47 protein-coding genes (1 of these 47 running past the window's edge) are annotated in these 57,671 nt (G+C 69.3%); 34 read left to right on the top strand and 13 right to left on the bottom strand.

What is annotated here, in order from left to right; all coding sequences use genetic code 11:
- From AB0F44_RS23575 to AB0F44_RS23535, 9 genes are all read left to right on the top strand, one after another.
- Window positions 1-2,244: the 3' portion of an ATP-dependent DNA helicase RecG gene (locus AB0F44_RS23575; RefSeq protein WP_357359098.1), read on the top strand. It extends 21 nt beyond the left edge of the window; 2,244 of the gene's 2,265 nt are visible here — the last part of the coding sequence; its start codon lies off the left edge, out of view; its stop codon occupies window positions 2,242-2,244.
- A gap of 9 nt (window positions 2,245-2,253) precedes the next feature.
- A complete protein-coding gene (rsmD, locus tag AB0F44_RS23570; protein ID WP_357359097.1) occupies window positions 2,254-2,817 on the top strand; it encodes a 16S rRNA (guanine(966)-N(2))-methyltransferase RsmD in 564 nt (187 codons plus the stop codon).
- A gap of 50 nt (window positions 2,818-2,867) precedes the next feature.
- The gene (gene coaD / locus AB0F44_RS23565) at window positions 2,868-3,359 is read left to right on the top strand and encodes a pantetheine-phosphate adenylyltransferase (protein ID WP_350661889.1); all 492 of its coding nucleotides are present in this window, start codon (window positions 2,868-2,870) and stop codon (window positions 3,357-3,359) included.
- Between the two features lie 73 nt (window positions 3,360-3,432).
- Complete coding sequence (locus AB0F44_RS23560) at window positions 3,433-4,161, top strand: class I SAM-dependent methyltransferase (protein ID WP_357359096.1); 729 nt, start codon at window positions 3,433-3,435, stop codon at window positions 4,159-4,161.
- Between the two features lie 69 nt (window positions 4,162-4,230).
- Window positions 4,231-5,991: a hypothetical protein gene (locus AB0F44_RS23555; RefSeq protein WP_357359095.1), complete on the top strand. Its 1,761-nt coding sequence runs from the start codon at window positions 4,231-4,233 to the stop codon at window positions 5,989-5,991.
- A 45-nt stretch (window positions 5,992-6,036) separates the two neighbouring features.
- Entirely contained in the window at window positions 6,037-6,657 is a 621-nt protein-coding gene (locus tag AB0F44_RS23550) for a helix-turn-helix transcriptional regulator (RefSeq protein ID WP_357359094.1), read from the top strand.
- A complete protein-coding gene (locus AB0F44_RS23545; RefSeq protein WP_357359093.1) occupies window positions 6,654-7,235 on the top strand; it encodes a hypothetical protein in 582 nt (193 codons plus the stop codon). The genes AB0F44_RS23550 and AB0F44_RS23545 overlap by 4 nt, the downstream gene beginning before the upstream one ends.
- A gap of 68 nt (window positions 7,236-7,303) precedes the next feature.
- A complete protein-coding gene (locus AB0F44_RS23540; protein ID WP_357359092.1) occupies window positions 7,304-9,058 on the top strand; it encodes a hypothetical protein in 1,755 nt (584 codons plus the stop codon).
- Window positions 9,059-9,180: 122 nt separating this feature from the next.
- Window positions 9,181-10,725, top strand: a complete 1,545-nt coding sequence (locus AB0F44_RS23535) for a phospholipid carrier-dependent glycosyltransferase (protein ID WP_357359091.1) — start codon at window positions 9,181-9,183, stop codon at window positions 10,723-10,725.
- Here the strand turns inward: AB0F44_RS23535 and AB0F44_RS23530 are convergent.
- The 7 genes from AB0F44_RS23530 to AB0F44_RS23500 form a co-directional block, all read right to left on the bottom strand.
- Window positions 10,634-11,590 carry a hypothetical protein gene (locus AB0F44_RS23530; RefSeq protein WP_357359090.1) on the bottom strand — a complete coding sequence of 319 codons (957 nt, stop codon included), beginning with the start codon at window positions 11,588-11,590 and terminating at the stop codon, window positions 10,634-10,636. The two genes, AB0F44_RS23535 and AB0F44_RS23530, sit on opposite strands and share 92 nt — an antisense overlap.
- The gene (locus AB0F44_RS23525; RefSeq protein WP_357359089.1) at window positions 11,587-12,645 is read right to left on the bottom strand and encodes a glycosyltransferase family 2 protein; all 1,059 of its coding nucleotides are present in this window, start codon (window positions 12,643-12,645) and stop codon (window positions 11,587-11,589) included. The genes AB0F44_RS23530 and AB0F44_RS23525 overlap by 4 nt, the downstream gene beginning before the upstream one ends.
- 201 nt (window positions 12,646-12,846) lie before the next feature.
- Window positions 12,847-13,671 (bottom strand): enoyl-CoA hydratase, encoded by an 825-nt coding sequence (locus tag AB0F44_RS23520; protein ID WP_357359088.1) that lies wholly within the window; start codon window positions 13,669-13,671, stop codon window positions 12,847-12,849.
- A 2-nt stretch (window positions 13,672-13,673) separates the two neighbouring features.
- Window positions 13,674-15,287: an acyl-CoA synthetase gene (locus AB0F44_RS23515; protein WP_357359087.1), complete on the bottom strand. Its 1,614-nt coding sequence runs from the start codon at window positions 15,285-15,287 to the stop codon at window positions 13,674-13,676.
- A 65-nt stretch (window positions 15,288-15,352) separates the two neighbouring features.
- Window positions 15,353-18,103 (bottom strand): YfhO family protein, encoded by a 2,751-nt coding sequence (locus AB0F44_RS23510; protein ID WP_357359086.1) that lies wholly within the window; start codon window positions 18,101-18,103, stop codon window positions 15,353-15,355.
- A gap of 89 nt (window positions 18,104-18,192) precedes the next feature.
- The gene (locus tag AB0F44_RS23505; RefSeq protein ID WP_357359085.1) at window positions 18,193-18,948 is read right to left on the bottom strand and encodes a class I SAM-dependent methyltransferase; all 756 of its coding nucleotides are present in this window, start codon (window positions 18,946-18,948) and stop codon (window positions 18,193-18,195) included.
- A gap of 23 nt (window positions 18,949-18,971) precedes the next feature.
- Window positions 18,972-20,078: a glycosyltransferase gene (locus AB0F44_RS23500; protein ID WP_357359084.1), complete on the bottom strand. Its 1,107-nt coding sequence runs from the start codon at window positions 20,076-20,078 to the stop codon at window positions 18,972-18,974.
- 94 nt (window positions 20,079-20,172) lie between these two features.
- Between AB0F44_RS23500 and AB0F44_RS23495 the strand changes: the two genes are divergently transcribed.
- From AB0F44_RS23495 to AB0F44_RS23460, 8 genes are all read left to right on the top strand, one after another.
- Entirely contained in the window at window positions 20,173-21,192 is a 1,020-nt protein-coding gene (locus AB0F44_RS23495) for a lysylphosphatidylglycerol synthase transmembrane domain-containing protein (protein WP_357359083.1), read from the top strand.
- Window positions 21,144-22,523 carry a hypothetical protein gene (locus AB0F44_RS23490; protein ID WP_357359082.1) on the top strand — a complete coding sequence of 460 codons (1,380 nt, stop codon included), beginning with the start codon at window positions 21,144-21,146 and terminating at the stop codon, window positions 22,521-22,523. The genes AB0F44_RS23495 and AB0F44_RS23490 overlap by 49 nt, the downstream gene beginning before the upstream one ends.
- A gap of 41 nt (window positions 22,524-22,564) precedes the next feature.
- Entirely contained in the window at window positions 22,565-23,119 is a 555-nt protein-coding gene (locus AB0F44_RS23485; protein ID WP_357359081.1) for a YceD family protein, read from the top strand.
- A gap of 66 nt (window positions 23,120-23,185) precedes the next feature.
- Window positions 23,186-23,371, top strand: coding sequence for a 50S ribosomal protein L32 (rpmF, locus tag AB0F44_RS23480; RefSeq protein ID WP_008358292.1), 186 nt, complete (start codon window positions 23,186-23,188; stop codon window positions 23,369-23,371).
- A gap of 20 nt (window positions 23,372-23,391) precedes the next feature.
- On the top strand, window positions 23,392-24,090 hold the full coding sequence (gene rnc, locus AB0F44_RS23475; RefSeq protein ID WP_355020137.1) for a ribonuclease III: 699 nt from the start codon (window positions 23,392-23,394) through the stop codon (window positions 24,088-24,090).
- 12 nt (window positions 24,091-24,102) lie between these two features.
- On the top strand, window positions 24,103-24,969 hold the full coding sequence (gene mutM, locus AB0F44_RS23470; RefSeq protein WP_357359080.1) for a bifunctional DNA-formamidopyrimidine glycosylase/DNA-(apurinic or apyrimidinic site) lyase: 867 nt from the start codon (window positions 24,103-24,105) through the stop codon (window positions 24,967-24,969).
- A 393-nt stretch (window positions 24,970-25,362) separates the two neighbouring features.
- Window positions 25,363-26,520: a glycosyltransferase family 2 protein gene (locus AB0F44_RS23465; protein WP_357359079.1), complete on the top strand. Its 1,158-nt coding sequence runs from the start codon at window positions 25,363-25,365 to the stop codon at window positions 26,518-26,520.
- An 84-nt stretch (window positions 26,521-26,604) separates the two neighbouring features.
- The gene (locus AB0F44_RS23460; protein WP_350661842.1) at window positions 26,605-27,408 is read left to right on the top strand and encodes a DUF6576 domain-containing protein; all 804 of its coding nucleotides are present in this window, start codon (window positions 26,605-26,607) and stop codon (window positions 27,406-27,408) included.
- A 15-nt stretch (window positions 27,409-27,423) separates the two neighbouring features.
- Here the strand turns inward: AB0F44_RS23460 and AB0F44_RS23455 are convergent, their stop codons facing one another.
- A complete protein-coding gene (locus AB0F44_RS23455) occupies window positions 27,424-28,809 on the bottom strand; it encodes a glycosyltransferase family 2 protein (protein WP_357359078.1) in 1,386 nt (461 codons plus the stop codon).
- 114 nt (window positions 28,810-28,923) lie between these two features.
- Between AB0F44_RS23455 and AB0F44_RS23450 the strand changes: the two genes are divergently transcribed.
- The 3 genes from AB0F44_RS23450 to AB0F44_RS23440 all read left to right on the top strand — a co-directional run bounded on the left by AB0F44_RS23450 (window position 28,924) and on the right by AB0F44_RS23440 (window position 32,676).
- A complete protein-coding gene (locus AB0F44_RS23450; protein ID WP_357359077.1) occupies window positions 28,924-31,893 on the top strand; it encodes a glycosyltransferase in 2,970 nt (989 codons plus the stop codon).
- Window positions 31,894-32,091: 198 nt separating this feature from the next.
- Entirely contained in the window at window positions 32,092-32,397 is a 306-nt protein-coding gene (locus AB0F44_RS23445; RefSeq protein ID WP_357359076.1) for a hypothetical protein, read from the top strand.
- 81 nt (window positions 32,398-32,478) lie between these two features.
- Window positions 32,479-32,676, top strand: a complete 198-nt coding sequence (locus AB0F44_RS23440) for a hypothetical protein (RefSeq protein ID WP_160024522.1) — start codon at window positions 32,479-32,481, stop codon at window positions 32,674-32,676.
- A gap of 84 nt (window positions 32,677-32,760) precedes the next feature.
- Here AB0F44_RS23440 and AB0F44_RS23435 read toward each other — a convergent pair whose 3' ends face one another.
- The gene (locus tag AB0F44_RS23435; RefSeq protein WP_357359075.1) at window positions 32,761-34,860 is read right to left on the bottom strand and encodes an acyltransferase family protein; all 2,100 of its coding nucleotides are present in this window, start codon (window positions 34,858-34,860) and stop codon (window positions 32,761-32,763) included.
- A gap of 193 nt (window positions 34,861-35,053) precedes the next feature.
- Here AB0F44_RS23435 and AB0F44_RS23430 point away from each other — a divergent pair, with 193 nt between their 5' ends.
- Complete coding sequence (locus AB0F44_RS23430; RefSeq protein WP_357359074.1) at window positions 35,054-37,471, top strand: glycosyltransferase family 2 protein; 2,418 nt, start codon at window positions 35,054-35,056, stop codon at window positions 37,469-37,471.
- A gap of 3 nt (window positions 37,472-37,474) precedes the next feature.
- On the opposite strand, the gene AB0F44_RS23425 is transcribed toward AB0F44_RS23430, so the two are convergent.
- A complete protein-coding gene (locus tag AB0F44_RS23425) occupies window positions 37,475-37,801 on the bottom strand; it encodes a hypothetical protein (RefSeq protein WP_357359073.1) in 327 nt (108 codons plus the stop codon).
- Between the two features lie 244 nt (window positions 37,802-38,045).
- Here AB0F44_RS23425 and AB0F44_RS23420 point away from each other — a divergent pair, with 244 nt between their 5' ends.
- Both AB0F44_RS23420 and smc read left to right on the top strand, forming a co-directional pair.
- Window positions 38,046-39,161, top strand: coding sequence for a polysaccharide pyruvyl transferase family protein (locus AB0F44_RS23420; protein ID WP_357359072.1), 1,116 nt, complete (start codon window positions 38,046-38,048; stop codon window positions 39,159-39,161).
- A 159-nt stretch (window positions 39,162-39,320) separates the two neighbouring features.
- Window positions 39,321-42,860, top strand: a complete 3,540-nt coding sequence (gene smc / locus AB0F44_RS23415; protein WP_357359071.1) for a chromosome segregation protein SMC — start codon at window positions 39,321-39,323, stop codon at window positions 42,858-42,860.
- A gap of 1 nt (window position 42,861) precedes the next feature.
- On the opposite strand, the gene AB0F44_RS23410 is transcribed toward smc, so the two are convergent.
- Window positions 42,862-43,269 (bottom strand): nuclear transport factor 2 family protein, encoded by a 408-nt coding sequence (locus AB0F44_RS23410; protein ID WP_357359070.1) that lies wholly within the window; start codon window positions 43,267-43,269, stop codon window positions 42,862-42,864.
- 33 nt (window positions 43,270-43,302) lie between these two features.
- Here AB0F44_RS23410 and AB0F44_RS23405 point away from each other — a divergent pair, with 33 nt between their 5' ends.
- The gene (locus AB0F44_RS23405) at window positions 43,303-43,878 is read left to right on the top strand and encodes a helix-turn-helix domain-containing protein (protein ID WP_357359069.1); all 576 of its coding nucleotides are present in this window, start codon (window positions 43,303-43,305) and stop codon (window positions 43,876-43,878) included.
- Window positions 43,879-43,898: 20 nt separating this feature from the next.
- Here AB0F44_RS23405 and AB0F44_RS23400 read toward each other — a convergent pair whose 3' ends face one another.
- A complete protein-coding gene (locus tag AB0F44_RS23400) occupies window positions 43,899-44,093 on the bottom strand; it encodes a hypothetical protein (protein ID WP_357359068.1) in 195 nt (64 codons plus the stop codon).
- A gap of 26 nt (window positions 44,094-44,119) precedes the next feature.
- Here AB0F44_RS23400 and AB0F44_RS23395 point away from each other — a divergent pair, with 26 nt between their 5' ends.
- Together AB0F44_RS23395 and AB0F44_RS23390 are read left to right on the top strand one after the other, a co-directional pair.
- A complete protein-coding gene (locus tag AB0F44_RS23395; protein ID WP_357359067.1) occupies window positions 44,120-44,668 on the top strand; it encodes a CGNR zinc finger domain-containing protein in 549 nt (182 codons plus the stop codon).
- Between the two features lie 60 nt (window positions 44,669-44,728).
- Window positions 44,729-45,685 (top strand): ATP-binding protein, encoded by a 957-nt coding sequence (locus AB0F44_RS23390; protein WP_357359066.1) that lies wholly within the window; start codon window positions 44,729-44,731, stop codon window positions 45,683-45,685.
- Here AB0F44_RS23390 and AB0F44_RS23385 read toward each other — a convergent pair whose 3' ends face one another.
- On the bottom strand, window positions 45,686-46,360 hold the full coding sequence (locus AB0F44_RS23385; RefSeq protein WP_357359065.1) for a hypothetical protein: 675 nt from the start codon (window positions 46,358-46,360) through the stop codon (window positions 45,686-45,688).
- Between the two features lie 159 nt (window positions 46,361-46,519).
- Here AB0F44_RS23385 and AB0F44_RS23380 point away from each other — a divergent pair, with 159 nt between their 5' ends.
- From AB0F44_RS23380 to AB0F44_RS23345, 8 genes are all read left to right on the top strand, one after another.
- The gene (locus tag AB0F44_RS23380; protein WP_357359064.1) at window positions 46,520-47,017 is read left to right on the top strand and encodes a hypothetical protein; all 498 of its coding nucleotides are present in this window, start codon (window positions 46,520-46,522) and stop codon (window positions 47,015-47,017) included.
- Between the two features lie 225 nt (window positions 47,018-47,242).
- A complete protein-coding gene (locus tag AB0F44_RS23375; protein ID WP_357359063.1) occupies window positions 47,243-48,319 on the top strand; it encodes a glycosyltransferase in 1,077 nt (358 codons plus the stop codon).
- Window positions 48,316-50,052: a glycosyltransferase family 2 protein gene (locus AB0F44_RS23370; protein ID WP_357359062.1), complete on the top strand. Its 1,737-nt coding sequence runs from the start codon at window positions 48,316-48,318 to the stop codon at window positions 50,050-50,052. The genes AB0F44_RS23375 and AB0F44_RS23370 overlap by 4 nt, the downstream gene beginning before the upstream one ends.
- Window positions 50,049-52,118: an acyltransferase family protein gene (locus AB0F44_RS23365; RefSeq protein ID WP_357359061.1), complete on the top strand. Its 2,070-nt coding sequence runs from the start codon at window positions 50,049-50,051 to the stop codon at window positions 52,116-52,118. Before AB0F44_RS23370 ends, AB0F44_RS23365 begins: the two co-directional genes overlap by 4 nt.
- 18 nt (window positions 52,119-52,136) lie before the next feature.
- Window positions 52,137-52,589, top strand: coding sequence for a thioesterase family protein (locus AB0F44_RS23360; RefSeq protein WP_008358262.1), 453 nt, complete (start codon window positions 52,137-52,139; stop codon window positions 52,587-52,589).
- 118 nt (window positions 52,590-52,707) lie between these two features.
- Complete coding sequence (locus tag AB0F44_RS23355) at window positions 52,708-55,854, top strand: glycosyltransferase (protein WP_357359060.1); 3,147 nt, start codon at window positions 52,708-52,710, stop codon at window positions 55,852-55,854.
- A 20-nt stretch (window positions 55,855-55,874) separates the two neighbouring features.
- Window positions 55,875-56,495 carry a maleylpyruvate isomerase family mycothiol-dependent enzyme gene (locus tag AB0F44_RS23350; protein WP_357359059.1) on the top strand — a complete coding sequence of 207 codons (621 nt, stop codon included), beginning with the start codon at window positions 55,875-55,877 and terminating at the stop codon, window positions 56,493-56,495.
- A gap of 81 nt (window positions 56,496-56,576) precedes the next feature.
- Window positions 56,577-57,593 carry an FUSC family protein gene (locus tag AB0F44_RS23345; RefSeq protein ID WP_357359058.1) on the top strand — a complete coding sequence of 339 codons (1,017 nt, stop codon included), beginning with the start codon at window positions 56,577-56,579 and terminating at the stop codon, window positions 57,591-57,593.
- Window positions 57,594-57,671 lie beyond the last annotated feature (78 nt).

Here is a 57,671-nt window from a genome sequence, read left to right as displayed (position 1 = left end):
CCGATCGAGGCCGTGCTGGGCAACAGCAAGCACGCCACGAAGTTCACCAAGGGTCTCGGGCTGCGCACCGTCGGCGACCTGCTCTACCACTTTCCCAGGCGCTACCTGCGCACCGCCGACCTCAGCCAGACGCCGCAGCTGCATGAGGGCGAGATGCTCACGGTGCTCGGCGAGGTGGTCCGCAGCGTCGTACGCCAGCACACCGACCGCCGCACCGGCCGGCCCGCCTTCCGCGTCGAGACCCAGCTCAAGGCCGGCACCGCCGACCTGCAGCTCACCTTCTTCTCCAAGTCTCAGCGGATCGCCGAGTGGCGCCGCGGCGTGCTCGCCCCGGGCGTCCGCGGCGTCTTCGTCGGCAAGGCCGGATCGTTCCGCGGCGAGTGGCAGCTGGCCAACCCGCAGATGGTCGTCTTCGGCGACCCGTCCGACTCCGAGAACGCCGCCGAGGCGGCCGACAACCAGATGGCGGTCGAGGAGCTGACCGAGCTCTTCCCGATCTACCCGCTCACCGCCGGGCTCCAGCACTGGGACGTGATGCGCGCGGTGCGGTTCGCCCGGCAGGTCGTCGAGGATGTCACCGACGTGCTCCCGGAGCAGCTCCGGGAGACGTACGCCGTCCCGGGGCTGCGCGACGCACTGGACCTGATCCACGCGCCCCATGAGCCCAAGGACGTCCAGCGCGCCCTGCACCGCTTCCGGTTCGAGGAGGCGCTCGGGCTGCAGCTCGTGCTGGGGCGCCGGCGGCGGGCGCTCCAGGCGCTGGGCACCACCGCCCGCACCGGCGGGGTCCACCACCTGCTCGAGGCCTTCGACGAGCAGCTGCCGTTCACCCTCACCAAGGGACAGGCGGAGATCGGGGAGGAGCTGGAGGCGGCGCTGGCCCAGCCCCACCCGATGAACCGCCTGCTCCAGGGCGAGGTCGGCTCCGGCAAGACGCTGGTCGCGCTGCGCGCGATGCTGCGGGTGGTCGACTCCGGGGGCCAGGCCGCGCTGCTGGCGCCGACCGAGGTCCTCGCCCAGCAGCACTACCGATCGATCACGGCGATGCTCGGCGACCTGGCCGCCAGCGGCCTGGCCGGCGGGCTCTTCGCCGGCGACCAGGAGCAGACCCATGTCGACCTGCTCACCGGCTCGATGACCAAGACCCAGCGCAAGGGGCCGCTGAGCCGGATCGCCACCGGCGAGGCCGGGATCGTCGTCGGCACCCACGCCCTGCTCCAGGACCAGGTGATGTTCGACGACCTCGGCCTGGTCGTCGTCGACGAGCAGCACCGCTTCGGTGTCGAGCAGCGGGCCGCCCTGACCGACAAGGCCGGCACCCCACCGCATCTGCTGGTGATGACCGCGACGCCGATCCCGCGCACGGTCGCGATGACCGTCTTCGGCGACCTCGAGGTCTCCACGCTCACCGAGCTCCCGGCCGGACGCGCTGAGATCCAGACCAACCTGGTCTCGCTCGTGGAACATCCCGCGTGGATCTCCCGGGTGTGGGAACGCGTCAGGGAAGAGGTCGAGAAGGGCCACCAGGTCTACGTCGTCGCTCCGCGGATCAGCGGCGACGAGTCGGAGCAGGGCGAGAGCGACCAGCGTGACTTCGACGCCGACGGCAACGAGGTCAAGGCCGCTCCGGCCCAGCTCTCCGCCGTCGACGAGGTCACCGCGGAGCTGACCACCGGCCCGCTGCAGGGGCTCAGCGTCGCCAAGCTCCACGGCAAGCTGCCCGCCGAGGAGAAGGAGCGCACCATGAGCGCCTTCGCCGCCGGCGACATCGATGTGCTGATCGCCACCACCGTGATCGAGGTCGGCGTGGACGTACCCAACGCCACCACCATGGTCATTCTCGACGCCGACCGCTTCGGGGTCTCCCAGCTCCACCAGCTACGTGGCCGGGTCGGCCGTGGCGGGCTGCACGGGCTGTGCCTGCTCGTCTCCCACGCCGAGGCCGGCACGCCGGCCCGGACCCGCCTCGACGCGGTCGCCCAGACCACCGACGGGTTCGCGCTGTCCCGGGTCGACCTCGACCAGCGCCGCGAAGGAGACGTGCTCGGCGCCTCCCAGTCGGGCCGGCGATCGAGCCTGGAGAGCCTGCGTGTGCTCCGCGACGAGGAGACCATCCTGGAGGCGCGCGAAGCGGCCGAGGCGCTGCTCGAGGCCGACCCGGATCTCGCCACCGCACCGCTCCTGGCCGAGCGGGTCACCGAGATCGAGGAGTCCGCTTCCGCCGACTACTTGGAAAAGTCCTAAGGTGTCCCAATGACTCGGATCATCGGAGGTGTCGCAGGAGGGCGACGCCTACTCGCTCCCAAGGGGGTGCGGACCCGTCCCACCACCGATCGGGTCCGCGAGGCGCTCTTCTCGGCGATCGAGTCCTCCTACGGATCCCTGGCCGGACTGCGCTTCCTCGACCTCTACGCCGGCACCGGCGCGGTCGGGCTGGAGGCATGGTCGCGCGGCGCCGGAGTGGTGACCCTGGTCGAGTCGGACCGGCGTACGGCTGGGGTGATCCGGTCCAACGCGAAGGAGCTCGGCTTCCCGCGGGCCGACGTGGTCGCGGCCACCGTGGCGAGCACCCTGGTGACGCCGCCGGTGGCCCCCTACGACCTGGTCTTCCTCGACCCGCCCTACCCGCTCTCCGACGACGCCGTCTCCGAGGACATCGCGCTGCTGATCAAGCACGACTGGCTGGTCCCGGGCGCCTTGGTCGTCGTCGAGCGGTCCGCGCGCAGCCCCGAGCCGGTCTGGCCCGACGGGTTCACCGACCAGAAGTCGAAGAAGTACGGCGAGACCATGCTCTGGTACGGCATCGCGCCGGACTGAACCCAGCCGGACTGACCGGCTGAACTGATCGAATGGGAGAAGAAGAGACAATGACGCGTCGTGCGGTGTGCCCGGGTTCGTTCGACCCGCCCACGTTCGGCCACCTCGACATCTTCACCCGCGCCTCGGCGATGTTCGACGAGGTCGTCGTCGCCGTCGGGGTCAACCCGTCGAAGTCGAAGCGCCTGTTCACTGCCGAGGAGCGGATGGAGATGATCACCGAGGTGACCGCTCCGCTGGGCAACGTACGGGTCCAGGGGTTCACCGGCCTGGTCACCGACTTCTGTGTCGAGATCGACGCCCAGGCGATCGTGAAGGGGCTGCGCGGGGCGCCCGACCTCGAGTACGAGGCGCCGATGGCGCAGATGAACGCCCACATGACCGGCGTCGAGACCGTCTTCCTGCTCAACGACCCGCGCTGGGCGGCGGTCTCCTCCTCGCTGATCAAGGAGATGGCCCATTTCGGTGGGGATGTGTCGGCTTTCCTGCCGCCGGATGTTCTTGCACGACTCACCAAGCGTTTGGCAGAACGTTCCGAGTAAGCGGCACCGTTCGCCGGTATCGTCTACTGGGCAGTTCCTTTGGGCTACCCGACAATCCTTTCCCTGGAGATCAATGTCCACCTCAGGCCGTTCCCCGCTTTCCTTGGCCAAGCAGTCCTACGCCGCTTCCCTCAAGGCCGTCGGTCGCGGGCTGACGAAGACGGGACTCGCGAAGGAGACCGCGCCGCCGGTCGAGCAGCGCTGGCGTCACTGGGCCCACTCGCTGACCAAGGTCTACGACTCGCTGGCGATGGCGAAGCTCGACGTGCCGTGGTGGACCTACGACGCGATCGCCGCCGTCGACGCCTGGCTGGGCGAGCGTGAGCGCCCGATCCGGATCTATGAGTACGGCTCCGGCGCCTCCACCATCTGGCTCTCCCGTCGCGCCGACGAGATCCACTCCGTCGAGCACCACAAGGGTTTCGGCGAGATGATGCAGGCCGAGCTCGCCGGCGAGGAGAAGATCTCGCTGCGGGTCATCGAGCCGGTCGCCAGCGACAACCCCGTCGTCCCCTCGCAGAAGGAGGGCCACGCGGGCCTCGACTTCGAGGCGTACGTCAACTCCATCGACGACGTCGACGGCGAGTTCGACCTCGTGGTGATCGACGGGCGTGCCCGTGAGGCGTGCCTGGAGAAGGCCAAGGACCGGCTCGCTCCCGGCGGGGTCATCGTCTTCGACAACAGCCGCCGCAAGCGCTACGTCGAGGCCATCGCTGCCTCGGGGATGAAGGAGACCATCCACGCCGGTCTCACCCCGACCCTGCCCTACCCTGAGCGCACATCGGTCCTGACGAAGGGCTGATCTCGTACGTTTCGTGAGCGGCGGCGTGGATTATCCACGCCGCCGCTTGCGCGCTCTAAGGTCTGGCGCATGGCATCACCGGGGGAGCGAAACGAACCAGTCGGAGCTGTGCGTTGGGCGACGTTCGCCGGGGTCTGCGTCGCGGCGCTGGTCTGGGCGGCCTACGCGGTCGGCGCCCAGAACGGCTCGTTCCTGACCCAGGACTTCGGTGCGCAGTACCACTTGGCCAAGATCACCGCCCACGGCGCGATCCCGCTGGTCGACTTCGAGCACGGCTGGAACGCCGGCTCGTTCTGGGTCAACGCGGCGCTCTACGCGATCGCCGGCGGCAGTCCGACGATCTGGTACTTCCTCTGGGGCCGCCTCCTCGGCGCTGGCCTCGGCGCGGTCCTCGCCGCCGCCATCGGGCTCCGACTGCGGCTGCACCCGGCCGTGATGATCGCGATTGCGCTCGGGGTGCTCCTGCTGGCGACCCCGCTGCACATCAAGTACACGATCTGCCTGCTCTGGGTCTTCGTCCTGCTGCCGACCGGTTGGCTCGAGTCACGCCCGCGCCTGGCCGCGGCCGCGCGGGTGCTCCTCCCGGCCCTCGTCTTCTGGCAGTACGTCGAGCTGGCCGTGCTCCTCACCGGCGCCTCGGGGCTCTTCGAGCTGTTTGCGCGGCGCTCCGCGCCCTGGCGCACCCGGATCCTCAACTGCGTCCAGCTGGCCGGTGGATTCGTGCTCGGCCTGGTCGTCCAGGCGGTGGCGTACAAGGTCTTGTGGGGGCTCTCCTTCGCCGACTTCAACCGGCAGGTGATCCTCGGGCAGACCGAGACCCACGAGGGGTCGCAGTACGCCGTCTGGAACTTCTTCGACCTGCCGACCGAGTCGGGGCGCTTCTTCATCCTGGCGCTCTACCCGTTCGCGCTGCTGATTCCCTTCGTGCCGCTGGTGTGGCAGCGGATCTCGGACTCCACCCGGCTGGTCGCGCTGGCCGGGCTGGTCCTCGTCGTCGTCCCGATCCGCCGCGTCGACAACCCCCACACCACCACCGTCTCCGCCCTCGTCCTCCTCGCCGTCGTCCTGGCGGTCGCCGAGCTCTACGAGCGCCGTACGCCCCCGCGGTCGGTTGAGCCGGATTCGCGAGGAACGAGCGAATCCGTGTCGAAACCAACACGGTCGGCTCTGGTACTACTTCTGGCCGCAGCCGGCGCCACCTGGGCAGCCGCCACCCTCTGGATCGGCTTCGGCCTGCAGAGCATGCTCGGTGCGATTCTCCTGGTGGCGCTGGCGATCGCCGGAGCGACCCTCGGCGCAGCCTTCCTCGGCCGCGCCACCGCAGCGGTCTCCGCCGGCGCCCTGGTCGTGCTGGGCTGCGTACCCGCTCTTGCCGCCGTCGACCACCTCGACGACATGCGAGGCGATGCGAAGTCCTTTGCGGTGAGCGACTCGATCGCCCGCTGGGCGGGCCCGGAGTACGAACGCTGCAGCGGCGGCACCCGCGAGGCACTGGTGATGCCGAACTATCTCGAGCTCTACGACGCGCTGGCGATCACCAACCCGACCCCCTACTACCTGTTCCACTACGACTTCGCGCAGTACGAGGACGTGCTGGTGCCCCAGCTCGAGGACGGCTCGATCCCGGTCATCATCGAGACGATGCCGCTGCACACGCCGCAGCCCTGGCTCACTGACGCGATCCGCACGAACTACGTCCCGTGCTCGGTCGTGAGGATCGAGAAGCAGGCGACGACTGTCACGATCTGGACCCACAAGTCCCGCGGCGACATCGCCCAGCGCGATCTCACCGTCCGCGACGGTGAACGCATCCCGACGAAGCAGGACTGACTCCGAGCGTTATCGGATCTGATAATGCCCAAGTGGTATGCTGGCATGGTGCAGCCACAGAAGCCCGACCGCGACACCCAGGAGGTCATCGACGCCCTGCGCCGATCGGTTGCGATCAGTGGGCTGTCGCAGGCCGCGTTCGCGCGCGCGGTCGGGACGTCGGCGCCGCGGATGTCGACCTATCTGAGGGGCGCCACGAGGCCGTCTGCTTGGTTCTGTGCCCGAGCGAACCGGTTGGCCAAGGCCCTCGCGGACGCCGACGAGCGGCGGCTGATGTCGGCGCCCGAGACCGCTACCGACATCCGTCGTGCTCTGCGGGCGGGGGAGCGGGCCTGGGCATGGCGGATGTTGCTCCAGGGGCGCGATCATCTCCGCCTGATGCTCACCGACACCGCCTACGCCGACCTTGACCTGACGGGTTCTTGGGAGGCTGTCCCCGGACCGACCGGAGACACTGGTTTCGACGCCCTGCTTGCTGCGCTCGCATCGCACGAGTTCGAGGAGGCTGGCCACCTCGCGCCGGAGTGGACGCAGATCGAACCGCTCGACGAGGAGTGGCAGCCTCCCCATCCTTTCCTCAGCCCGGAGCGGGTCGTCGACCGGACCCCGCTCTGGCTCCGACGCCTCCGCATCTACGTTCCCGAGCGTGACCTGGCCACGGCATGAGTATCGACCGGCGACACGAGTTCACCGCGGCCGAGATCCAGGCGTTGCTGTCGGTGCTCGACGAGCGACTGCGGGACCAAGGAGTCGCGGCGTCGGTCTTCGTGGTCGGCGGCGCCGCGATTGCCGCGAGCGGGATCCGGGAGAATCGCGTCACCGTCGATGTCGATGGCATCACCCGCCAGCCGGTGGTGATCGAGGAGGCTCGCGCGCTGGCCGAGGAACGTGGTCTGCCTGCGAACTGGCTCAACTCCAATGCGAATATGTGGATGCCGCCGCTCTCGCCGGAGGTGTTCGAGCCTCCGGCGATGCCGGGGCTTCGAGTCACGTACGCATCTGACGACTTCTTGCTCGCGACGAAGCTCATCGCGCAGCGCGCAAAGGACGCTGATGACATCGTCGCGCTGGCTGTTCGCCTGGGCCTGAGCGAGGCGGAGGAACTCGAGGCGTTGGTACGTCGCTTCTATACCGATGAGGGCGCACTCGAGTTCATCGTGGACGGCAACGACGTGGAACGGGAGATCAGGCTTGGGGCACAGGACGCGTCGCGACTGATCAAGCATCGCGCTGAGCAGATCTGACGGGGCTTCAGGACGTAGGTCCCAGCGTTCCGCGCCCAGTTGGATGCGACAGCGCGTACTTTCGGAGCATGCTCGATGCGTCGGCCACGACAGCGGTCCCCTCGGACGCAAGCCGAGCGCGTGAACCCATCGGCCCGGTCAGATGGGCGACCTTCGCGGTGATCGTCGTCGTCGCCGTCGTACATGCGGCCTACACCCTCACCGCGCAGATGGAGCCGCTGACCGGGGACAGGGGAGCGCAGTACTACCTCGGCAAGCTCACGGCCGAGGGTGCGGTCCCGCTGGTCGACTTCCAGCACGGCTGGAACGCCGGTTCGTGGTGGGTGAACAGCCTGGTCTATCGCCTGGCCGGTGGCGATCCTCTGTGGTGGGAGTTCTTCCTGGGCCGCTTCTTCGGCGTGACGCTGTCTGCCATCCTCGTGGCCGCGATGGGGCTGCGCAGACGCGTACATCCGGCTGCGATCGCCGCGATGGCGCTGGCCGTCCTGACGCTCGCGTCGCCCGCTCAGGTGAAGTACGTCCTCCCTGTCGTCTTCGCGTTCATCCTCCTGCCCGGCGGTCGGCTCGACTCCGGACGCTGGTCGTTGGTCGTGCGGGTGCTGGTGCCGGCGGCACTCTTTTGGCAGCACGTCGAGCTGGCGATCCTGCTGACCGGTGCGGCGGGACTGTACGAGCTCTTCGGGCGGGACGAGGCAGCGGTGCGGGATGGGCTGACCCGATGTGTCGCCCTCGCCGCCGGAATCCTGGTCGGAGTCGTGTCGGAGGTGCTGTTCTACCGGATCGGCTACGGAATGAGCCTCGCCGAGTTCAACCGCCAGGTCGTCTTCGGTCAGGCCCAGCAGTTTCCGAACCACTTCGGCTGGCCCTTCTTCGACGTGCCGTCCGACGGGGAGGGCTACGAGATCGTCGCTGTCTATCCCTTCCTCCTGCTGCTGGTGTTCGTGCCGGTCATCTGGCGTCTGGCGAGCGACCCGACGCGGTTCCTCGCGTTGTGCGCTCTTCTTCTCGCGACCGTCCCCATCCGGCGTCCCGGGCCCGGGCACGCCGAGACCGTGAGTGCTCTGGTGTTCGCGGCTCTGATCTTCGTCCTCTGCGACGCGTACGACCGCAGGGACCAGATCTCGTTGCCGAGCCGGCCGAGGTCCATGTCCGGTTGGCAGACGATGACCGCGATTGTGGGGTTCGCGGCGGGGGCGGCGTGGGTGGATGCAGCTCTTGCGTTCGGATTCGGTGCCCACAGCCTGATCGGTCCGCTGCTCCTCGTGCTCGCGGTCAGCGTCATGATGATCGGCACGAGGCTGCGGGCGAGGCTGGTCGCCGTATCCGCGGGTGCCTGCCTCGTCCTGGGAGTGGTTCCCCTGGCCGCAGCCGTCGAGCACGTCGACGACCTGAGCCGGGACAGTCGTCAGCTCGAGGCCGCCGAGGTCTGGGGAGACGCGATACGACCCGAGATGACACGGTGTTTGAAGGGAGGCCGTACGGCTTTCGTGTTGGGCAACCAGCTGTCGCTGTATGACGCCCTCGATGTCGAGAACCCGACGCCGTTCTACCTGTTCCACTACGACTTCGGTCGCAACGAGAAGCAGCTGACGGCGATGATGGCCAGCGGAGAGGTCCCGGTGGTGCTGCAGACGACTGCGATGGCCCGCGGCGGCTGGGTGGAGACCGCGATCGAGAAGGACTACGAGCCTTGCGCCGAGGTCTTGATCGCGGAAGAACACAAGCGCTTCCGCATCTGGGCGCACCGCTCGCTGGAGCCGTTCGAGAAGCGGGCTGTCACGGTCCAGCCCGACGGCACCAGGACCTCCAGCAGGCTGCCCTAGTCGCCAGGGCGCGTACATCCGAAGACAAGAGCGAACTCTAAGGACACGCGGCCAGAGCATGAGAGCACGGGAGAACCTGACATAGGCTCGCCATCGCCCGCAAGCTCATCCGAAGGTCGTGAATGCTCCGCTCTCCCAGTGAGGACCGCGCCGAGGTACGACTCCAGAAGCGGCTGCTGGCGGCGATGGTGCTGATGGCGTTCTTCGCGCTGAGCCTGAGCAGCTACGTCGCGCTGACCCGGTCGCTCCAGTACCAGACCCGCGACGAGGGGCCGAACGCCGGCTATGCGGTGGAGCTGGCCTCGGGACGGCTGCCGACGATCGACACACCCGTGACGACGGATGCTCGCCGCTATCCCCAGGTCGTCGAGGGCCTGGAGACCATGGCGGACGAGCCGCACCGGCACATCTGGACCGCCAACCACCCTCCGCTCTACTACCTGATGTCGCTGCCGTTCGTGGCCGCGGCCGGGGCGCTCGACGCACCTCAGGTGATGGTCGTCGGGATGCGGCTCATCAATGCGGTCGGCTCCGCGCTGTGCGTGCTGCTGGTGGGCCTGATCGCCTTCGAGGTGACCCGGCGGGCGGCGGTCGCGTTCCTCGCCGCCGGGATCAGCGCCTCGTGTGCCGTGCTGGTGACCGCCGGCGGGCACATCGCCAACGACGGGGTCGCGGTCGCGGCGTCGTCGCTGACCCTGCTGGCCACGATCCGGATCCTGAACCGTGGCCTGTCCCCGAGGCGCCTGGCCCTGGTCGCGCTGGCCGGGACCGCCGCGGCGGGGGCGAAGGCGCCGGGGGTTCTGACCGTCGTCCTGTGCGGCGCGGCCATCGCGGTGTCTCTGCTCCTGAGGGACCGCTCCCGGCGCGGGGTGATCCGGGCCCTGGCTGCCTCGGCCGTGGCCACCGGTGTGCCGGCGCTCGCCACCGGCTGGTTCTACGTCCGCAACATCGTCCTCTACGGCGATCCGACCGCCTCAGATGCGCTGCTGGACATGTTCGACCGAGAGCCGAACGGGACCTGGTGGCAGATCCTGACGGACGGCTCGCTCTGGGTGGACTGGTACGAGCGCCTGTGGGCACCGGTGCTGGCCGAGGGGTACGCGGTGCCGGCCGACGTGCTGGCCGTCGTCGCGGTGATCGGCCTTCTCGTGCTGCTCGTCCGGCGCGGGGCCACCGGGCCGACAGACCTGCCGACCTCACGCGCCGGGTGGCTGCTGCTCACGGTCCACGCGGCGCTCGTCCTGGCGAACCTGGTCGGCTTCGTTGCGGGTGGCGGGAACCCCAACGACCGCTATCTGATGCCGCTCATGCCGCTGCTGGCCACGGCGCTCGCCGTCGGCGTGATGACGCTCGTCGACCTGGTCCCACTCGGCCGGCGCGAGTCTCGGGTCGACCTGGCGGCGGCCGCCATCACGTTCGCGCTGGGCGGCTATGCCCTGCTGATCTTCGGCTGGTTCGTCGACTCGGTGACGTACGTCGGCCGCCTGCCGAACTCCGAGTCGCGGGGCGCGGAGCTCGTGGTCGCCGCGGGCGTGGCGTGTGGTGTGCTCGCCGTCTGCCTCGCGGCCCGACCGGCTAGGACGTACGCCGCCCGAGAATCGCTCCCAGACCAGCCAGCAGCACATCGGCAAGAAGCAGGAGGACCCGCGAGGCGAGCGCGACGGTGAGCGCCTCGGGGACGCCGATGATCGGGCCGAGGGTGAGGGCGAGCAGCGCCTCGCGGATCCCGGCGCCGGCCGGGGCGGGGATGAACGCGATCCCCGCGGCCCACGCCAGGGCCATCCCGCCGGTCGCGGCCGCGATCTCGAGCAGCCCGATCGAGGCGTACGACTGCATCATCACGGCCAGGTGGAGGCCGAAGGCGACCCAGGCGAGCACCGCCCAGCCGATCGCGGTGAAGAGCCCCCGCGCGGTGAGGCGTACGCCGAGGGGTGCCCGGCCGAGCCGGGCGAAGAGCCAGTCGATCATGCCCGGGACGACGCGCGGGTGCAGGCAGACGGCCAGCGGCACCAGCAGGAGCAGCAGCCACCAGTAGCGGTCGAGGCCCTCGGGCGACGACCAGGGGAGCAGGAGCGCGCCGACGCCGATGCCGCTGGCGACGACGACGCCCATGAAGAGGATGTTGGCGCCGAGCATCGTCCGGCGCGCGACGCCCCAGCGCAGTCCGAACTGCATCTGTGCGACCACCGGCCACACCGAGCCAGGCAGGTACTTGCCCAGCTGGGAGACGTAGAAGACCGAGTGGGACTCACGCAGCGACGGCCGGATGCCCATGCCGTGCAGGAGAGCGACCCAGATCTGGCCGATCAGCATGGTGCCGACGATCGCCAGGACCCCGGCGACCGCGACGCGGCCGAGGCTCAGCTCCTGGACCGCGATGGCCAGGTCGTCGCGCTGGCGCCAGACCAGGTAGGCGCCGCCGAGCACGACGACGAGGGCGAGCGCTATCTTCAGCAGCCGTTTCTTCAGGCTGGGCGTAGCCGACGACCCGGCCTCCGTGGCGGAGACCGGGTCGGAGTGGGTCGTTGTCACAGGCTGGTCGTCCACGTCTCGCCGGACTGGGCAGATGACTTGCTCGCGCGGGCCTGGGTGTGCGGCAGGTCGAACTCGGCGACCGAGGTCTGGTCGCGGAGCATCTCGGTGCCGGACTTGCCGAAGCGAGCCTTCTTGGTGTGCTCCAGGTCGTCTTCGATGAGCACCCGGTTGGTGCGGATCAGGTCGGAGATCACGCCGAGCATCGCGGACATGAAGGCCAGGTTGATCAGCACGCCACCGAGCAGCAGCGACTGGATGTGGTTGCCGTTGTCGCCGCTGATCCACAGCACGAGGTAGCGGAAGAACGGGATCGCCCCGAGGACGAAGAAGGAGGCGGTGAGCCAGACGAAGATGGCGTACGGCTTGTACATCATGTAGGAGCGCACGATCGCCGCGCCCGACTTCATGATGTGCTCCGGCATCGACTTGAACAGCCGCGACTCACGCGTCTTGGCGTTGGTCTCGATCGGCACCGAGGCGATCTTCATCCGCTTGTTGCCCGCCTGGATGATCGTCTCCATGCAGTAGGAGAAGCGCGTCACGGTGTTGAGCAGCATCAGCGACTCGCGCGAGTAGGCGCGGAAGCCGCTGGCCGCGTCGGGCAGGTCGGTCTCGGCGGCCATGTTGACCACCTTGGAGCCGACCTTCTGCAGCTTCTTCTTCAGCCCGGAGAAGTGCTCGATCTGGTCGACCTGCCGGTCGCCGATGACGATGTCGGCCTGGCCGTGGATGATCGGCTGGACCAGGTCGGTGATGCGGTCCTGCGGGTACTGGTTGTCGCCGTCGGTGTTGACCACGATGTCGGCGCCCAGCTCGAGCGCGCGGACCACACCGTCGTGGAAGCTCCGGCCGAGACCCTGGTTGCGGGAGTGGTGCACGAACTCGCGCACGCCGTGCTCCTTGGCCACCTCGACCGTCCGGTCGGTGCACCCGTCGTCGACGATCAGGATCACGATCTCGTCGATTCCGGGGATCTGCTTCGGAATCGACTCCAGCACGGACGGCAGCGTCTCCTCCTCGTTGAGGCAGGGGACTTGTACGACAAGCTTCACAGGGACCTCAGGCAAGTAGTGGGACCGAACACGGGATTCGGGCAGATGAGGGGCTTCTGAGCCGCCACATTACCGCGTGGATTCCGCGGCCCCACGCCCCCTCGCTGGTGTCATCCGGCGTATGTGCTAGGGAAACCTGGTGTTCAACACCGGTCTACGCCGTGTCCGCTCGTTCGCCCGTGGGCCGGGCAGCTCGGTGGGCTAGGGACGGGCCGGAGGTCGGGGCAGGTCGTCGCGGAAGCGTGCCGGCCGCCCCTCCTTGCGGGCGCGCGTGGCTTCCTCGAAGTTGTCGGTGAGCAGCCGTAGGTAGAGCTGGCCGATGCCCTCGATCGGCATGTAGCTCTCCATCGAACCGGCTGCGATCCCGGCATGGAGCGACTTCTTGGTCAGCTCGATGCCCGGTTGGGAGAGCTCCGCGATCCGCGTCCCGATCGCGATGGCCTCATCGAGCACCGGGTCGGCCAGACGCGAGACGAGCCCGATGCGGGCGGCCTCCTCAGCACCCAGGTCGCGTCCTGTGAACATCAGATCCGCCGCGTGGCTGGAGCCGACCGCCCGCGGCAGCAGATAGCTGAGCCCGAGCTCGCTCGCGGTGAGGCCGTTGTTGATACCGGCTGCACGGAAGTACGCCGCGGTGGAGGCGATCCGGATGTCGCACGCGAGAGTCAGGCAGAGCCCGCCACCGATGGCCGCACCGTTGACCGCTGCGATGACCGGTTGGTGCAGGCGGCGGATCGTTCCGATCACGTCCTCCAGGAGATCCAAAGACCGTAACGCATAGCCCGGTCGGGCGAGGCCCTCGGTGTGTGGTGGCCGTCCCGCCGACTCCTGGTCCGCGCCGGCGCAGAACGCACGGCCGGCGCCGGTGATCACGATCGCCCGGACGCTGTTGTCGTGGCCGATCTCGACCAGCTGGTCGCGCACCGGCACCATGACGTCGAACGACATGGCGTTCATCCGCTCGGGACGGTCCAGGGTGACGACGGCTACGCCGTCGGCGGGGCGGTCGACAGTGACGTACGACATGGTCAGCTCGCCTTCTCGGCGCAGAGGGCGTGGGAGATCTGCTGGGCACGGCGATAGTCGGCCTTGCCGGTCACGTGTCGTGGCACCTTCTCGACGACGTGCACCGTGCGCGGAACCTTGTAGCCCGAGAGCCGGGTGCGCAGGTGCGCGCGGACGTCCTCGACGTCGAGTGCGACACCTGGCCGGGGCTCGACGAGGGCTGCGACCTGCTGGCCGTAGGTCGGGTCGGGAAGCGCGAAGACGAGGGCGTCGAAGACTCCCGGATGGGACTTGAGAGCGACCTCGACCTCCTCGGGAAAGACCTTCTCGCCGCCGGTGTTGATACAGCCCGACCCGCGCCCGAGCAGGGTCAGCCGATGGCCCTCCTCGATCTGGACATAGTCGCCGGGCACGGCGTACCGGATGCCGTCGATCTCGATGAACGTCCGCGCAGTCTTCTCCGGATCGCCCAGGTAGCCGCTCGGGATGGTGCCCGAGCGTGCCATCAGCCCGATCGCACCGACCTCGCTCGGATCGATGATCCGGTGCTGTTCGTCGACCACGGCGGTTCCCGGGCCGAGGTGCACCAGCGACCCCTTGTCCGCCAGCGTCTCGTGCTCGATCCGTCCGTTGCCGGTCATCCCGGTCTCGGACGAGCCGATGACATCGAGCACCACCGCGTCCGGGAACGTCTTGATCCACCGCTCCTTGACCTCGACGGAGAAGAGCGCGGCCGCGCTGGTCACGGTCGTCAGGGTGCTGCCGTCGTAGGTGCCGCGCTCGAACTCCTCGATCAGCGGACGTGCCATCGCATCCCCGACCAACGAGATCGTGTTGATCCGTTCGGCCTCGAAGGTCCGCCAGATCGTCGGCGGGTCGAACTTGGGAAGAAGTACGTTGGTCTGCCCGGTGATGAACCGCATCAACATCGCCCACTGCCCGCTGGCGTGCATGATCGGCCCGAGCTGGAGTGAGACCAGTGGCGACGGATTCTCGGCCGCGGCCCGTGACGGCGCGAACTCGTCGATCGGCTCCCGGGTCGCGAAGTCGGTGCCGCCTCCCAGCGCCCGCCAGGCGTCCTCCTGCCGCCACACCACGCCTTTGGGGTAACCCGTCGTCCCGCCGGTGTAGATGATGAAGACGTCATCAGCGCTGCGTTCGCCGAACCCTCTCGTCGCGGGTTGGCGATCGAGCGCCGTGCGCCAGTCGATGGACCCGTAGGTGGTGCTCTCGCCGCTGCCGTCGGGTATCGAAACCACATGCCGCACGCGCTCGTGCTTCGGGACGACCCCGGCCAGCACCGGTGCGTAGCGGTCCTCGTGGACAAGGCCGACGATCCCGGAGTTCTCGAAGAGATAGTCGAGCTCCGCCTCGAGGTAGCGGTAGTTGATGTTGATCGGCACCACCCGCGCCTTGAAGCACCCCAGCATCGCGACCACATGCTCGGCCACGTTGCGGGCCATCAGCCCGACATGCTCGCCCGGCTCGATCCCGGCACCGAGCAGGTGATGGGCGAAGCGATTGGCCTCCGCGTCCAGCTCGGCGTACGTGTAGCGCACCTCGCCGGCGATCAACGCCGGTCGCTCCGGGACGACATCGACCACATGCTCGAACAGGTCGGCGATCTGAACAGCCATGAGCGAGACCTTGGTACGTCGGCGGAGCGGTGTCACGCCTGCGGTGTCGCTGGGTGGAACGTGTTCTAGATGCTGCTTCGCCGCCACCTTCGGAACACGGTCGGGATGAACAGGAGGCCAAGAAGAACAAGTACGCCGACTGCGGAGATCACCGCCCCAGCCCGCAGGCCGGGGGCGTCATAACGGAGGGTGACGGTGTGTGCGCCGTCGGGGACCGGTACCGCTGCGAAGGCGTGGTTGCCGCGGACCAGGTCCACCGGGCGGCCGTCGACCGTCGCCGACCAGCCCGGGCGGGCGATCGAGTCGGCGACGACGAGGTAGCCGTCTCCGTCGGCGGTGACCTCGGCCGAGATCGTCTCGGCCTCGTCGCGGCGTACGTCGACCTGGGCGGTCGAGCCGGATGCGGCCGGCGTCGAGTCGTCGTCCAGGAGCACCGTGCCGGGAGCGACGCCCTCGGTCAGTCGTCGCACTCGCGTGGGCCCGTCGGTGACGACCTCGCTGGTGCCGGCCCAGCGGATGCGGGGCAGCGCGCTCGCGCGCTCATAGACGACCGCGCCGGCCGAGGCGTGCACCACCCTGAGGCCGTCGCCCTTCTCCGGACGGACCGCCGTGCAGACCGCGGACCCGTCGGTGCGACCGGCCAGATGGACGGGCCTCCGCTTCCCCTCGAACGAGACCGTGACCGGCACCGGACCGGAGGTGAAGCGCTGGTCGGGGATCGCAACGCGCAGCTTCTCGCCGCGCTTGAGGGGCCGGTTCACGGCGATGGCCCGCTCGGAGGTGACCTTCTCGGCGCCGGCCCCGACGCTCACTCGGACGACCGTCGGCACCTGCGCCCGCGGCTTCAGGCCGTTCGGCACGGTGACCTCGATCCCGCGCAGGTTGCCCTTCGGGACCTGGCACGTCGCCTGCTGGTCGGGCATCACGGTCAGCAGCTGCCGCTGCGCGGTCGGCACGGGCGTCGGCTCGGCGGCCCCGATGACCTCCATCGGCTGGGTCACCCAGTAGCGGACCGAGAGCTGGTCGAGCACCGGCTGACGCCCCGGCGTGGGGACGTTGGCGGGGAAGTCGCTGTAGGTCGGGGACAGCTGGGCATCAGGGCTGACCGCGGCGATCAGCGCCTTCCACTCCGGCGAGGTGAACTCATGGCCCGTCGGCGTACGCAACAGGTAGTGGTCGGCGACGCCCGTGTGCTCCCAGCTCGAGGCGCCGTAGCGCTCCTCTCCCAGGTTCTCCTTCAGGAACTCGTGGGCAGGCGTGACCGGGTAGAACTCGTCACGGTCGGTGAGCGGCAGCACCTCGCGCGCGAACATCGTGCTCTGCGCGAGCACGGCCAGCACGAGCACCAGCGGGCCCAGCAGCCGCAGCCGGCCGCGCAGCAGCAGCGTCGCCGCCACCGCGAGGACCGAGACCACCCCCAGCAGCGCCGGCATCCGCAGCTTCGCGGCGACGTCCGGGATCGGCCGCGGAGCGCCGTCGATGTATGCGTACGCCGCAAACAGGAAGTACGCAGCCACCCCGGCGGCCGCCAGCACCGCGACCAGCGACACCACCAGACGCGGACGCCAGGATCGACCCTCCCCATCGGAGGACCGCGACGCCTCGGCCCGCTGGACGAGGCGCTCCAGTCCGATCCCGGCCAGGACCGCACACAGGAATCCGAAGATCGAGTTCGCCCGCCCGAAGCTGTTGGAGCTGTAGCCGGGCAGCTTCTGGAGCAGCTCGAGCGGCAGCCCGCCGATCCACAGCAGCCAGACGACCGCGGCCAGCACGACCGCGAGCAGGGCGGGCGTCGAGGGGCGGCGGCCGCCGGGGAGCCGGACGACCAGAGCGCACAGGACCAGGATCAGCGCCGCGACGCCGATGAAGGAGATCGACTCGATCGGGTTGTCCTCGCCGAACCAGAGCCCGTCGACGCAGGTGCCGTAGGCGTCGGGGGCGACGGTGGTCAGCACGAGACTGGCGGGCTTGACCTGATTGGGGACCCGTCCGTCGAGCCCGAGAGTGCTCATGTTGAGCGCGAAGGGGAGCACCTGGACAGCGGAGAGCGCGACCCCGAGCCCGACCCCGCCGGCGGCGATGCCGCCCGCGATCAGTGTGCGCCGCGCGTCCCGGAGCGCCAGCGCCCGGACGACCACGTAGATCCCACCCAGGGTCAGCGCGAACATCGTCACCGCGGGGAACCCGCCGAGCAGCATCGCGGCGACGACCAGGCCCACGGCGGCCAGGTCGCGCGCGCCGCGCTCCCGCACCGCACGGTCCAGCGCCCACAGCAGCAGCGGGACCAGGCAGGCGACCTTGGTGTGCGGCCAGTTGGTCCACATCATCATGAACCCGGAGGTGAAGAAGACCAGCCCGGCGACCAGCGCGATGCTGCGCCGCACCCCGAGCCGGCCGAGGAACAGCACCATCCCGGCCAGCACCAGGACCAGCTCGGTGAGCTTCACCCAAGCAGGCGCGAGCCACAGCGGCATCACCCAGTAGGGCCACGAGACCGGGCTCAGCACCGCGTGGTTCGGCAGCGAGGCCAGCGGCGTGCCACCCACCTCGTAGGGCGCCCAGGTCTGCCAGTTGCCGTGGCGCGCGCCCTCGACGATGTTCTCGACGCCGGGCAGGTAGTAGTCCCAGGTGTCGCCGCGGCACCACAGCGTCCCTTGCGGGATCGGGCCGTCGGCGGCGTACGGCATCATCGCGTGCAGCCATCCGGTGTCCAGCAGCATCCCCTGACCCACGAGCGCGGGACCGAAGGTCACCGCGACGAAGAGGGCGAGGAGTGCCAGTACGACGCCCGAGCGCCACCGATCGGATGGGATCACAGCCGGAAATCTATGAGTAGTCGGGAACGGGCGCAGGTAGCGCGCGCGGTAGGTCGCTCAAGTTGTCTTTCGGTCGGCCGCCCGGCGGGTCAGTCGCGCTTCGTCGCGACGGCCACCAGACCGGTGCCGGTGTCGGGCCGTAGCCGCTGCAGGGCCATGAACGGGCTGGTCGCGAGGGCGATGGCGGCCCCCTTGAGCTGGCCGCTGGGCTGGAACGTACGCCCGGTCGCCCGGGTGAGCTCCTCGGGTGTGAGGTCGCCCACCTTCTCCAGCTTCCTGGCGTCGATCCGGTTGCGGACCGCCTCCAGGGCGTAACCGAGCGGCCAGCCGTAGACGGTGACGTCGACCTCGCCCAGACCGGCCTCCTCGAGCCGGTGGGTGAGCTCCTCGGGGCTGTAGCGACGGAAGTGCCCGGCATGCCGGTCCATCGGCCCGAACCGCTCCTGGAAGGCCGGCACCGAGAGCACCAGCTGCCCGCCCGGGCGGATGTGGGTGACCCACTCGGCCAGCGCCCCCTTGTCGTCCTCGATGTGCTCGAGCACCTCGAAGGCGCAGACCATGTCGTACGTCCGCCCCGAGTCCAGCTCGGAAGACATCGCGTTGAGCACCGTGCCGCCCATGCACGTGATCCGCTCGTACGCCACCGCGAACGAGTCCGCGTCGGGCTCGACCCCGAGGTAGTCGGCGCGCATGGCCAGGCGGGCGCCGAAGGCTCCTTGGCCGCAGCCGATCTCCAGCGCCGTCGTCGGAGCCTGCCGGTCGATGATTCGGCTGACGACGTCGTAGCGGAGCCAGGCGCGGGGTGCGAGCGGCGGCAGCGGGCGGTCGGTGGCGTTGAGCGTCATCTGGTTCCTGGGTCGGGTTGGATTCACGTAAGACATTCGAGGATGGGGGAGGCGACGGCCTGCGGGGTGTAGTGCTCCCGGGCCTGCTCGTAGGCGGCCTCGCGCAGGCGCTGGGCCTCGTCCGGGTCGTCGGCGAGCTTGGTCAGGGCCGAGGCGAGCTCCTCCGGGCTGCCGGGGGAGACGAGAAGGGCCGCGCTCTCCAGCATCCGCCGCTGGGGCGCGGTGTCCGAGGTGACGACGACCGCACCGGCGGCGGCGCCCTGGAACGCCTTGTTGGGCACCACCCGTCGTGCCTGCGGGACGGTGCCGAAGATGCCGAGGCTCACGTCGAACCCGGCGACGAAGTCGGGCAGCTCCTCGGCGTCGACCCAGTCGACCCAGGAGACGCGAGGGTTGCTGGCGGCGAGGTGCCGGGCCTCCTCGTACTGCTGACCCTGGCCCACCATCGTCACCTCGATCCGCTCGTCGTCGGCGAGGATGTCGAGGGCGTCGGCGATCACCGGTGCGCCGTGGGTGGGGGAGAAGAGGCCGACGAAGACGGCCTTCAGCGGTTCCTCGGTCGGCCGCTCGAGCGCCCTGGCGCCCGCGTCGAACCACTCCTTGGTGGCACCCACCGGGCACACGACCGAGTGCCGGCGTACGTCCTCGGGCAGTCCCTCCTGCTGCTCGACCGTGTCCACGATGACCACGTCGGCCTGCTTCAGTGCCATCGCGTCGATCGCCTTCATCAGGCGCAGCTTCAACCCGCCCGAGCCGGCCAGTCGCCGGTTGGTGGCGACCCCGGCCGCCGAGACCATGTGGTCGAGCAGGATGGTCGAACGGGGGTGGAGGAGACGGGCCAGGTGCACGTCGAAGTGGCCCAGATAGCCGACCAGGACGGCGTCGGGACGCCCGTGCCGACGGCGACGGAGCGACTCGGCAACCAGCCCGCTCCAGCAGGTCAGCAGGCGCAGCACGAGCAGCGGCAGCCGCCACGGTTGTCGCAGGATCGCCACCCTCGCCGCGGTGTCCAGGCCGAGCGGCCGGTTGACCTCGGTGACCTCCGCGCCACAGGCGCGTAAGCCCTCGATGAGTACCGCGACCCGCGGATGGGAGGCCACGTCGTAGGTGCCGAAGGCGACGATGTGCATCACCTCAACGTTAGGGTCGAGGTCAAGGAAAGTTCGAGCAGCACACCCCGCATCTGAGATGTCGGCACCCGAAAAGTGCTGCCAAGGAGGACCCGTGGGCCGAGGTTGGACGAAGGCGGTGCCGCTCAAGGCGGTGGTCGTCGCGATCGTCGTCCTGGTGGCGGCGTACGCGGTCCACCGCAACTGGGACGCGCTCGTGCGGGGCTTCGAGGAACTGCCGCTGTGGGTGCTCGGTGTCGCCTTCGCGCTGACCCTGCTCGCCCAGTGCGTCGCGCTGCTGATGTGGCGGGTGGTGCTGGCCGATCTCGGCTCGCCGCTGCCGCTGGTGCCCGCGGCCAGGATCTTCTACGTCAGCCAGCTGGGGAAGTACCTGCCCGGCTCGGTGTGGACGATCGTCGGGCAGATGGAGCTCGCCCGCGCCGAGCGGGTGCCGCGGCGTACGTCCCTGACCCAGGGCGTCCTCGTGCTGGCGATCGCCGTCGGCGCCGGGGTGATGGTGTCGGTGCTGCTGATGCCGTTCCTCGGCCAGGAGACGTTCGCGCGTTACTGGTGGGCGATCCTGCTGCTGCCGCTGATCCTGGTGGCGCTGCATCCGCCGGTCTTCGCGAAGGTCGTCGACACCGGGCTGCGGCTGCTGCGACGCGGGCCGCTCGAGGTGCTGCCGACGTGGCGGGGCATCGGCACGGCGCTCGCGCTGCAGGGCGTGGTCTGGCTCCTGCTCGGCCTCCAGATATGGGTGGTCGTGGTCGGCCTGGGTGGCGATCCGCTGCCCTCGTTGCTGGCCAGCGTCGGCGGCTATGCACTCGGGTTCAGCCTGGGCATGGCCGCGATCGGGCTCCCGGCCGGCGCCGGGCTGCGCGAGGCGGTCCTGGTCGTCGCCCTCTCCGGCGTTCTCTCGCCCGGGCTGGCTCTCCTGGTCGCCCTGCTGGTCCGCGGGATCGCCGTCCTGGTCGATGTCGTCGTCGCCCTGGTCGCCGCCTTCCTGACCCGTCGCGCCGGCGACCTTCCTGTCCCAGACCAGTCACCTGCCCCGTCACCAGCCAACGAACCACTCGGGAGACCCCTGTGCCCACCGCACGGCCCACCGCACCACAGCTCTGGACCGCCGGCCTGATCGCCAACCTCATCACCTGTGCCGGCGTGTGTGCCGGCTACGCCCTCTCCTCGCCGCTCTACGGCACCAAGGACGAGGTCGCCCACGTCGACCACGCCTACCAGCTCTGGCACGGCACCCTGATCAGCATCGGCGACCCGATGCGGATGCCGCAGATCTGGGGCTACACGCTGCCCTTCGACTGGACCGGCCAGCATCCACCGCTCTTCTACCTGCTGCTGGCACCCGTGGTCGGACCGCTCACCGACGCCGGCCACCTGCTCGCGGCCGGGATGGCCGCGCGCGGCATCGCCCTCGTGATCACCTGTCTGGTCGTGGCCGCGGTGATGTGGACGACGCGCCAGATCGTCCCGAGCCGCCCCGAGGTGTCGGTCGCAGCCGGTCTCGTCACCGCGCTCAGCCCGGCCCTGACCCGGCTCGGCGGCGTCGTCTTCAACGACAACCTGTTCGTCCTGTGGGCCACCCTCCTGGTCGGCCAGACCGTCTGGCTGCTCCGCAACGGGCCCCGGACCCGCGGGCTGGTGCTCTTCGGTCTGTACGCCGCGGCCGCCCTCGGCACCCGGCTCCCCGGCGTCGTCTTCATCGGCCTGTGCGCGACGACCCTCGGCCTGGTCTGGCTGTTCGGCCCGCGCCGCGACTGGGCGGGCATCCTGCGCCTGGGCGTCGCGGTGCTCCTCGCCGTCGCCGTCAACGCGTGGTTCTACCTCCGCAACTTCCGCGCCACCGGCAACTGGTCCGGCATGCAGACCGACCTCGTCGGCAAGCCCGGCAGCCCCCTCCAGGAACGGGAGGTACGCCCCGTGCTCGACGTCGCCACCGACCCTGACATCTGGCGCCAGCTCCTGATCCCGCCGGCTCTCCAGCAGCACGTCACCATCGGCGCCGTGCTCACCCTCGCCCCGCTCGTGATCGGCCTGGTGGTTGGCCTCCGCGCCTTCTCCCGGTCGCGGCGGGAGCCCGTCCGGGTGGCGACGGCGCTGCTGCTGCTCGCCCTGACCGCGGTCATCGTCGGGATCCAGCTCAACTACGTGGCCGGTGGCGGGGGAGCGTACTGGCGCTATCTCATCCCGCTCACCGTCGTGACCAGCCTGCTCACCGCGCTCGGGCTCGCCGCCACCCCGCGAATGTCGGGGCCGGCGGTCGCGGTCTGGGCCGCGGCGGCGTTCGTGGTCTTCGCCGCCCACATCGCCCCGCCGAACCCCGCCGGCGGCAACCTGGCCACCGCGCCGGTCTTCCAGTCGGCGGCGTGGGTTGCGGCGGGCATCGCCGGTGTCGCGTGCGTGGCGGGTGTGGTGACCGTCCTTTTGGTCGCCGTCGTCCGGTCCCGGTAGGATCTCATCTGATCTGTCGTGCCCTCATCCGGAAGTGAAACATGACTGCCCTGGACCCGAGAGCGCCGCTCGTGCTCGATACACGCGAGCTCGGCCGCCGCCCGGGGTCCGAGCGTCACGTGGAGCTGACGGTGCCGGCGCCGGCGGATCTTGGTATTGAAGTCCTCTCTGTCCCTGAGGGTTCGCCGGTCGAGTTCGACCTGCGGCTCGAGGCGGTCATGGAGGGTGTGCTGGTCACGGGGACGGCTTTTGCTGTCCTCGAGGGCGAGTGCGTGCGGTGCCTGGAGCCGATCGAGGATGAAGCCGAGGTCGACATCCAGGAGCTGTACGTCTACAACGACTCTCGTGACGGCCAGGCCCCTGACGAGGACGACGAGACCAGCCGGACCGAGGGCGACCTGATCGACCTCGAGCCGGTGCTCAGGGATTCGGTGGTGCTCGCACTGCCGTTCCAGCCGATGTGCCAGGACGACTGTCCGGGACTGTGCCCCGAGTGTGGGGCGCGGCTCGCGGACGATCCCGGGCACAACCACGGCGACAAGGTCGACCCGCGCTGGGCGGGGCTGGCTTCGCTGAAAGATGAGCCCAGCAACTAGAGTTCGCCAGTAACTAGGCTTCAGTAGCCGATCGAGATCCGACCGGCCGAATAAGAGGAGAAAACAGTGGCTGTCCCGAAGCGGAAGATGTCGCGCAGCAACACCCGCCACCGCCGCTCGGCCTGGAAGGCCGTTGCGCCGACCCTGGTGACGTGCGCGAACCCCGCCTGCGGCGCCAAGCACATCCCGCACCGTGCGTGCGGCGAGTGCGGCCAGTACGGCGCTCGCGCCGAGCGTCGCCAGGTCCTCTGATCTGACACGCGGTTAGTCTCCTGACCAACTACGCCGAGCTTCGCAAAGCGCTCGGGGATCCGATCCTGGACCCCGAGCTGCTTGAGCGTTCGCTGACCCATCGGTCCTACGCCTACGAGAACGGTGGCCTGCCCACCAACGAGCGCCTGGAGTTCCTGGGCGACTCGGTGCTCGGCGTCGTTGTCACCGAGACCCTCTACCGCATCCACCCCGACCTGCCCGAGGGCAAGCTGGCCAAGCTGCGGGCGGCAGTTGTGAACGCCCGCGCCTTGGCCGAGGTCGGTCAGGCCATCGGCCTCGGCCAGCACATCAAGCTGGGCCGCGGCGAGGAGGCCACCGGTGGACGCGAGAAGGCGTCGATCGTCTCCGACACCGTGGAAGCGGTGATCGGAGCGGTCCACCTCTCCGGTGGCATCGAGGTCTCCACGGTCCTCGTCCATCGACTCTTCGACCCCCTCATCGAGGCGGCCTCCGACCTCGGTGCCGGGCTCGACTGGAAGACCTCCCTGCAGGAGCTCGCCGCCGAGCGTGCCCTCGGTGTGCCTGAGTACGTCATCACCGACGAGGGCCCCGACCACATGAAGACCTTCACCGCGAAGGTCCGGGTCGGCGAGCAGCTCTACGGCAACGGCGTCGGCCGCTCCAAGAAGGAGGCCGAGCAGGCCGCCGCGGAGACGGCCTACGGCGAGATCCAAGCCGCCGCCTCTTCTTCCGCCTGAGACGGACTGTCCTTGCCTGAGCTCCCCGAGGTCGAGGTCGTACGCGCCGGCCTCGAGCGCCACGTACTCGGCGCGAGGATCGTCGCGGTCGAGGTCCTGCACCCAAGGCCCGTACGCCGCCACCTCGCCGGTGCCTCGGCCTTCGCCGAGGAGCTGAGGGGCCGCGTTCTCACCGGCGCCCGCCGCCGTGGCAAGTACCTGTGGCTGCCGCTCGACTCCGGTGACGCCCTCATGGCCCACCTGGGCATGAGCGGCCAGATGCTCGTCCAGCCGCCGGAGTCGCCCGACGAGCGGCACCTTCGCGTCCGGATTCGCCTCGACGGCGCCGCGGAGGGCCGCGAGCTCCGCTTCGTCGACCAGCGCATGTTCGGGGGCCTGTCGATCAGCCCCGGGGGAGCCGAGCTCCCGCCCGAGATCGTCCACATCGCCCCCGACCCGCTCGAGGCCGCCTTCGATGCGGAGGCGGTCGTGGCCCGCGTACGCCGCTCCTCCAGCGGCATCAAGCGCATCCTGCTCAACCAGAGCGTGATCAGCGGCGTCGGCAACATCTACGCCGACGAGGCGCTCTGGCGCGCGAAGCTGCACGGCGAACGGCCGGGGGACCGGCTGACCGGCCCGAAGGTGCGCGAGCTGCTCGGCCACGTACGCGACGTGATGACCGAGGCGCTGGCCCAGGGCGGCACCTCCTTCGACGCGCTCTACGTCAACGTGAACGGCGAGTCGGGCTACTTCGAGCGGTCGCTCGCTGCGTACGGACGTGAGGGCGAGCCCTGCGACCGGTGCGGTGCGCCGATGCGCCGCACCGCCTTCATGAACCGCTCCTCCTACTTCTGCCCCACCTGCCAGCCGGCACCTCGAGTCCGCCGAATCCAGGGGTAAATAGCCCATCTGGGCTATTGCCCACAGCCCCTTCGGATCCTCCGAATGTTGCGGCCATATGACAGTTCCGACCATCCTCAGCGTTGGTTAAGGAAACCGGATTCCCGTGGGTTAATCTCTGGTCCGTTCGTCTTGATTTCAGAGACGACGCACCGCCTTGTTCGGGCTGGCGGTTTTGCCGGGTGGCGACGTGGTCATCCGGATCTCGGGGAAGACAAACCACGGCCCACCCATACCGGCACAGGCGTGCACCACACGCCCCGCCATCGGTTGGTCAACAGCTCGACAAGGACAACAGGTGGCTCCCCACAAGCTCCCGGAAGGACGCCCGACTGTGAGAGTTGCTCGGGCGTGACGGGCTGGAGGAAGCTGAGCGAAGCCGGAGTCCGTCGGGTGAGGGACCTGGCAGGTTTCAGGCCGACGCTCAGTGTCGTCGTACCGGTCTACAACGTGGCGGAGTACGTCGAGAAGAGCCTGCGCAGCATCCTGGACCAGCCGCGGAGCGAGATCTCGAAGCTCGAGGTGATCGTCGTCGACGACGGCTCGACCGACGGGTCAGCGCAGATCCTGCGGCGCCTCGCCGCGGAGGAGTCCTGCGTCACCGTCATCACCCAGCCGAACTCGGGGGTGTCCCGAGCGCGTCACACCGGGATCGACGCGGCAACCGGTGAGCTGCTGACGTTCGTCGATCCCGACGACACCCTTCCGCGCGATGCGTGGTCGGCGATGGTGCGGTCGCTGCGGCGTACGGGCTCGGACTTCGCGGTCGGTGCGGCAGAGCGGGTTGCGGTCGATGACGGGGTGGAACGCAGGTTCATGACGCCGCTGATGCGTCGCAACCACGCGGAGGAACGGCTCAGGTGCCGGATCGAGGACGCGCCGCTGATGCTCGCCGACATCTTCGTGTGGAACAAGATCTTCCGGCGGTCGTTCTGGACGGAGAACGCGATCGCCTTCCCCGAGCGCACTCGATACCAGGACCAGGTCGCGCTCACCCAGGTGTTCCTCGCCGCCGACTCCTTCGACGTCATGACGGAGATCGTCTACGACTGGCAGGTCCGCTCCGATCGGTCCTCGGCGACGCAGAAGCGTGCGCAGATCGCGAACCTCATCGAGCGGATCGACACCAAGCGCCAGACCATCGACCTCGTTCGCGCGGCCGGCTCGGCGAAGCTCATGGAGACCCTGCTCGTCGAGGTCCTGCCGATCGACATGTGGGAGCACTTCCGCGCGGCGGTCCACCCCGACACCGAGGACCCGAGCCGCTACTGGAAGCTGCTGCGCGGCGCCGTCCTGGAGTTCTGGTACGACGCCGGGGTGCCGTTCGAGAACACGGCGGTCCCACGTGCTCAGCGGCTGATGGCGTGGCTGGTCGCCCAGGACCGGGCCGAGGACCTCACGGCGCTGATCGCGATGATCGACAGGTACGGCGCCCGGGCGGCCTTTAGGCAGCATCCGTGGCGCAACGATCCGGCGCTGCCGCCTGATCTGGGCAACATCGAGGAAGTCGGTGGGAGTGCCCTGCTGACGCGGCAACCAATGCGTGGATAGGCTCGCCCCGTGCGAGAACGTTTCCGGTTGACCCCAGGCGGTCGTTACCCCCACGAGCCTTGGTTCCACATCGGTTCATTGGGGGTGACCACGACGTGGCTCGTGGTCTTCACGAGCATCGTCGGGCTGATCCTCTTCGCCGTGATGGGCAGCCAGGGTGTGCTGGCCGGCTTGGCCCTGATCCAGCCCAACCTCGCCGAGCTCAAGCTGTGGACGCTGGTCACCTGGCCGTTCGCCTACCCGCAGTTCAGCATCTTCGACGTCCTGGCGATCTTCTTCTTCTGGTACTTCGGCTCCGACCTCGAGCGCAACGAGCTCGGCAAGGTCCGGTTCGCCTGGCTGCTGGTGGCGTTCACCGCAGTGCTCTCGTTCCTGACCGTCGTCTTCGGCGCAGTGCTGGACCCGAACTACCTCCTCGCCGGCCTCGGGATGCTGGAGATGATGGTGGTGCTGCTGTGGATCGCGCAGTGGCCCGACCGGATGTTCATGTTCAACATCCCGGCCTGGCTCTTCGGTGTGATCCTGGTCGGCATCCAGCTGATCCAGTACCTCGGCTACCGCAGCTGGGTGATGCTGCTCGTCTTCGTCGTCGGCCTCGCCGTCAACGCCTTCGTGGCGCGCCAGTTCGGGCTCCTCGACCGGTTCCCCTGGATCCCGCAGGTGGCTGGCAGTCCAGGCCAGCCGAAGCCGGCCAAGCCCGCCAAGGCCAAGAAGCGCAAGTCGGGCCCGACCGTGGTGACCGGCCCCTGGGAGTCCTCGACCGTCTCCAAGGACGACCAGCGGATGGACGAGCTCCTCGAGAAGATCCACGCCGAGGGCGCAGACTCGCTGACCAGCAAGGAGAAGAAGGAGCTCATGCAGCTGCGTGAGCGCCGCCGCCGCGGCTGAGGGACCAGGCGTCTGTCAACGCCCTGCGAGACGCGCCAGCAGACCCCGCCTCGGGGCGGGGGTCTGCTCGACGGCCGTGGCCACCGCTGCCGCCTCAACGATCTGCTGGATGCGGACCCGAACGGATGCGACGTCGTCCAGCGGCTCGGAGAGCGCGGCGAGCTCGGCAGGCTTGAAACGCTTCGTCGGGATCCCGGCTTCTTGCATCCGCCTGGCGGCCCGGAGGCGTACGACCAGGTCGGCATCGTCGATGGAGTGGTCAGCGTCAGTCACGACGTCGTCGAGGAAGGCCCGTCGTGTGATGCGCACCAGGGCAGCGTTGTTATGGGGCGCGGTCTGGTGGCACAGGGTGACGAACTGCTCGTGTCCAAAAGCCTCGAGGAGCTCCCGCAGGCGCTCCGGGCTCTCCTCGGCCACGATGGCCGCAGCTTCCCACCTGTCCGCGATGATGAACCGGTAGGTCAGCCTCGTCGTCTGGTTGATCGCCTTGAGGGACGTCTCCGGAGCATGCCTCAGCAGGGCGGTGGTCAGGTCGCGCGCCGCGGCGTAGGCAGGATCGGTGGCGCCGCCAAGGGCAAGAACCGGTCGGATGTGGTGCCACACGTCATGGCCGAGGACGCCCTCGAAGTACTTCGCAGCGACCTGCTCGTCGCCGTAGGCCTCGATGGCCTCGATGCAGCCGAGCTCTTGGGCGAAGTGCTCCGCCAGAGCGTCGGGCGCGGACCGCTGCGACGTCATCGAGCTGCGGCCGACCCGCTTGCGATAGCCGTAGACCACGTCTGGGATGACGTCGAAAGCGAGGGCACAGTAGGCGTCCGTCATCACCCGGATGTCGTTGGAGCGCTTCGAATCGGCAAACGCAAGGCCGAGCGCATTCCAGCTCGCCCGCTTGAACACGCGGTTCCAGCAGACCCGGTCTCGGATGAAGTCCGGCTCAGAGGCGAGTGTGACGCCGACACGGACCGCGCCATAGAGCGGAAGGTTCGTCTGCCGCGTCCACGCCTTGCTCGGGCTGAAGGTCATGTAGTTGCCCACGACCATCTCCGCACCCGTGCTCCGCGCCTGACTCACCAGGCGCTCGTAGGCGTGGGTGGGGACGATGTCGTCGCCATCGGCAAACGCAAGGTACTCGCCCCTGGCCATGGCGATCCCCTGGTTGCGCGCTGCCGCGCCACCGTTGCCGGTCGCAGATCGCAGGATGACGCGCGGATCCTCGACCTGCGCGAGCCGGTTCAACGTGTCATCGGTCGAGCCGTCGTCGATGACGATGAGCTCGAGGTTGTCGAGGCTCTGGGTCAGCACCGAGTCGACCGCAGCGTCGATCCAGTCGCCGACGTCACGTACGGCCATGACGACTGAGATGGTGGGGGTTTTCGGGCGTGGGGGCGCGACACGAGGCACGAGAAATGCTTCCGGATTCGATTTTTTACTGATTGCAAACGGTGTGCCGGTTTGACCTTACAATTGCGGCGCCCAATTACATCACAGCAAGAGTTCAAGGTCCCCCACGTCGCTATGAACCCGCACCAACCCGCCTCGCCGCTCCCCACGGTGAGTGTGATCGTTCCTGTCTACAACGTTGAGCGTTGGCTGCGTGCCTGTCTCGAGTCGATCACCCTCCAGGAGTACACCGCGTGGGACGCGGTCATCGTGATCGACGGTTCCCCTGATGATTCCGAGGCGATCGCCCGTGAGTACGCGGCCCGCGACTCTCGGTTCTCGGTGGTGGTCGTGGCCAACGGCGGCCTGGGCTCGGCGCGCAACGTCGGCCTCGCGCATGCGACGGGGGAGTACGTCTTCTTCCTCGACTCCGACGACGTCATGGTCGAAGGTGCTCTCGAGTCGCTGATGGCGGCGGCCGTTGCCGACGACGCCGACATCGTGGCAGGCGCCGGCGAGGACATCTACCAAGATGGCCGCTCGGATGCATACTGGACGCAGACGAGCAGCCTCTATCGTCACGGAGCCTCCGGGTTCCATGTGGAGGAGCGCCCTGAGTTCCTCGAAGACCACGTGGTGTGGAACAAGGTCTACCGTCGTTCGCTGATCGACGCCTGCGGTGTCACCTTCCCCGATCGTGCGCACTGCGAGGACCTCGTGTTCTCGGCGACGGTCGCAACTGCCGCGGAGCGCATCTCCGTGGTGCCTCAGGTCGTCTACCGGCACCGGCGCCACGGTGCCGCGATCTCCGCGGACTACCTTCGCGAGCCCACCTTCAGCGACTGGATCGACCAGAGCGCGACAGCGCTCAAGGTGGTGCGGGAGCGGCTCTCGGGCGAGATCGCAGATCGTCACGTGCGTCACTTCGTGCGGACGCAGTGGGAGAGTCGGGCGCGCTCCATCCGTGTCCTCGACGACGAGCAGGTGGCGGCGCTGGAACGGTTCACGGCTGAGCTGATCGATCTGCATGGCATCGTGGTGACCGACGAGCCCGGCGCGCTGATGCCGTTCCTGGCTGCTGGCGGGGCCTCGCGTCGCTGGGCTGAGTCGGACCTGCCACGCCAACCGTTCGCGGCCACTGTCGTTGGGGTCGTGCAGGTGCTCGACCTGCTCGAGAGGCTCGATCCGGAGGTGGAGGCGGAGCGAGGCTTGATCAGCGACTGGATCGTACGCCGTGTGATCAGGCCCTTGGCCCAGGGTGGTGCGGTGGCTACCTCGGCGGAGGGCGACAAGCTCGTACCTCGGATCGAGAAGCTCATTGCCGCGGTCGGCACGGATGCCGTCCAGCACTGGAGCGGCCGCTCGTTCGACGGTGACGCGACGTCAGCGGTCACGTACCTGCTCGTCGATGAAGAGTCCGCGAAGTTCGAGGTCCAGTCAGCCACGGGCCGCGACGACGGCCTGGTCCTGCGTGGAGTGGCTTCCCTGGGGAGGGGAGCCCACGAGCTCGAGGACCTCGTGCTGGTCCTCCGTGCCAGGGGCGGTTCGAAGGAGCGGGTGGTGCCGGCATTTCGAGCCGGTGTCCAGCGGGCCGGTGCGCCGATGCGTTGGCAAGCTGTCATCCCGGTCGATGAGGACTACCTGGGTGACTCGTGGCAGACCGTGATGCGGATGACCCGCACTGGACGACCGTCGCGCGACGTCAAGGTCGTGGTCACGGATGGTGTGCCCGGCAGATACTCCTGGGACCTTCCCGGCAGGCGAGTCCGGCTTCTTTCGCATCGCACTCGTCACCTCGAGTTCATGCTGCAGCCTGTAAAGGGAGCTCGCGGCAAAAGCCAGGGGAATGCGACGACGACCGCGGAGCCGTCAGTCAAACGCGTCTTGACCTTCCCGGCGTGGCAGGACAACCCGTACATCAACCTTTTGACCCTGGAAGCCCGGGCTCGCGGCTACGACATGGCCGGGAAGACCTGGGCCGGAGAGCTCATCACGGATCTCCGCAGGCCCTGGGCTGGCGGAGTCGTCCATCTGCACTGGCCCTCGCCCGTAACGGAGAGCTGTGCCTCGGTCGAGGAGGCCGAGCAGGCAGTCACCGACCTCCTCGATGCGCTGGGTGAGGCAAAGTCTCACGGCCGGCCGATCCTGTGGACGGTTCACAACGAGCTTCCCCATGACACCGCCTTCCGCGCGGCGGCGGCCCGCCTTCACCAAGGCATCGCCGACCTCGCCGATGTCGTACATGTGATGAACTCCCAGACCGTCCAGGTCGTTGCGGATGCCTATCGGATCCATCCGGCGAAGGTCGTCCACATCCCGCACCCAAGCTATGCCGGGGTCTACGGAAGCAGCCTGCCCAAGACCGAGGCGCGCGAGGCCATCGGTGCCGGCTCCGACACCACCGGCGTGCTCTTCCTCGGGCAGATCCGTCCCTACAAGGGCATCAACAGCCTCTTCGACGCCGTCGCCTTGGCGGCTGCTTCGGTCGATGGCCTCGAGATGCTGCTCGCCGGCAAGACGAGTGTCGATCTCACAGAGCGTCTCGATGCCCTTGCGGACGCAGGCGTCGCGGTGACGTCCCATCTCGACTTCGTTCCGGACGAGGCGATATCCGACTGGTTCTCCGCGGCCGATGTGATGGTGCTTCCGTATGAGAAGGTCCTCAACTCGGGCAGCCTGCACCTCGCAGCGACCTATGGCGTGCCGGTCGTAATCCCTGATGAGCCCCACCTTCGTGCCGACTTCGGCCACGAGCCGTGGGTTCGCTTCTTCGACCCCAGTGACGCGGCGGCGTCGATCGCCGAGATTCTCGCATCCCGCTGGTTCGAGGCCGATGACGTCGCTCAGGCAGCACTGGCCTTCAGCCGACGCCTGGCGCCTGCTGGGATCTCTCGCAGCTATGCCGACCTCATCGACCATCTGTATGCCGGCCGGCCCGCTGTCGAGCCCACCCCCATCCCCACGCCAGAGCCGATCGTACGCATGGATCGCGTTGCCCCTCTTGTGCTTGCTGCTGACGCGCCGGTGAGACGGACGCCCCCGCGGCCCGAGCGCATGCGCCAAGCCGACTATCTCGAAAAGGTCGACGACACCACCGTCTTCTAGGACGTCTTTGCGGATCATGGGGAGGTCGTTCTCGTCGGCCTCCTCTGCTGAACCTGGAGCTCGATGTCCCCAGCGGCAGCGTCTTACGTGACTTCAAGAAGGTCGTGCGAGCGCGCGTGGATCTCACCCAGGTCAACGCGGTACGAGCCGCGGGCCTCGAGGTCACCGCGGTCGGCCGGCTCGCAGGGTGGCTAGGGGATGTATTGGGACTCGGACTTCTGCCAGTCCGGTGGCTTCGAGCACGCCCGGCAGAATTATCTCAGCCTGGCTGCCGGCGTGATCGATGCCGACGTCGACGAGTTGGTCATCCCCGAGCGGTCGATCTTTGAGCTGGCTGACGAGCATAGTGCTGTCGAGTACGGCGGCGTGTGGGTCGCGGGTGCCCGTGAGGAGCATGACGGTCTCGTGTATTCGAACTATCCGTTCCGCGAGGCGAATGCCCCGCCTGCCCCACCAAGTGGACCAAAGGTCCTGGGTCTCGTCTCTGCCGGTACGCGACATTGACGCAAGGCACCTAGGGGTGCCACCCTTGTAGACGGCCCGATAGTTCGGGAACTTCTATGATTCCAGCGAAGGAACGTATTCATGGCGAAGGCGCTGATCGGCTACATGAGCAGCGACCTGCGGACTCCCGCACATCTCACCGCCGAGAATGCTCGGCTGCGTGCGCGTGTGCGTGAGCTTGAGGATCTGGTTCTCTCTCTGAAGACGGAGAACGACGCGCTGGTCGCGGCACACACCGCCGACCTCGACTCCTCGATGCAGGAGATGCAGCCCGCCTGAGCGGGTAGCTCTGTAAACACCACGAGCGAGTCGTCCTCGCTCAGGGGGAACCGGCTCTGGTCAACGGAGTCGGTTTCGGCCGTTTTATGGGGTGATCGCCTGCTCGAGCCGCCGTTGGAGGACCGCTCGGGTGGACGTCACGTACCGGTTCGTCAGGTGGGACCCCTGGCGATAGACCAGCACGTTGCCGATCACCGGCGGACACGTGGTGTCGTTGCAGATCGTGTCGGTCATGTCGACGACCTTGACGGCCGGGACACGTCGGGCAGCCTCGAGAAGTGCCGGCGCACCGCTCTCGGCGGCTCCCGCTGAACGGGAGAACGAGCAGGCAGAGAGGTCGTCGCGATGATCGGCCACGCACTCGTAGACCTCATAGCTCTCACCCGAGGCGTCGACAGGGGTCGGGTTGTCGACGAGGACGACGACGTCGATGCCGGCAGCTGTCAGCCGCTTCCAGACGCGGACGAGTCCGGCGACCATCGCAGCCTGACTGCCCTTCCCTGTCTCCGGGTCGATTGCCGAGTTGTGCCTCTGGGAGACGATGACCGCATCTGGTCCGAGCTCGATGAGCTCGTCGACGGCGCGCCCATTGTGTTCGCGACAGGCGGTGTATTCGGACCCGCCTTCGTCACGGGTTGCATCGAAGAGCCCACATGAGGACTTGGTCGTGGTGAGCAGGCGCCAGCCGGCGTCGGTGGCGATCGTGTCCAGCGCTCCCGACCACTGCAGCGCCTTGGAGTCGCCGGCCAGGACGATGGTGCGATCGCCGTCGGGTTTGCCGAACTCGCAGGTCTTCGGCTGTGTGTCGGCCATCTCGGCCTGACAGTCGCGAGCGTAGGCGTCGGGCACGTCGTTGATCGCATCAGCCGGGGCCGGGGTGATCCCCGAGGCCGTCGGCGGGTTCTGGATGCCGGTCACGCTGTCTCCGCTGACGGTGAGGGCGGCGGCACCCTGTGCGGAACCGGTGGGGCTGGATGAAGGCACGGCGAGCATCAGGAGGCCGCCGGCGAGGACGCCGACCATCGACAAGGCGACCCCGATCGCGAGCGTCTTACGCGTCGACCGGGCTAGTGCAGGAGAGAAGCGCAGGGGGTTCTCCAGCAGGTGCAGGGACAACCATGCGGGCGCCACGGAACCGAGGATGAGCAGCAGTCCGACGGTCTGGCTGGGCTGGCCGAACAGATTCTGATATCCGATGAGGACCGGCCAGTGCCACAGGTAGAGCGAGTAGGACAGGCCGCCGAGCCACACCGCGGGCTTGAGAGACAGCAGGCGCTGCACCTCTGTGCGGTGTCGGCTGCCGGAGACGATGACGGCTGCCGTGCCCAACGTCGGCACCAGTGCCCACGCGCCCGGCCAGGCGAAGCTTTCGTCGAAGAAGAGCGCGGCCGCCAAGATGGCGCCGAGGCCACCCCAACCAAGGAGCCGGGCGGCTACCGCAGGCAAGGAGCGCCATAGGCTGGCGCCGACCGCGATGAGTGCCCCGATGCCCAGTTCCCACAGCCGGGTCGTGCTCACGAAGAAGGCCACCGGGGCGTTCGACGCCGTCAGCGCAATCGACCAGGCCAGCGAGGGGAGCGCGATGAGGGACAGGCCGATGGCCATGAGCGGGCGCACCTGAAGCCCGGTGCGACGGACGACAAGAGCGACTGCCAGCAGGAGGAGTGGCCAGACGATGTAGAACTGCTCCTCGACCGCCAACGACCAGAAGTGTTGGACCGGTGAGGCGCCGGTCCCTTCAGCCAGGTAGTCCACAGAACGATCTGCGAGACGCCAGTTGACCACGTATAGGGCCGCGGCGACGATGTCGCCGCCGAAGGTGCGCCAGTGCACCTCAGAACTCGTCAGCCAGGTGACGAGCGAGGTCACGGCCAAGACAAGCGCCGCGGCAGGGAACAGTCGCTTGGCGCGCCGCGCGTAGAAGCGTGGCAGCGAGACCCGCGTCGTCTTCTCGACCTCGCGGATCAGCACTCCCGTGATCAGGAACCCAGAGATGACGAAGAAGATGTCCACCCCGATGAACCCGCCGGGCAGGAAGGCCGCGCCGGCATGGTAGATCAGCACGGTGCCGATGGCGATCGCGCGGAGCCCCTCGATGTCGAGGCGCAGTCCGTCGACGGGAGGCGCCGGGTGTGTCGGCGTCGGTGACGGTGACGCTGGCGGGGGAGTGGTGGTCAGGGTCACCGGGGTGATTCCGTCCGATCCTGGGCTGTGGGGCCGCTCCAATAATGGGGCGGAAGCAGGTTACCCGGTGATATGCTCCGGGCTGCAAAAGTACGGCAGGATGTGGCGATCTTGATCTCAGGCAAGTGACACGCCTTCGAGCGGGGGCTCGCTCCTAGCGGAGACGATGTGACGAGAAAGACCCTGAGATCAGATGACATCACAGCCCTTCGTGGGTGACCCGGGCCAGCTTCCGATCCTGAGGGGCGCTCATGGCCAGGACCGGCCAGACCTGGTTCGGATCGCGGCCGAGCTGGACCGCACCTGGGTCGCGGCATCCACCGTAGGGCGAGTCGCCAAGCGGATGGACTCACTCGCCAGCCAGGAGCTGATGAGGATCTACGCTCGCCAGCTCGTCGGGCCTCGGGCTGCGCGGTGGGCAGCGGCTCTTGCGCATTGTGTCGGAGTGGCCCCCAAGAGCGCCGAGGAGCTTGATGATGCGCTCGAGACACTGCTGGCGATCGCGAAGCGCGACCCTCAGCTGTTGGAGCTTCACGAGGGCGAGCTCCTGTGTCACCTGCTGGTCGAGCGTGGTCGTGGCGAAGACTTTGCCGCCGTCCTGCCGCACATTCGGCTCGATGACGAAGCCAGGGAGCACGCGGCGGTCGATCTCGCGAACCCGGCCGTGCGGCCAGCGTCGACCGAGGAGGCGTGGCTTCGTCAGATCAACGACACGGTCATGTCCGGCCTCGCTCCGCTCGCCCTCGAGCCAGCCGCTGACGGAGCCTGTCCGTTCGACCGTCTTGCTGCGAGCATCGAACCCGGGGTCGTCACAGGTCCGCGGGTCACGGTCGTCATCAGCTCCTTCCAGCCAGGAGCAGAGCTCCTGGTGTCGGTGCGCTCCATCGTGGCTCAGACCTGGCGGGACCTCGAGATCCTGGTCGTCGATGACGCCTCCGGTGACGACTTCGAGGGCATCTATGCGGAGGCGACCGCCTTGGACCCGCGGGTTCGGGTGATCACCCAAGAGCACAACGGTGGGACGTACGTCGCTCGCAACCGCGCGATCGATGAGGCCACCGGCGTCTACGTCACGTTCCAGGACTCAGATGACTGGGCACACCCGGAGCGCATCGAGCGCGAAGTGGCCGCACTGGAGTCACAGCGGTCGATCGTGGCCGTTCGTACGATGGCCCTGAAGCTGTCCGACGACTTGATCGTGTCGCGGCGCCAGAACGTCGCCCGGCAGGCGGTCGCGCCGACCCTGATGTTCCGCAAGGACCAGGTCTGGCCGCTTCTCGGCTCCTTCGACCCGGTCCGGAAAGCCGCCGATACAGAGTTCCACTTCCGTATCGAAGCGGTGTTCGGCGACGGGGCCGTGGTGGACCTCGATGAGCCTCTCCAGTTCATGAGGATGAGCGCAGGGAGCCTGTCTCGAGACGAGTTCCGCAGGGGGTGGCGGCACCCGGCGAGGATGGTCTACCGATCGGCCCTGTTGGCTTGGCACGACGAGATCCGGCACGGAGCCTCGCCGTTCCTCGGGCGCGACAGGAGAGCGTTCCCGGCGGCCAGGCGCTTCCAGCTGGCGCAGGACCCCTCGCCTGAGTACGACCTCGTCGTCCTCGGGGACTGGCGACAGGACGGGCCGCGGCAACGTGAGGCGGCCGACTGGATCGCTCGCCTGGCGTCCTCACGGGCAGGCATCGCAGCGCCGCGTATCGCGGTCGTTCATGTCGAGTCCCTGAACTTCGAGCGATTCCGGTCCGACCGCTACATCGAGCCGGTGCAGGACTTGATCGCGCGCGGTGCCGTCGAGGGCGCTAGCTGGGACGACAGCCTTGTCGCCAAGACGGTCGTCTGCATCGACCCGACGACCCTCTCCTTCCCGCCGCGCCTCGAGACCGGCATCCGGGCGGAGTCGGCCGTGATCATCACCGATCGAGACGAGTACGTCGCGGATGTGTCGCTGCTGACGTACGACCGTGGCTATGTCGAGTCCGTGATTCGTACGGCCTTCGGTGCCGAGCCCATGTGGAGCGTGCGGGAAGGCGGGGCCGGGCCAGAGTCGCTGGGGCGGGTCACCCGCGCGCCGTTCCCGGCTGCGGTCGCTCCTCGCAAGGCGCCGAGCCTACGGTCGGGTCGGGGCAGCGTCGTCGTCTCGCTGTCGACGGTGCCGAGCAGAGCCGAGCTCGACCGTGCCGTGGGCGTCGCGCACTCCCTGGTCGAGTCTGGGTTCGACGTTCGCATGCGGGGCGTTCCCTATGTGCGCGCCTGGATCCTGGAGAGCCTCAAGGGCCGAGCGTTGCCGGTCATCTTCGACGTCGGCCAGACCACTGACTCGGTGATGTTCGCAACGGCCGAGCATGTCGTCATCACCCAGACGCAGCAGACGGTGGTCCAGCGTCTGGCGGCCGAGGCAGCAGCCTCGGGTGCGGTTGCGCATGTCCCGGCGGGGAGCAGGATCGAGGCGCCGGCCAACAGCTATCTTGCGGCCGAAGACCTCGTGGATGCGATGACCAATGCGCGCGAGGTCTCGCAGATCGCGACTGTGCCGGGGGCTGAGCCCCCTGAGGCCGCCCTGTGGGCCTGGTTCGATGAGATCTGCGGTGGAGATGTCGCGCTGACCGGCTGATTCTCAGAGCCGGTCGGCTCCTGCTCGCTTGGCGGCCTCGAAACGAGCTGCGTCGATGGCGGCGAGGACACGGCGCTCGGTCAGTTCCACGCGGGCTGCCGTCGCCAGGGTGTGGTCGTTGATGGACCCGTTGACCTGGGTGTTGGCGCGTCCCCACGCCCTGGTCACCAGGAGGGTGGCGCTGCCGAACCCGGCGACGGCGAGTCCGAGCGCCGCCAGCGCAGCCTGCTCTTGACCCGTGATGGCCAGAGCGGTGGTGGCAAGGCTGAGAACCAGACCTCCCGCAGCAAGGGTTTTTGACAGGGTGAGACGTGTGGGGACGCGTGCCACGGTAGTAGCTCCTCGGTGACGCATGGGGCAGCCAGATGCTGCCGGGGGTGTGCCGAAGGATACCTGTGGGGGTGCCCTTTGCGCTGTTCGCCCGTGGAGTCGAATCGCCTCGGGTGACATGTAGCCGTTGCCTGGCGTTCATCTGCACATCGTCTGGCGGGCGCTCGCAGTCATCCGACACGGCTACGCTCGCGCGGTTCGCCACCGTCGGTGGCCCGTTTCGTGATCCCCCAGGAGCTCTCCGTTGTCCTCGTTGCGCCATCACCCCGTTCTGCGGTCCGCGGCCCGCCGCCTTCCCGACCCGCTCAAGGAGCAGATCAGGGCGGCGCTGGCCCGCCGGGAGCGCCGCGGGCGCAAGCCGGTCATCGGGCTCGCTGGGTTCTTCGGGGCCGGCAACTACGGCGACGAGCTGTTCCTGTCGGTCTATGAGCAGTACTTCGGCGAGGAGTTCGAGCTGCGGGTGCTCGCCGACAACATGACCAAGCCCTACTACGACCGGCCGCTCGCCGAGATCGTCGACGAGGTGGACGCCATCCTCATCGGCGGCGGGGACATCCTGCAGTCGTGGCAGGCGGACCCGCGCTACTTCAACCACAAGATGCTGGCCAAGCCCGTCTTCGTGGTGGGTATCGGGGTGCCGATCTACCGCAACACCGAGATCAAGCCGCACATCATCGAGAGACACAAGAAGTTCCTCGAGCACCCGAACGTGAAGTTCATCGGCGTACGTGACCAGCCGACCGCCGACTGGATCCTCGAGAACATCTCCGCCGACCTGGACATCAAGGTCGCCCCCGACATGGTCTGCGCCCTGGACCTTCCCCCGGCGACCAAGCCCGAGGGGGCGCCGATCCTCGGCGTGGTCACCCGCTACCGCCCCAACCTGGACGAGCCCGACGACTACTCGCGCGTCGAGGAGATGGCCGGCAAGGCGATCGCGGAGGGGTGGCGCGTACGTCATCTCATCCTTGGCACGATGGACGTCGGTCGACGCGACGTGGCCAACGCCGATGACCTCGACATCCCGGGCAAGGAGGTCGTCTACACCGAGGACCTCGACGAGCTCACCCGCGCGATCGGGGAGTGCACCGCGTTCGCGAGCATGAAGTTCCACGGCTCGGTGGTGGCCACGATGTACGGCGTGCCGTCGATCGTGATGATCGCGACCAACAAGAACCGCAACTTCATGAAGCGCATCGGGCTGGAGGCCAACGTCTCCGCCTTCGACGCCGCCGACCTGGCCGAGCGGTTCACCGATCGGGTCATCCCAGATCCTGAGGCAGTCGCCGGTCTGCGTACGGCCGCGGACGCCCATCTGCGGGAGCTGCGGGCCGAGGTGAAGCAGACGCTGGGGCTCTAGAACGCGCCGAGGTCCCCAGATCGACACACCCGGCGGGTTATCCTCGACCCGCTGGGGTTCCCCTGAGCAGCGGCGATTAGATTTGCTGGCTCACCTCAGCCACGCTGATGTGTTGCGAACTGTGTACGACCACGTGGTCCTGAGCCGGGGGAGAAGCCGATGTACCTCAAGCGTCTGACGCTGAAGGGTTTCAAGTCGTTCGCCTCCGCGACGACCCTCGAGCTCGAACCGGGGATCACCTGCATCGTCGGCCCCAACGGCTCGGGCAAGTCCAACGTCGTCGACGCTCTCGCCTGGGTCATGGGTGAGCAGGGCGCCAAGAGCCTGCGCGGCGGCAAGATGGAGGACGTCATCTTCGCCGGTACGGCCGGTCGCGCCCCGCTGGGCCGCGCCGAGGTCTCGCTGACGATCGACAACACCGACGGCGCGCTGCCGATCGAGTACGCCGAGGTCACCATCTCGCGCACGATGTTCCGCAACGGCGGCTCGGAGTACGCCATCAACGGCAGCCCGTGCCGGCTGCTCGACGTCCAGGACCTGCTGTCGGACTCCGGCATCGGCCGCGAGATGCACGTCATCGTCGGCCAGGGCCAGCTCGACACGATCCTGCGCGCGACCCCCGAGGACCGCCGCGGCTTCATCGAGGAGGCCGCCGGCGTCCTCAAGCACCGCAAGCGCAAGGAGAAGGCGCTGCGCAAGCTCGACTCCACGCAGGTCAACCTGGACCGGCTCCAGGACCTGCTCGTCGAGATCCGCCGCCAGCTCAAACCGCTCGGCCGCCAGGCGGAGGTCGCCCGGCAGGCGCAGACGGTGCAGATGGACGTACGCGACGCCAAAGCCCGCATCTACGCCGACGACCTGGTCACCGCGAAGACCGAGCTCGACAAGGAGCTCGCCGACGAGGGTGCGCTGCTGGCCCGGCGGGCCGAGGTCGAGGAGACCATCGCGGAGGGACGCGAGCAGGAGGCTGTGCTCGAGGCGGCGCTGCGCGAGGACCTGCCGGCGCTGGCCGCCGCGCAGGAGACCTGGTTCGCGCTGAACTCGCTGCGCGAGCGGCTGCGCGGCACCCAGTCGCTGGCCTCCGAGCGGGTACGCAATGCGGCCGGCTCCGAGGACTTGGAGGTGCGCCAGGGGCGCGATCCCGAGGAGCTCGAGGCCCAGGCCGAGGTGGCCCGCGAGCAGGAGGAGACGGCCGACGCCGAGGTCGAGGAGCTTCGCTACTCCCTCGAGGAGGCCGTCGAGTCTCGTAAGGAAGCGGAGGATGCCGCCGCGGAGGAGGAGCGCCGGGTCAAGGGACTCGAGCGTGCCGCCGCCGACCGTCGCGAGGGGCTGGCCCGGTTGACCGGCCAGGTCAACGCGCTCAAGTCGCGTGCCGCTGCCGCCGATGACGAGGTCGGGCGCCTGACCGCTGCTCGTGAGGAGGCGCTGGCGCGCGCCGAGCGGGCCCAGCGCGACTTCACCGCCCTGGAGACCAAGGTCGCCGGGCTGGACGCGGGGGAGGAGGGCCTCGACGCCGAGCACGAGGCCGCTGCCGCCGCGCTCGAGGACATCGAGGAGCGTCTCGCCAAGCTGCAGGCCGAGGCGTCGCAGGCCGACCGGGACCGCTCGACGCTGGCCGCCCGCAAGGACGCCCTGGAGATTGGTCTGAACCGCAAGGACGGTGCGGGCGCGCTGCTCGGCTCCGACCTCCCCGGGGTGCTCGGGTCGGTCGCCTCCCTGCTGGCGGTGCGCTCCGGCTACGAGGCCGCAATCGCGGCGGCGCTCGGGACCGCGTCTGACGCGGTCGTCGTCGAGTCCGCCGAACGTGCCGTCGGCGCGATCGAGCACCTCAAGACCGAGGACCTCGGCCGGGCCGGGCTGCTCCTGGGCGGGTCCCCCGAGGAGACCGGCGGCTGGCCGTCGCTGCCCTCCGGCGCCGAATACGCGCTGGACGTGGTCGAGTGCCAGCCGGTGCTGCGGCCCGCGGTGGCGCGGCTGCTCGACAAGGTCGCGGTGGTCGAGGACCTCGCCGCCGCTCAGGCGCTCGTGGCGGAGGACCCCGAGGTCACCGCGGTGACCCGCGAGGGCGACCTGATCGGCGCCCACGTCGCCTCCGGCGGCTCCTCCAGCGTGCCCAGCCTGATCGAGGTGCAGGCCGCGGTCGACGAGGCCACCGCCCAGCTCGCCGAGGCCCACGCGGTCTCCGAGCGGGCCACCTTCGAGACCTCCCGGCTCGAGGCCGAGCGGCTGGCCGCGCAGAAGCGGGTCGACGTCGCGCTGGCCAAGCTGCACGAGTCCGACGCGACTCTGGCAGCCGTGGCCGAGGAGCTAGGCCAGTTCGGCGCGCAGTCGCGTGCTGCTCGCGGCGAGGCCGAGCGGCTGCTGGCCGCCGTCGAGCAGGCGCAGGAGGCGCGCGAGAACGCCGTCGCCGGGCTCGCCGAGCTCGAGGAGCGCCTCGCGATGGCCGAGGAGGACCCCGAGGACGAGCCCGACCTCAGTGCCCGCGACGGGTTGGCCCAGGCCGCCCGCGACGCACGACAGCGTGAGATGGACGCGCGGTTGGCGCTGCGTACGTCTGAGGAGCGCGCCCGCGCGCTGGCCGGCCGTGCCGAAGGGCTGCTCCGCGCGGCCCGTCAGGAGCGCGAGCAGCGCGCCAAGGCGGCCGCCCGCCGTGAGCAGATGCGCCGCGAGGGCGAGGCCGCGCGAGCGGTCGGGACCGCGGTGGCGTACGCGCTGGACCGTCTGGAGGTCTCGGTGCAGCAGGCTGCCCGGGCCCGCACCGAGATCGAGGAGTCCCGCGCCGGCCGCGAGCAGGCACTGCGCGAGTGCCGCTCGATGCTGCGCAACCTCGGCAAGGAGCTCGAGGAGCTGGTCAACTCCGTCCACCGCGACGAGATGGCCCGCGCCCAGCAGCGGATGCGCATCGAGCAGCTCGAGGAGCGGATCCTCGAAGAGCTCGGTCTCGACCCCGAGGCGATCGTCAAGGACTACGGCCCCGACCAGCTGGTCCCGCAGCACCCCGACGAGGACGGCAACGAGCGCGAGCCGATCCCGTACGTCCGTGCCGAGCAGGCCAAGCGTCTCAAGATCGCCGAGAAGAACCTGCGCGCGCTGGGCAAGGTCAACCCTCTCGCTCTGGAGGAGTTCGCTGCCATGGAGGAGCGCCACAAGTTCCTCACCGAGCAGCTCGAGGACCTCAAGCAGACCCGCAAGGACCTCCTCGACATCGTCAAGGAGGTCGACAACCGCGTCGAGCAGGTCTTCACCGAGGCCTGGGAGGACGTACGCGTCGCCTTCGACCACGTCTTCGCGCGGCTCTTCCCGGGCGGTGAGGGCAGGCTCGTGCTCACCGACCCGGACAACATGCTCACCACCGGCATCGAGGTCGAGGCGCGTCCGCCGGGCAAGAAGGTCAAGCGGCTCTCGCTGCTCTCCGGTGGCGAGCGGTCGCTGGTGGCCGTCGCGTTCCTGGTCTCGCTCTTCAAGGCGCGCCCCTCGCCCTTCTACATCCTCGACGAGGTCGAGGCCGCGCTCGACGACACCAACCTCGGCCGGCTCCTGGAGATCTACGAGGAGCTGCGCGAGTCCTCGCAGCTGCTCGTCATCACCCACCAGAAGCGCACCATGGAGGTCGGCGACGCCCTCTACGGCGTCACCATGCGCGGCGACGGCGTCACCACCGTCATCTCACAGCGGTTGCGCGACGCTCAACCAGCTTGACTCACGCCTGACTCGTCGGCCGCGGCGGCACGACGATCCGAGCGCTGATGCGCCACCCGTCGGCCGTTCGCACCACGTCGTCCTCGTAGACGACCGTGCCCGTATGTCCGTCCGCCATGACTGAGAGTCCCTTGGAGCGCACGCTGGCCCGGTCGTCGCGATCGGGATCGGCTGTGACGATCACGTTGGTGACGTGGTGACCGACGGGCTGGTTGCCGGGCGCGGAGGCGAAGAGCTCGATGAGCGCCGGCAGTCCCTTGACCACCCCAAGGTCATACGCGGTCACGTCATACGACGCGTCGGGCGTCAGCAGCAGTCCAAGATCTTCGGAGCGCCGGTCGTCGGCCAGGTGCCCGTGTAGGGACACTAGCTCGTGGATGGCCAGCCGATCAGCGGTCGTGAGTGGCATCGGGGCTCCTGAGCTCCGTGGAAGGATCTGGACATGACTGAGCCTAAACGGGGCGCGCGCCCCGTTTCAAGCGCTCCGCTCCGCGCGGACGCGGTCGCCAACCGCGCGAAGGTGGTGGCCGCAGCCCGCGCCGCGTTCACGACCGACGGGCCGGACGTGTCCCTTGACGAGATCGCCCGGCGCGCCGGCGTCGGCGCAGGCACCGTCCACCGGCACTTCGCCACCAAGGCCGATCTGGTCGAGACGGTGCTCGCCGTTGCGGTCGAGGACCTCGTTGCCACGGCGACGTCGTACGCGGACTCCGAGGAGCCGGGCACGGCCCTGCGTACCTTCCTGGTGCACCTGGTCACCGAAGGAGCGGCGACCCACGAGCTCGCTGCCCGCCTGCGGGTTCGTGCCGGCGACGTCGACGCCGCGGTTTCCGGTCCGGTCGCTGACCTCGATCGCGCGATGGCTGTCCTTCTGTCTCGCGCTCAGGACGCGGGCGTCGTCCGTGAGGACGTCGACGAGGGCGACCTGGCCGCGATCGTCGCGGCCGCGCACGCGGCTTACGTCCATCCTCAGGGCGGCGAACGGGCGGTGGCACTGGTGCTGCGAGCGCTCGACTGATACGGAGGACGCTCCTCCTGTCACCCCTGCTCGCGGCTCAGTGCCCGCGGCGGTAGGAGCGGATGAGGCTGCAGGTCGACGCGACGTACGCCGCAGAGTGCGCAGCGCACATAGACGACCCTGCCCTCCGAGGTCTGATGGCTGGACTCGGTGAGCCAACCGTGGTCGTGGGTGGCGTCCGCGCGCCGGGACTCCTCTGTTGCGCTGTCGGTCATGGTGGCCACTCTGCTGTAATGGTCTTATGCATCTCAACCCTTACGGCGAGTACGCCGTGCTCCTGGCCGCGTCGCTCGCCGACGACTGGCCTGCGGACCGGGTCGGCATCGAGGCTCGGACCCGGGAGTTCGGGATGACGATGGACTTCGCCGAGTCTCCAGATGACCACGCGCGCACTCGGCACGTGATCGATGAGTGGCTTCGCGTCGTCGACGCGTCGGAGCCGGGTGAACGGGCGCGGTTGCTCAACGAGCTGATGGCGCAGGCGACCGCGTACCCGAGGCTGACCGATCACGGGCGCGAAGGCTGGCACATCCACTACCGCGACGACACCAACGATTCGCTTCCCGACGTGCTGCGAGCGGTGATCAGCGTGGGTACAGCACTGCACCTGACCACTCGGGGCATCCATCGCCTGAGCAGGTGCGAAGCGGGGAAGGTGGAGGGGGACCCGTGCTCCGCGGTGGTCGTGGACGTCACCCGCAACGGCCGCCAGCGCTACTGCTCGGTCCGCTGTGCCAACCGCGCCGCCGTCCGCCGGCACCGCGCCCGACACTCCACGCCTGCCCACTGATCGGCGCACTCTGATGTTCAATCGGTGACGGCCTGCGCGAACGCGAGGCACACTGACCCCATGATGTCCGTGCCCGACGATGGCCGTCCTGAGCTGCGGGTGCGCCTCGCCGCTGAGACCGCCAGCGTGCCGGGCGCGCGCAGATTCGTCACCGACGGTCTAGTGGAGTGGGGCCGTGAGCATCTCGTCGACGATGCCGCTCTGTGCATCACCGAGATGGCGGCGAACTCAGCCCTGCACAGCGGCAGCCCCTACATGCACATCCGCCTGCGTGACCTCGAGCCGGCCGTGCGGCTCAGCGTCGAGGACGACGGCGCGCTGGTCCCGCTCCCAGCCGTGGCCCCGCCTCCTGTGGAGAGCCAGGGCACCACCGGGCGCGGCTTGGTGATCGTGTCGGTGCTGGCGAAGTCCTGGGGGATCGAGGAGCGTGTCGACGGGCGACGCATCTGGGCCGAGCTCGTCGGCGACGGCGTCGAGCACGACGTACGGCCTCCGACTGTGGAGTACGGCGAGCAGGCGATGCCGGAGCCGGCCGCCGTTCCCGCGGACTGGGTCACCGTGCGGCTTCCTCGCTGCCCGGTGCAGCTGGGGCTCCAGATCGACCAGCGCCTCGACGATCTGGTCCGTGAGCTCCAACTCATCGACTCCGAGGACGGCCCGAACCCGCCGCGCGAGCTCGGCGAGCTCATCGAGCGGCTGGTGACTCGACCGGCGTTCGCGCGGCACATGGGCCGTCGTACCGCCCTGGACGCGGCCGCGGCGGGGCTGGAGTACGTCGACATCGAGATGACCCTTCCCCGCGAGATGGGCGCCGTGGTGCGTGAGCTGCTGGCCGCGGACAACCTCGCCGACGAGCTCGGCGAGACCCACCAGCTGCTCACCCTGCGCTCCACGCCGGAGATGGTGTCGCTCCGGACCTGGTTCACCGACAGTATCTTCGGCCAGGCGGAGAACGACGCCGACCCGGTGCCGTACGACGAGTGGGTGAGGGCGAGAGCGGCGCTGGGTGACGGTTGATCAGGCCTTTAAGACGGACGGCGCTGTCTTCGGGATCTCTCGGACTCGGGCGATCTCCGAGTCTGGCGCGGGACAAGCCGCGATGCCGGCCTCGAGCAGAGCGCCCAGCCGTCCGTCATGATCGGGGCTGGCGCTCGCCACGACCCCATCGACGGCGCACCGGACCATCGTCGGCGCGCAACGCCTGGCGAAGGTCTTTGCGTCGATCCGGCTTCGGATCCCAAGACGATCGACCCAGGCAACCGCGCCAGGAACCGTCGCGAGTGCGAGCTGGGCCTCCCGCCGGGTGGCCGCCAGATCGGGTTCGGCATCCGCGCACAAGCGCTCAGCTTGAAGCAGGCCAGCTGCCAGCGGGCGCTGCTTCGTTTCGGGGACATCGGGGATGGCCTGCGCCGCAACCGCAACCGCGACCGCGAGCCACGTCCGGTCGTTCCCGCGTCGGCCCACGACCGAGGGGATGAGCGGTGCCAGCTGCTGGCGTCCGTCGTCGCTGGTGTAATCGTTCACCAGCCTTGCCAGATGGGCGAGCAAGGGATGAGTGCAGGACGGATGATCGCTCCACCGCTCACCGGCGAGCACCGAGGCGAGCTCCATGAAGCATGCGCCGCGTCGTGGCGTTCGATGCCGGCCAGGTGACAGGACCGGGATGCCGTCGGGAATGCGTGAGGGATTCATCGCAACCTCCTACTCCGAGCATGCGCCGACGTGCGGCCGCGATCAACCCCGGCTCTCAGGGTTGGTTGTCACCGGCGCAGCAGGGGTTTCGGTGAACCGCGGTGCGGGTTGGCCCGTATACCTGGTATGAGACCTTCTACTTTCTTCCTGGCTAGGACCGTGATTGCGGCTGCTGCCACGGCACTCTTCGCCGCGGGTTGCGGCAGCGACGACGGCGCGGATGGATCGGCCGCCGGCGGCGGATCAGCGCTCGTCTCTGTGGCCGAGGTTGACGACACCGACGTGCTCACCGATGCCGAGGGGCACACGCTCTACACCGCAGAGGTCGAGAAGGATGGACAGATCCACTGCGTCGACACCTGCGCGGAATTCTGGGAGCCGATCGTCGCGTCCGACGCTGATGTCGACGCGGCGAACTCCACGCTTGACGGCAAGTTCGGGATGGTCGAGCGTCCCGACGGATCGTCACAGCTGACGTACGACGGCCTGCCGCTGTACACCTTCGCCGAGGAGGGAGCCGGCGAGCTCCAGGGTGACGGCTTCACGGATGATTTCCAGGGCACCCAGTTCGTGTGGGCGGCGGCGCGGACCGACGGGTCCTCGGCCCCTTCGGACTCGTCCACGCCGGATGACAACGGCGGCGGCTTTGGCTACTGACGTGTAGCCAAGGACGGACGTCCGCTCGAGGGCCACCAGGAGGGGTGGGTTCGATGAACCATCGGTGAATCCGTGATGAAGGCATGCAGGGAAGCCGTCTGAGTGGTCAAGGTGGGTTCTTTTGCCTGCCTAGAATCCTGCGGTCACCGGCCAACCGGGGCACCGGCGAGACGTGGTCTCGGCGTTCGGGGGATCGTCACGGTTAAGTACTTTGAGGACCCCCACATGCCTTCGACCCTGCTGTCGTTCCCCTACTACCGCAGCAACCCCTACCTCACGATGCTCACCGTGGCACCGCGGGCGGCGGGCTGGGACGTGGTCGAGGGAGTGCAGGGGCTGCACCGGCTCGAGGCCCGCGCCGAGCACCTGGGGCCGGGGGACGTGCTCCACGTCCACTGGACCTCGCCGGTGACCGCCGGCTGCGAGAGCGTCGAGGAGGCCTGGGCCAACGAGGCCCGGTTCGAGGACGTGCTGAGCGGACTGCGCGACCGCGGCGCCGACGTGCTGTGGACGGTGCACAACTCGATCGCCCACGAGGCCGACTACGTCGATGTCGAGCTCGCGGTCGCCAAGGCGCTGGCGAGCCACGCCACCCGGATCATCCAGCTCAACCCGGCCACCGTCGAGGAGACCGCGGACTACTACGCGCTCCCGCCGGACAAGGTCGTCGACCTGCCGCACTCGTCCTACCTCGGCGTCTACCCCGACGGCGGTGACGATGCCGCCTCGCGTGAACGCATCGGGGTCCCGCAAGGTGTCCCGACGGTCGGCTTCATCGGTCAGATCCGGGCGTACAAGGGCCTCGACGTGCTCTGCCGGGCGGTGGAGATCGCCGCCGAGCAGGTGCCCGACCTGACCTTCGTCGTGGCTGGCAAGGTGGTGCCCGCCTCCGACGTGGAGACGGTCGAGGAGATGCTCTCGGCGCCCAACATCGTCAAGCGGCTCGGGTTCGTCGAGACCGTCGACTTCTCCGACTGGATGCGGGCCAGCGACGTGGTGGCGCTGCCGTACCGCCGCATCCTCAACTCCGGCTCGCTGCTGGCCGCCGGCACCTTCGGGCGTACCGCCCTCATCCCCGAGGACACCCCGGTCGCGCGGCAGTTCGCCGACGAGCCGTGGGTGGTGACGTACGCGCCGGAGCCTGATGAGCCGGTCGCTCTGGCCGCGGCGATCCTGGAGGCCCTCGACGGGCAGGAGGCGCGGCATCGGGCCGCCCATGAGTTCACCCGTGCGTACACGCCCTACGACATGTCGCGCGACTACCTGCGGCTGCTCGACGGGCTGAAGGAGGAAGCCCGATGAGCACCCCTGAGCTCTCCGTCGTCGTCCCGACGCACGACGTCGGCCTCTGGGTCGGCGAGCTGCTCTCCTCGATCCTCGAGGACCAGTCCACGCCTGCCGATCCGGTGGACCTGGAGGTCATCGTCGTCGACGACGCCTCGACCGACGAGACGTTCGAGATCGCCGAGGCGTACGCCGCCCGCGACCCGCGCCTGACGGTGGTCCGCTCACCCGGGAAGGGCGGGGGACAGGCGCGCAACCACGGTGTCTCGCTGGCGCGGGGCCGCTTCCTCGCGTTCGCGGACGGCGACGACCTCGTGCCCCGTGGGGCGTACGCCGCGATGCTGCGCAAGACGCGGGAGACCGGCTCTGACATGGTCGTCGGTCGGTTCTTCAAGCTCTTCAGCGACCGGGTCTGGTGGCCGGTGCGGGCATGGCCTGCGTTCGACGAGGAGCGCACCCTGGTGACCCTGGCCGACGCGCCGTCGGCCCTGCGCAACCGGGCCTGCTGGAACCGGGTCTTCCGGCGCGACTTCTGGGATGCCGCGCAGATCTCGTTCCCCGACGCCTCGCGCTCCAACGACATCGAGCCGATGGTGCACGCGCTGACCAGGGGCCGCTTCGACATCGTGACCGAGACGGTCTACGTCTACCGCGACCGGCCCGGACCGGGGTCGATGACGGCGAAGTCGCACTCGCCGGCGGGGATCATCAGCTACCTGGAGCAGGAGCTGCGCTGTGCTCGTCGGATCGTCGCGCTCGGCGACCCGAAGGTGCGGGCTGAGTATGCCTCGCTGATCTTCGACGCCGACGGCTGGATGGCGATCGTTCGCGCGCTGCGTGGCATGTCCGTGATCGACCCGGTGGCGCTGGAGCCGGCGCGGGCGCTGATCGCCGAGCTGGTCGCGCTCTTCGACGACGGTGTCGTCGACGACCTCGAGCGCGACAAGCGGTGGGGCTGGCGCCTGGTCGAGGCGGGCCAGTGGGCCACAGCCGCCCGGCTGATCGGCGAGGACGTCCGCTGGAGCGACCGGACGGTCGCCGACATCCTGGAGACGCTGCAGCTGGTCGCCGACAGCGGCGTGGTGCCGCTGCGTACGCTCCAGCGGCCGCTCGTCAACGCCGTCGCGACGATCTCGCTGGGCGACGAGACGCTCGTCGGCGACGACCTCGCCGACCTGGTGCTCAAGCACCACGACCTGTTCACCGTGGTCGCCGAGGCAGTCAAGGATGGCGAGGCCGGAGAGGCGCCGGGCTGGCGGCTCGGCCGAATCATGGCCGCCCTCGAGGACGGGCCCGAGCTGCTGCGTCAGGTGGTCTCCGGTGCCACCGACCCGGTGACCGCCACCTCGCTCTCGCTCGTCGACGGCCGCGCGCACCTGCACCTGGCTCACACGATGGTGGGGCCCGCTAGGCTCCGCGTCGTGTTTCTCCACGACCGCCGGCGCCGGACGCTGGACTACGACGCCACAGAGCTCGCCTCCGGCAGCCTCGAAGTCGCGCTGCCGACCGCCGCGCTCTCGGGCGGTCGCTGGCGGATGCGGTTCGAGGGCCGCGACGCGCTGGGCGAGTTCGACGGGCCGGTGATCATTCATGAGAACGTCATCGGCGAGCGGATCGGCGAGCGTGCTCAGATCGTCGAGCTCGACGGCCGCCCGCGCCACGGGATCGAGATCCCGCTGACCTTCGGCGAACGGGGCGTCCGCAAGGCCCGCCGCGTGGCGGGCCGGATCGTCCGCGGGGTGCGCCGGTGACCGCAGTCGCCGTCGCGCCCGCCAAGGACGGGCAGCCCGGGCAGGCCGGTCAGCCGGTGCGGGACAAGCGGCTGGAGATCCAGGCGCTGCGTACGGCCGCGGTGCTCGGTGTCGTCCTCTTCCATCTCTGGCCAGGGGCGATCCGCGGCGGGTACGCCGGGGTCGACGTCTTCTTCGTCATCTCAGGCTTCCTGATCACCTCCCACCTGGTGCGGGAGGCCGCGAAGCCCGGCGGGGTACGGCTGGGCGCCTTCTGGGCGCGCCGGATCCGGCGGCTGCTTCCGGCGGCGCTGCTGGTGCTCGTGTGCAGTGCGGCGGCGACGTACGTCCTGGTGCCGGAGGCACTGTGGCAGCAGTTCCTGCGGGAGACGGTCGCGGCTGCGTTCTACGTGGAGAACTGGCAGCTGTCCTGGGCCGCGGTCGACTACCTCGCCGCCGAGGACCCGCCATCGCCGGCGCAGCACTACTGGTCCCTCTCGGTCGAGGAGCAGTTCTACTTCATCTGGCCGCTGCTGATCGTCGCCGTGGCGCTCCTGACCCGGCGACGGCCGAAGGCGCGGCTGACGGCGATCCGGGCGGTCTTCCTCGCCGTCTTCGTGGTCAGCTTCGTGCTCTCGGTCTATGTCACCGCGATGGACGGCGCCGACTCCTACTTCGTCACCTACGCGCGCGCCTGGGAGTTCGCGGTCGGCGGTCTCGTCGCTGTGCTGCCGCTCTCCCTAAAGCGCGTGCCCGGGCGCTGGGCGCCGTACGCAGCGGTGGCCGGCTGGCTCGGGGTGCTCGGCGCGCCGCTGCTCTTCAACGACTCGCTGCCGTTCCCGGGCTGGGTGGCGCTGCTGCCGGTCGTCGGCACCGCGCTGGTCATCTGGGCGGGCGCGCCCCGCGGCCCCGGGCTTTGGGTCGTCGGCCATCCGGTCGTGCAGTGGATCGGGACGGTCTCCTACTCGCTCTATCTGTGGCACTGGCCGCTCGTGGTCGTGCTCCCCGAGACCGGCCCCGTGCTCGGCACCTGGCTCCGCGAGCCGCTGATCCTCCTGGTCACCATCGGCCTCGCGGCCCTGACCTACCGGTTCGTGGAGACGCCGTTCCGCACCGGACCGATCCTGGGGACCACCCCGCGGGCCATCCTCTTCGCGGTGCTCGGAGCGGCCCTGGTCGCCGCCGTCGCGGTCCCCGGGATCCTGCATGGACGCAACCTGGTCGAGGAGAGTCGCGCCCAGGCTGAGGCGCTCGCATCGGGAGAAACCGAGTGCTTCGGCGCCGCCGACCTGATGGAGGGGTGCCGGAACCCGGAGCTCGACGGCGTACTTCTCCCTGCGCCGATCGCCCGCAAGGATGACACCGGCCGGGCCTACCGGTGCTATCTCCCCGAGATCGAGACGTACGCTGCCGACGCCCGCCCCAAGGTCTGCCACCTCGGCTCCGACGACCCGGATGCGCTCCGGGTCGCGCTGGTCGGTGACTCGCACGGCGCTTCGCTGATCCCCGGCCTGACCCGGGTCGCCGAGAGCTCAGGATGGTCGGTCGACACGTTGGTCGCCAACGGCGGTGGGCTGCTCCCGGCCACCGCGGGTGACCCGCGCCGCGCCTACCGCGAGGCGCTGATCGAGCAGCTCGACCAGGAGGCGTACGACGTCGTGCTGGTCACCCAACGCCGCAATCCGAACCTCGCGGCCGGCGAGCCGGACCCGGTCGCCGACCAGCTCGCGCGGGCCTGGAAGCCGATCCTCGAGCGGGGCACGAAGATCGTCGCGCTCGCCGACAACCCGTACCTCACCCCCGAGGCGGCGACCTGCCTCGACGAGATCGAGACGCTTGCGGACGCCGGCGCGTGCGAGATGACCCGCCAGGAGGCGTACGCCACCTCTGACCCGCTCGCCGAGGCGGTTCGCCTGGCAGGGCCGGGCGCTTCGCTGATAGACCTCTCTGCGGCCTACTGCGACGAGGACCGGTGTCCCCTGGTGGTCGGCCACGTGCAGGTCTATCGCGACCGGAGCCACATCACCGCGACCTTCTCGATGACGCTGGCGCCCTATCTGGTCCGTGCGGTCGACGACGAGCTCTAGGATCTAAGATCAGCGGCGATGAGCACTCCTGACCGCAAGGCCCCGACCCGCGCCGACTACGTGCACTGGCGCACGATCACCACTCGCTGGCGCGACGACGACGCGTACGGTCACCTCAACAACGCGACCTACTACGAGTACTTCGACACCGCCGTCAACGCCTACCTCTTCGAGACGACCGGCGTGAACGTGCGGAAGCTGCCGAAGATCGGGATCGTCGCGGAGACCTCGTGCCGCTACCTGCGCGAGATCGGGTTCCCCGAGCCGGTCGAGGCCGGGCTGGTCGTCGACAAGGTCGGGAGCTCGTCGGTCATCTACCGGATCGGACTCTTTCAGGGGCCGGGCGAGGAGGCCGCGGCGGAGGGCCGGTTCGTGCACGTCTACGTCGACAACACCGACCCGTCACGTCCGGTGACGCCGATGCCCGACGAGATCCGGGAGGCGGTCATGCCGCTGTGGCGGCAGAACTGACCGTGACGCCTCGCTAAATCTTGCGTGGCGCCATTCACGGCCGTCGAGCACTGTGACAGGCTGATCCACCGCCGTAGCACGATCTAGAGCGTCTTGGGGGACCTCTGTGGACGAAGAGTTGAAGCGCATCGCACGTGGCGGACTGCGCAGGGGGCGAGACCTTGCCCGCAAGGTCTACAACGACTCGCCCCTCTACAGCCGGGCCGACGACGTACGTCTGCTCGTCGACTGCCCGCTGTTCGACCATGAGTGGTACGCCGAGCAGGTCGGCCAGCGCCTCGACCGCAAGCGGGCCGCCCGGCACTACCTCGAGCAGGACCGCGCCAAGCCGCTGGCGCAGCCCAGCCCGCTCTTCGACCCGGAGTTCTTCGTCGCGCGGCTGACCCCGCGGCTGCGCAAGCAGATGGGCGACCAGGACCCGTTCCTCTACTGGCTGCGCGCCGAGCTGTGGCTGCAGCCGACGCACCCGCTCTTCGACACCGACGGCTACACCGAGCGGCGCAAGACCGAGAACTTCTACGGCGGCGCGATCGGTCACTACGTCGACCGGGGCGCCCGCAACGGCCGCCGCGCCAACGACTGGCTGGCGCAGGTCGACGGCCGGTTCCCCGACCTGCGCGACTGGATCCGGGACCGGCGCGCGGAATGGCAGGCCCGGCAGGGCGTCCCGCAGACCTGGCGACCGGCCATCGACCACGCCCCGGCCGCCTCGGCCGGTCGCGAGCCGGTCGGCACGGTCACCGTCATCGTCGACCTCGGCGCCTCCGACGAGCTCGCCCTGGCGACGCTCGACAGCGTCGCCGCCCAGACCGGGGTGAGCACCGAAGTCATCGTCATCGACCGCGGCCTGACCCCGTCGGTCGCCGAGGGCATCCCCGAGGTCGTCCCCGGTGCCCGGGTGGTGCTCGGCGACCCGGACCGCGGTGAGCCCGGCGTCGTCGCGGCGTTCTCGCAGGTGAGCGGCGACTTCGTCGCGTACGTCACCGGGGGAGAGGTCTGGAGGCCCGGCCGGCTCGCGGGGCTGGTCTCGGTGGCCGAGGCGGCCGGGAGGCCGCTGGTCGCCGACGTGCTGGAGCGCCCCTGGCAGGCCGAGCAGCGGTTCGCCGTCGACGTACCCCCGGCCTCGCCGGGGCCCGACGTGCCCGGCCCGCTGATGCGGACCCTGCTCTCGCGACTGCTGATCTCGGTGCCGCTGCTGGCGGAGGTCGGCGGTCCCCGTGACGACATCGGCTTCGGTTGGGCCTACGAACTCGCGCTGCGGCTGACCTCCCGGGCGGTGGTCGAGGTCGTGCCCGAGGTCGGTGTCGAGCGCCGCCAGGGCATCAACCCGCGTCGTCCGCGCCAGGACCGGCTCCCGCTCGATCCCAACGACTTGGAGTCGTGGGAGGACGTCGTACGCAACCGGACCTTCATCGACTGGGCCGCTCTGGGCTCGCGCACCCCGGACCCGGACGTGGTCTCGGTGGTCATCCCGACCTACGACGACTCGCTGCTGACCGTGGGTGCGGTCGAGGCCGTGATGGAGCACGGCGCGGGCGAGAAGCGGCTCGAGATCGTGGTCTGGGACAACGGCTCCTCGGCCCGGGTCTCGGCGGTGCTCGACTCGCTGCCGCTGCGGTTCCCCGAGGTGAAAGTGGTGCACAGCACCGTCAACCACAACTTCGCGCTCGGCAACAACCTCGCCATCCCGTACGTCACCGGCGAGACCGTGGTCTTCCTCAACAACGACACCACGGCACTGACCGGCTGGCTGGAGCCGCTGGTCTCGGCCCTCGAGGATCCCGAGGTGCTCGCGGTCCAGCCGCTGCTGCTCTACCCGAGCGGGTCGGTGCAGTCGGCCGGGGTCGTCTTCCCGCCCTACGGCGGGCTGCCCTACAACATGCTCGCCGAGTACCCGCCCGAGGACGCCGCCGGCCTCGACGGCCACCGGTTCTCCGCGCTCACCGGCGCGGCTCTGGTGATGCGCTACCGCGACGTCGTCGCATGTGAGGGGTTCGACCCGATCTTCACCAATGGCATGGAGGACGTCGACCTGTGCCACCGGCTCGCCGCGCTGCGTCCGGGCTCGTTCCGGGTCGTGACCTCTGCCGAGGTCGTCCACCACGAGTCGAAGTCGAAGGGCCGCTTCGCCCGCGCCCCGCGCAACCGGCTGATCTACCTCGACCGCTGGGTCGGGCGCACCGAGCCGCGCGACGACGTGGACGCTTGGGCGGCCTGTGGCTACCAGGTCGTCGGCCGGGCGGCGGCCGGTAACCCGACCGGTCCTGCGAAGACGTACGCCGCCACCCGACCGATCCTCGCCCCGATGCCGCGCGCCTCGGTCATCGAGGGCGTACCGCAGCTGCGCTGGTCGATCAAGATCTCCGCGCCAGGGGCGCCGGAGGGAGAGCGGTGGGGCGACACCCACTTCGCCCGTGCGCTGGCCCGCTCGCTGCGCAAGCTCGGCCAGTCCGCCGTCGTCGACCACCACTACGAGTGGGAGCGGCCGAGCGCGCTCGACGACGAGGTCGTCGTCACCCTGCGCGGTCTCTCGCGCTACTTCCCGGCGCCCGACGGCCGGATCAACATCGGCTGGGTGATCTCCCACCCCGACGCGGTCACCCGCGCCGAGGCGGCCTCGTTCGACCGGCTGCTGGCCGCCGGGCCGATCTGGGCCGAGCGGATGTCGGCACGGTGGGGGATCCGCATCGACCCGCTGCTCCAGGCCACCGACCCCGAGCTGTTCAACCCCGACCGCGCGCTGCCCGACTCCGGTCACGCCGTGCTCTTCGTCGGCACCTCGCGAGACGTCGAGCGCCCGATCATCCACGACGCGGTCTCGGCAGGGCTGCCGCTGTCGGTCTACGGCCACGGCTGGGAGCCCTACATCCCGCGCCACTACGTCAAGGCCCAGTTCATGTCCAACACCCGGCTCGGCGCCGAGTACCGGGCCGCCGGGGTCGTGCTCAACGACCACTGGGCCGACATGCGCGACTACGGCTTCATCTCCAACCGCCTCTTCGACGCCGTCGCCTCCGGTGCCCGGGTCATCTCCGACGACGTCGTCGGTCTCCGCGACGTCTTCGGCGACACCGTGCAGGTCTACGAGACCCCCGAGGACCTGGTGAAATGGTCCTCGATGCCCGACCCCTCGGTCGTCTTCGGCACCGACGAGCACATCCGCGCCGAGGCCGCCCGCATCCACCGCGACCACGGCTTCGACGCCCGCGCCCGATCCCTCCTCGACATCGCGCTCGAGGAGCGCGCCAAGCGCGACCGCCGCTAGCGACCTGTCAAAGTGTCCGCATGACGATGCTGTCGGTGATCCAGCTGCGCGAGCGGGACGCGCTGGTCGATGACCTGAGGTCGCTCTCACCCGAGCAATGGCGCTCGGCCACCCTCTGTGGGGAGTGGGACGCGGAGGAGGTCGTGTCGCACCTCGGCGCGGCCTCACGACTCTCGTTCCCAGCGTGGCTGCGCAGCATGATCGGGGCACGGTTCGATCCGGCCGTACACAACCGCAGGCGGCTGGAGGAGTTCCGCGGATCCTCTCCGGAGGAGACGCTCGAGATGTTCGCCGGGATCGGACCCATCGGGCTGCCGCGGAAGGAGAGCGTCGGCGGGCTGGGGGAGATGATCGTGCACGGCGAGGACATCCGGCGACCCCTCGGCATCCGGCACGACCCCGACCCCGGAGGCCTTTCGGCGGTCGCCAGGTTCTTCGCGACCAAGGACTTCGCGGTCAACAGCAAGTCGCTGGTCGAAGGACTTCGGCTCCGAGCGGTCGACGCCGAGTTCGTGGCCGGCAACGGCCCCGAGGTCAACGGACGCCTGCTCGACCTGGTCATGGCGATGGCCGGAAGGCGCGAGGTGCTCGAGGACCTCAAGGGAGACGGCGTCCCCGAGCTGCGGCGCCGGCTGGGCTGAGCACTCCGAACCAGCTGGGGTCGCACAGGTGGCCGTATGGTGTCTGATGCGATGAGAGCACCACGGCACGGAGGAGACGGGTTGGGCAGCGACCGGAGCCGGCTCGAGCGGTTGATGCAGGAGTCCCTCCGGGTCTCACCGGCGCCAGGAAGCCACTCGCCCGCCTGGCGCGCGAGCGTCACGCTGCTCGTCGGGCTGGTGGCGCTGGCCGGCATCGGACACATCGAGCTGGCCGCGTACGCCTGTTTCGGCACCTTCGCCTCGATCTACGGTGGCCGCCAGCCGCTGCGAGGACGGTGGCGTACCCAGGCCGCCGCCGGGGCGCTGATGTGCTTCGCGGTCCTGTGCGGCGCGCTCGTGGCGACCTCTTCGCACCGGGCCTGGCTCGTCATCCCCGTCGCCGCGGTATGGGCCGCGGCCGGGTCGATGCTCTCGGACCGGTTCGTGCTGCGGCCGCCAGGCCCGATGTTCCCGGTGTTCGCGGTGGCGACCTGTGCCGCGCTCCCGGTGACCCTGTCGGGGGTCGCGGTGGCCGTCGGCGTAGCCGCCGCCGCGGCCCTGATCGCGGTGCTCCTCGGCCTGCTCGAGGAGCGGCTGGCCGGCAGCGGAGCCTCGGTCGAGGCGAGCCGCGGTGAGGTACGCCTCGACCACGCGACCGCGGTCGTCGTCGCGGTAGTGGTCGCCGGTACGGTCTCCACCGCGCTCGGGCTCAGCCACACCTACTGGGCGATGGTCGCCGCGGCCGTGCCGTTCGGCGTCACCGGGCTGCTGGCGCAGACGACCCGCGGGCTGCAGCGCGTGGTCGGCACCCTGGTCGGCCTGGTCCTGGCAGCGGTACTGCTCTCGGTCTCGCTCCCCGCCCTCGTCGTCGCGGTGGTCGTCGCCGGGCTCCAGGCGATCACCGAGCTGCTCGTCGGGCGCCACTACGGCCTCGCCCTCATCGCCATCACCCCGCTCTCGCTGCTGATGGTCCAGCTCGGCCACCCGCAGCCCGTCGATACGCTGCTCTGGTCCCGCCTCGCCGAGACCCTTCTCGGTGTCGTCGTAGGCCTCGCCGCCGCCCTCGCCCTCCGCGAGTTCCGGGCGACTACGCGCTGATGTAGAGGATCTCGCGCCGAGTCGGCGCAACCGCACGCCTCGCTCGCTTCGCTTCGCTCCAAGGCGTGCAGTTGCGCC

Source organism: Nocardioides sp. NPDC023903, from assembly GCF_040639295.1.
Lineage (GTDB): Bacteria > Actinomycetota > Actinomycetes > Propionibacteriales > Nocardioidaceae > Nocardioides.
Note: the sequence above shows the minus strand (reverse complement) of the source record. Positions and strands in the feature narration are given on the sequence as shown.

Coding starts and splice junctions, on each gene's coding strand:
- rsmD (WP_357359097.1), top strand. CDS start 2,254: ATGACTCGGATCATCGGAGGTGTCGCAGGAGGGCGACGCCTACTCGCT.
- coaD (WP_350661889.1), top strand. CDS start 2,868: ATGACGCGTCGTGCGGTGTGCCCGGGTTCGTTCGACCCGCCCACGTTC.
- AB0F44_RS23560 (WP_357359096.1), top strand. CDS start 3,433: ATGTCCACCTCAGGCCGTTCCCCGCTTTCCTTGGCCAAGCAGTCCTAC.
- AB0F44_RS23555 (WP_357359095.1), top strand. CDS start 4,231: ATGGCATCACCGGGGGAGCGAAACGAACCAGTCGGAGCTGTGCGTTGG.
- AB0F44_RS23550 (WP_357359094.1), top strand. CDS start 6,037: ATGGTGCAGCCACAGAAGCCCGACCGCGACACCCAGGAGGTCATCGAC.
- AB0F44_RS23545 (WP_357359093.1), top strand. CDS start 6,654: ATGAGTATCGACCGGCGACACGAGTTCACCGCGGCCGAGATCCAGGCG.
- AB0F44_RS23540 (WP_357359092.1), top strand. CDS start 7,304: ATGCTCGATGCGTCGGCCACGACAGCGGTCCCCTCGGACGCAAGCCGA.
- AB0F44_RS23535 (WP_357359091.1), top strand. CDS start 9,181: ATGCTCCGCTCTCCCAGTGAGGACCGCGCCGAGGTACGACTCCAGAAG.
- AB0F44_RS23520 (WP_357359088.1), bottom strand. CDS start 13,671: ATGTCGTACGTCACTGTCGACCGCCCCGCCGACGGCGTAGCCGTCGTC.
- AB0F44_RS23515 (WP_357359087.1), bottom strand. CDS start 15,287: ATGGCTGTTCAGATCGCCGACCTGTTCGAGCATGTGGTCGATGTCGTC.
- AB0F44_RS23505 (WP_357359085.1), bottom strand. CDS start 18,948: ATGACGCTCAACGCCACCGACCGCCCGCTGCCGCCGCTCGCACCCCGC.
- AB0F44_RS23500 (WP_357359084.1), bottom strand. CDS start 20,078: ATGCACATCGTCGCCTTCGGCACCTACGACGTGGCCTCCCATCCGCGG.
- AB0F44_RS23485 (WP_357359081.1), top strand. CDS start 22,565: ATGACTGCCCTGGACCCGAGAGCGCCGCTCGTGCTCGATACACGCGAG.
- AB0F44_RS23450 (WP_357359077.1), top strand. CDS start 28,924: ATGAACCCGCACCAACCCGCCTCGCCGCTCCCCACGGTGAGTGTGATC.
- AB0F44_RS23445 (WP_357359076.1), top strand. CDS start 32,092: ATGTATTGGGACTCGGACTTCTGCCAGTCCGGTGGCTTCGAGCACGCC.
- AB0F44_RS23440 (WP_160024522.1), top strand. CDS start 32,479: ATGGCGAAGGCGCTGATCGGCTACATGAGCAGCGACCTGCGGACTCCC.
- AB0F44_RS23430 (WP_357359074.1), top strand. CDS start 35,054: ATGACATCACAGCCCTTCGTGGGTGACCCGGGCCAGCTTCCGATCCTG.
- smc (WP_357359071.1), top strand. CDS start 39,321: ATGTACCTCAAGCGTCTGACGCTGAAGGGTTTCAAGTCGTTCGCCTCC.
- AB0F44_RS23410 (WP_357359070.1), bottom strand. CDS start 43,269: ATGCCACTCACGACCGCTGATCGGCTGGCCATCCACGAGCTAGTGTCC.
- AB0F44_RS23405 (WP_357359069.1), top strand. CDS start 43,303: ATGACTGAGCCTAAACGGGGCGCGCGCCCCGTTTCAAGCGCTCCGCTC.
- AB0F44_RS23400 (WP_357359068.1), bottom strand. CDS start 44,093: ATGACCGACAGCGCAACAGAGGAGTCCCGGCGCGCGGACGCCACCCAC.
- AB0F44_RS23395 (WP_357359067.1), top strand. CDS start 44,120: ATGCATCTCAACCCTTACGGCGAGTACGCCGTGCTCCTGGCCGCGTCG.
- AB0F44_RS23390 (WP_357359066.1), top strand. CDS start 44,729: ATGATGTCCGTGCCCGACGATGGCCGTCCTGAGCTGCGGGTGCGCCTC.
- AB0F44_RS23385 (WP_357359065.1), bottom strand. CDS start 46,360: ATGAATCCCTCACGCATTCCCGACGGCATCCCGGTCCTGTCACCTGGC.
- AB0F44_RS23375 (WP_357359063.1), top strand. CDS start 47,243: ATGCCTTCGACCCTGCTGTCGTTCCCCTACTACCGCAGCAACCCCTAC.
- AB0F44_RS23370 (WP_357359062.1), top strand. CDS start 48,316: ATGAGCACCCCTGAGCTCTCCGTCGTCGTCCCGACGCACGACGTCGGC.
- AB0F44_RS23360 (WP_008358262.1), top strand. CDS start 52,137: ATGAGCACTCCTGACCGCAAGGCCCCGACCCGCGCCGACTACGTGCAC.
- AB0F44_RS23350 (WP_357359059.1), top strand. CDS start 55,875: ATGACGATGCTGTCGGTGATCCAGCTGCGCGAGCGGGACGCGCTGGTC.